This window comes from Telluria sp. RB2R28 (genome assembly GCF_059685835.1).
In genome coordinates this window covers 225,538-283,208 of record NZ_JCASIK010000004.1, presented here as the reverse complement: position 1 = coordinate 283,208, position 57,671 = coordinate 225,538, and the positions used below count along the sequence as shown (strand labels likewise).

The 57,671-nt window shown below is 58.2% G+C and carries 42 protein-coding genes, 1 tRNA gene and 5 pseudogenes (1 of these 48 running past the window's edge); 26 read left to right on the top strand and 22 right to left on the bottom strand.

Annotation, left to right across the window (positions count from 1 at the left end; translation table 11 throughout):
* Together AC56LV_RS16975 and AC56LV_RS16970 are read left to right on the top strand one after the other, a co-directional pair.
* On the top strand, nt 1-64 hold the 3' portion of the coding sequence (locus tag AC56LV_RS16975) for an HNH endonuclease (RefSeq protein ID WP_499559312.1). It extends 770 nt beyond the left edge of the window; only the last 64 of its 834 coding nucleotides appear in the window; the start codon falls outside the window, past its left edge; the stop codon is at nt 62-64.
* Entirely contained in the window at nt 57-1,205 is a 1,149-nt protein-coding gene (locus AC56LV_RS16970; RefSeq protein ID WP_499559311.1) for a DGQHR domain-containing protein, read from the top strand. The genes AC56LV_RS16975 and AC56LV_RS16970 overlap by 8 nt, the downstream gene beginning before the upstream one ends.
* Nucleotides 1,206-1,615: 410 nt before the next feature.
* Here AC56LV_RS16970 and dpdD read toward each other — a convergent pair whose 3' ends face one another.
* The 8 genes from dpdD to dpdE are packed head-to-tail and all read right to left on the bottom strand — an operon-like array spanning nt 1,616 to nt 19,564.
* A complete protein-coding gene (gene dpdD / locus AC56LV_RS16965) occupies nt 1,616-3,865 on the bottom strand; it encodes a protein DpdD (RefSeq protein ID WP_499559310.1) in 2,250 nt (749 codons plus the stop codon).
* 1 nt (nt 3,866) lies between these two features.
* Complete coding sequence (dpdK, locus tag AC56LV_RS16960; protein WP_499559308.1) at nt 3,867-4,391, bottom strand: phospholipase D-like domain-containing protein DpdK; 525 nt, start codon at nt 4,389-4,391, stop codon at nt 3,867-3,869.
* Nucleotides 4,391-9,100 (bottom strand): protein DpdJ, encoded by a 4,710-nt coding sequence (gene dpdJ, locus AC56LV_RS16955; protein WP_499559306.1) that lies wholly within the window; start codon nt 9,098-9,100, stop codon nt 4,391-4,393. Before dpdJ ends, dpdK begins: the two co-directional genes overlap by 1 nt.
* Nucleotides 9,097-9,822 carry a hypothetical protein gene (locus AC56LV_RS16950; RefSeq protein WP_499559304.1) on the bottom strand — a complete coding sequence of 242 codons (726 nt, stop codon included), beginning with the start codon at nt 9,820-9,822 and terminating at the stop codon, nt 9,097-9,099. Before AC56LV_RS16950 ends, dpdJ begins: the two co-directional genes overlap by 4 nt.
* A complete protein-coding gene (gene dpdH / locus AC56LV_RS16945; RefSeq protein WP_499559302.1) occupies nt 9,819-12,899 on the bottom strand; it encodes a protein DpdH in 3,081 nt (1,026 codons plus the stop codon). Before dpdH ends, AC56LV_RS16950 begins: the two co-directional genes overlap by 4 nt.
* The gene (gene dpdG, locus AC56LV_RS16940; protein WP_499559300.1) at nt 12,896-13,795 is read right to left on the bottom strand and encodes a protein DpdG; all 900 of its coding nucleotides are present in this window, start codon (nt 13,793-13,795) and stop codon (nt 12,896-12,898) included. Before dpdG ends, dpdH begins: the two co-directional genes overlap by 4 nt.
* Nucleotides 13,792-16,320 (bottom strand): protein DpdF, encoded by a 2,529-nt coding sequence (dpdF, locus tag AC56LV_RS16935; RefSeq protein WP_499559299.1) that lies wholly within the window; start codon nt 16,318-16,320, stop codon nt 13,792-13,794. The genes dpdG and dpdF overlap by 4 nt, the downstream gene beginning before the upstream one ends.
* A 7-nt stretch (nt 16,321-16,327) precedes the next feature.
* Nucleotides 16,328-19,564: a protein DpdE gene (dpdE, locus tag AC56LV_RS16930; RefSeq protein WP_499559297.1), complete on the bottom strand. Its 3,237-nt coding sequence runs from the start codon at nt 19,562-19,564 to the stop codon at nt 16,328-16,330.
* 773 nt (nt 19,565-20,337) lie between these two features.
* Here dpdE and AC56LV_RS16925 point away from each other — a divergent pair.
* The 3 genes and pseudogenes from AC56LV_RS16925 to AC56LV_RS16915 form a co-directional block, all read left to right on the top strand.
* Nucleotides 20,338-20,562, top strand: coding sequence for an AAA family ATPase (locus tag AC56LV_RS16925; protein WP_499559295.1), 225 nt, complete (start codon nt 20,338-20,340; stop codon nt 20,560-20,562).
* A gap of 289 nt (nt 20,563-20,851) precedes the next feature.
* Entirely contained in the window at nt 20,852-21,109 is a 258-nt protein-coding gene (locus AC56LV_RS16920) for a hypothetical protein (RefSeq protein ID WP_499559293.1), read from the top strand.
* Between the two features lie 15 nt (nt 21,110-21,124).
* Nucleotides 21,125-21,400, top strand: a pseudogene (locus AC56LV_RS16915) (AAA family ATPase); the annotation flags it as partial.
* Between the two features lie 46 nt (nt 21,401-21,446).
* Here AC56LV_RS16915 and AC56LV_RS16910 read toward each other — a convergent pair.
* Nucleotides 21,447-21,947 carry a VUT family protein gene (locus AC56LV_RS16910; RefSeq protein ID WP_499559291.1) on the bottom strand — a complete coding sequence of 167 codons (501 nt, stop codon included), beginning with the start codon at nt 21,945-21,947 and terminating at the stop codon, nt 21,447-21,449.
* A 566-nt stretch (nt 21,948-22,513) separates the two neighbouring features.
* Between AC56LV_RS16910 and AC56LV_RS16905 the strand changes: the two genes are divergently transcribed.
* The 7 genes from AC56LV_RS16905 to AC56LV_RS16875 all read left to right on the top strand — a co-directional run bounded on the left by AC56LV_RS16905 (nt 22,514) and on the right by AC56LV_RS16875 (nt 28,638).
* Nucleotides 22,514-23,479, top strand: a complete 966-nt coding sequence (locus AC56LV_RS16905) for a DUF6884 domain-containing protein (RefSeq protein ID WP_499559289.1) — start codon at nt 22,514-22,516, stop codon at nt 23,477-23,479.
* Nucleotides 23,472-24,596, top strand: a complete 1,125-nt coding sequence (gene dbpB / locus AC56LV_RS16900) for a DGQHR domain-containing protein DpdB (RefSeq protein ID WP_499559287.1) — start codon at nt 23,472-23,474, stop codon at nt 24,594-24,596. The genes AC56LV_RS16905 and dbpB (AC56LV_RS16900) overlap by 8 nt, the downstream gene beginning before the upstream one ends.
* On the top strand, nt 24,593-25,882 hold the full coding sequence (dpdA, locus tag AC56LV_RS16895; protein WP_499559285.1) for a tRNA-guanine transglycosylase DpdA: 1,290 nt from the start codon (nt 24,593-24,595) through the stop codon (nt 25,880-25,882). Before dbpB (AC56LV_RS16900) ends, dpdA begins: the two co-directional genes overlap by 4 nt.
* The gene (gene dbpB, locus AC56LV_RS16890) at nt 25,879-26,991 is read left to right on the top strand and encodes a DGQHR domain-containing protein DpdB (protein ID WP_499559283.1); all 1,113 of its coding nucleotides are present in this window, start codon (nt 25,879-25,881) and stop codon (nt 26,989-26,991) included. The genes dpdA and dbpB (AC56LV_RS16890) overlap by 4 nt, the downstream gene beginning before the upstream one ends.
* A 14-nt stretch (nt 26,992-27,005) precedes the next feature.
* Nucleotides 27,006-27,707: a 7-cyano-7-deazaguanine synthase QueC gene (queC, locus tag AC56LV_RS16885; RefSeq protein ID WP_499559281.1), complete on the top strand. Its 702-nt coding sequence runs from the start codon at nt 27,006-27,008 to the stop codon at nt 27,705-27,707.
* A 74-nt stretch (nt 27,708-27,781) separates the two neighbouring features.
* Nucleotides 27,782-28,144 carry a 6-carboxytetrahydropterin synthase gene (locus AC56LV_RS16880; RefSeq protein ID WP_499559279.1) on the top strand — a complete coding sequence of 121 codons (363 nt, stop codon included), beginning with the start codon at nt 27,782-27,784 and terminating at the stop codon, nt 28,142-28,144.
* A gap of 53 nt (nt 28,145-28,197) precedes the next feature.
* Nucleotides 28,198-28,638 (top strand): hypothetical protein, encoded by a 441-nt coding sequence (locus AC56LV_RS16875; protein WP_499559700.1) that lies wholly within the window; start codon nt 28,198-28,200, stop codon nt 28,636-28,638.
* Nucleotides 28,639-28,716: 78 nt separating this feature from the next.
* On the opposite strand, the pseudogene AC56LV_RS16870 reads toward AC56LV_RS16875, so the two are convergent.
* Nucleotides 28,717-28,878, bottom strand: a pseudogene (locus tag AC56LV_RS16870) (IS6 family transposase); the annotation flags it as partial.
* 1,572 nt (nt 28,879-30,450) lie between these two features.
* Between AC56LV_RS16870 and AC56LV_RS16865 the strand changes: the two are divergent.
* From AC56LV_RS16865 to AC56LV_RS16850, 4 genes are read left to right on the top strand one after another with little or no spacing between them, the layout of a single operon-like run.
* Nucleotides 30,451-30,969 (top strand): helix-turn-helix domain-containing protein, encoded by a 519-nt coding sequence (locus tag AC56LV_RS16865; protein WP_499559278.1) that lies wholly within the window; start codon nt 30,451-30,453, stop codon nt 30,967-30,969.
* 2 nt (nt 30,970-30,971) lie between these two features.
* A complete protein-coding gene (locus tag AC56LV_RS16860; RefSeq protein ID WP_499559276.1) occupies nt 30,972-31,163 on the top strand; it encodes a hypothetical protein in 192 nt (63 codons plus the stop codon).
* Between the two features lie 6 nt (nt 31,164-31,169).
* Nucleotides 31,170-32,084, top strand: coding sequence for a hypothetical protein (locus AC56LV_RS16855; RefSeq protein ID WP_499559274.1), 915 nt, complete (start codon nt 31,170-31,172; stop codon nt 32,082-32,084).
* Nucleotides 32,053-32,793 carry a hypothetical protein gene (locus tag AC56LV_RS16850; protein WP_499559698.1) on the top strand — a complete coding sequence of 247 codons (741 nt, stop codon included), beginning with the start codon at nt 32,053-32,055 and terminating at the stop codon, nt 32,791-32,793. Before AC56LV_RS16855 ends, AC56LV_RS16850 begins: the two co-directional genes overlap by 32 nt.
* 33 nt (nt 32,794-32,826) lie before the next feature.
* Here the strand turns inward: AC56LV_RS16850 and AC56LV_RS16845 are convergent.
* A pseudogene (locus AC56LV_RS16845) lies at nt 32,827-33,048 on the bottom strand (transposase); the annotation flags it as partial.
* Between the two features lie 623 nt (nt 33,049-33,671).
* Here AC56LV_RS16845 and AC56LV_RS16840 point away from each other — a divergent pair.
* Together AC56LV_RS16840 and AC56LV_RS16835 are read left to right on the top strand one after the other, a co-directional pair.
* Nucleotides 33,672-33,902 (top strand): hypothetical protein, encoded by a 231-nt coding sequence (locus AC56LV_RS16840; RefSeq protein WP_499559272.1) that lies wholly within the window; start codon nt 33,672-33,674, stop codon nt 33,900-33,902.
* A gap of 468 nt (nt 33,903-34,370) precedes the next feature.
* Nucleotides 34,371-34,757 carry a hypothetical protein gene (locus AC56LV_RS16835; protein WP_499559270.1) on the top strand — a complete coding sequence of 129 codons (387 nt, stop codon included), beginning with the start codon at nt 34,371-34,373 and terminating at the stop codon, nt 34,755-34,757.
* Nucleotides 34,758-35,433: 676 nt separating this feature from the next.
* On the opposite strand, the gene AC56LV_RS16830 is transcribed toward AC56LV_RS16835, so the two are convergent.
* Nucleotides 35,434-35,646, bottom strand: coding sequence for a hypothetical protein (locus AC56LV_RS16830; protein WP_499559268.1), 213 nt, complete (start codon nt 35,644-35,646; stop codon nt 35,434-35,436).
* Between the two features lie 1,012 nt (nt 35,647-36,658).
* Between AC56LV_RS16830 and AC56LV_RS16825 the strand changes: the two genes are divergently transcribed.
* The 4 genes and pseudogenes from AC56LV_RS16825 (at nt 36,659) to AC56LV_RS16810 (ending at nt 41,222) form a co-directional block, all read left to right on the top strand.
* Complete coding sequence (locus AC56LV_RS16825) at nt 36,659-38,503, top strand: SUMF1/EgtB/PvdO family nonheme iron enzyme (RefSeq protein ID WP_499559266.1); 1,845 nt, start codon at nt 36,659-36,661, stop codon at nt 38,501-38,503.
* A 67-nt stretch (nt 38,504-38,570) separates the two neighbouring features.
* Nucleotides 38,571-39,815 (top strand): NYN domain-containing protein, encoded by a 1,245-nt coding sequence (locus AC56LV_RS16820; RefSeq protein WP_499559264.1) that lies wholly within the window; start codon nt 38,571-38,573, stop codon nt 39,813-39,815.
* Between the two features lie 190 nt (nt 39,816-40,005).
* Nucleotides 40,006-40,143 (top strand): annotated as a pseudogene (locus AC56LV_RS16815) (recombinase family protein); the annotation flags it as partial.
* A 551-nt stretch (nt 40,144-40,694) separates the two neighbouring features.
* Nucleotides 40,695-41,222, top strand: coding sequence for a hypothetical protein (locus AC56LV_RS16810; protein WP_499559262.1), 528 nt, complete (start codon nt 40,695-40,697; stop codon nt 41,220-41,222).
* Between the two features lie 488 nt (nt 41,223-41,710).
* On the opposite strand, the gene AC56LV_RS16805 is transcribed toward AC56LV_RS16810, so the two are convergent.
* Nucleotides 41,711-42,532 carry a S1 family serine peptidase gene (locus tag AC56LV_RS16805; protein ID WP_499559260.1) on the bottom strand — a complete coding sequence of 274 codons (822 nt, stop codon included), beginning with the start codon at nt 42,530-42,532 and terminating at the stop codon, nt 41,711-41,713.
* Between the two features lie 219 nt (nt 42,533-42,751).
* On the opposite strand from AC56LV_RS16805, the pseudogene AC56LV_RS16800 reads away from it, so the two are divergent.
* Nucleotides 42,752-44,179: pseudogene (locus AC56LV_RS16800) on the top strand (IS1182 family transposase); the annotation flags it as partial.
* A 324-nt stretch (nt 44,180-44,503) separates the two neighbouring features.
* The gene (locus AC56LV_RS16795; RefSeq protein ID WP_499559258.1) at nt 44,504-45,490 is read left to right on the top strand and encodes a hypothetical protein; all 987 of its coding nucleotides are present in this window, start codon (nt 44,504-44,506) and stop codon (nt 45,488-45,490) included.
* Between the two features lie 106 nt (nt 45,491-45,596).
* On the opposite strand, the gene AC56LV_RS16790 is transcribed toward AC56LV_RS16795, so the two are convergent.
* Complete coding sequence (locus tag AC56LV_RS16790; RefSeq protein ID WP_499559256.1) at nt 45,597-46,139, bottom strand: hypothetical protein; 543 nt, start codon at nt 46,137-46,139, stop codon at nt 45,597-45,599.
* A 17-nt stretch (nt 46,140-46,156) separates the two neighbouring features.
* A complete protein-coding gene (locus tag AC56LV_RS16785) occupies nt 46,157-47,392 on the bottom strand; it encodes a phage integrase N-terminal domain-containing protein (RefSeq protein WP_499559254.1) in 1,236 nt (411 codons plus the stop codon).
* Nucleotides 47,393-48,319: 927 nt separating this feature from the next.
* On the opposite strand from AC56LV_RS16785, the gene AC56LV_RS16780 reads away from it, so the two are divergent.
* Entirely contained in the window at nt 48,320-49,327 is a 1,008-nt protein-coding gene (locus tag AC56LV_RS16780) for a ParM/StbA family protein (RefSeq protein WP_499559252.1), read from the top strand.
* A 14-nt stretch (nt 49,328-49,341) separates the two neighbouring features.
* Nucleotides 49,342-49,785 carry a hypothetical protein gene (locus tag AC56LV_RS16775; protein ID WP_499559250.1) on the top strand — a complete coding sequence of 148 codons (444 nt, stop codon included), beginning with the start codon at nt 49,342-49,344 and terminating at the stop codon, nt 49,783-49,785.
* A gap of 243 nt (nt 49,786-50,028) precedes the next feature.
* Here AC56LV_RS16775 and AC56LV_RS16770 read toward each other — a convergent pair whose 3' ends face one another.
* The 7 genes from AC56LV_RS16770 to AC56LV_RS16740 all read right to left on the bottom strand — a co-directional run bounded on the left by AC56LV_RS16770 (nt 50,029) and on the right by AC56LV_RS16740 (nt 57,612).
* Nucleotides 50,029-50,211, bottom strand: a complete 183-nt coding sequence (locus AC56LV_RS16770; RefSeq protein ID WP_499559248.1) for a hypothetical protein — start codon at nt 50,209-50,211, stop codon at nt 50,029-50,031.
* 707 nt (nt 50,212-50,918) lie between these two features.
* A tRNA-Ile gene (locus AC56LV_RS16765) sits at nt 50,919-50,997 on the bottom strand.
* Between the two features lie 112 nt (nt 50,998-51,109).
* Nucleotides 51,110-53,365 carry an RNA polymerase sigma factor RpoD gene (gene rpoD, locus AC56LV_RS16760; protein WP_499503696.1) on the bottom strand — a complete coding sequence of 752 codons (2,256 nt, stop codon included), beginning with the start codon at nt 53,363-53,365 and terminating at the stop codon, nt 51,110-51,112.
* A 226-nt stretch (nt 53,366-53,591) separates the two neighbouring features.
* The gene (gene dnaG, locus AC56LV_RS16755; protein ID WP_499559246.1) at nt 53,592-55,388 is read right to left on the bottom strand and encodes a DNA primase; all 1,797 of its coding nucleotides are present in this window, start codon (nt 55,386-55,388) and stop codon (nt 53,592-53,594) included.
* 121 nt (nt 55,389-55,509) lie between these two features.
* Nucleotides 55,510-55,959, bottom strand: coding sequence for a GatB/YqeY domain-containing protein (locus tag AC56LV_RS16750; RefSeq protein WP_183556374.1), 450 nt, complete (start codon nt 55,957-55,959; stop codon nt 55,510-55,512).
* A 127-nt stretch (nt 55,960-56,086) separates the two neighbouring features.
* Entirely contained in the window at nt 56,087-56,299 is a 213-nt protein-coding gene (gene rpsU / locus AC56LV_RS16745; RefSeq protein WP_005665410.1) for a 30S ribosomal protein S21, read from the bottom strand.
* Between the two features lie 95 nt (nt 56,300-56,394).
* Nucleotides 56,395-57,612: a BaiN/RdsA family NAD(P)/FAD-dependent oxidoreductase gene (locus AC56LV_RS16740; RefSeq protein WP_499559244.1), complete on the bottom strand. Its 1,218-nt coding sequence runs from the start codon at nt 57,610-57,612 to the stop codon at nt 56,395-56,397.
* Nucleotides 57,613-57,671: the final 59 nt, after the last annotated feature.

Here is a 57,671-nt window from a genome sequence, read left to right as displayed (position 1 = left end):
TATGAATGCATATTGCGAAACCTGCTCCCCTAACAACGTTGCTCAGAAAGAAATCCATGACTGATGAATTTCGCCACACTTTTTCTGGTATTTATGTAGATCAACGAAGCACTGCTGAGTCACCGAAATTGTTTCTGGCAGCTATCTCGGCAAAGGACTTGAAAACATGGGTCGAAGTTGTTCCGACAAGTAAAGAACATGGTGGAGTCCAGCGCATTCTTTCCGATGCCCACGTGAAATCAATTAAGAACTTCATCTCTGCTGATAAAAAAAATATTATCCCCACCACGATTACCATCGCTCTTGCAGAGGGCCAATATACCTGCGTCCCGCAGAGCGAAGGATTATGTTTGTCCCAACTTGAAATAAAGGCTCCCCCAGGGAAAAAGCCCGGTATATTGATTGATGGGCAGCATCGCCTTGAGGCTTTTTACCAAGTTGACAGCAGCATCCCTTTAATGTGCACAATTATTCTTGGCGCGGATGACTTGGAAAGGGCGCTGAATTTTGTCGTCATTAATAACAAGGCAAAGCGGGTTCCGTCGGACTTGGTGAAGGCGATAGTCGCTGAAATGCCGCCGGCGCAGCAAGACAGCTTTAAATCAAGGGTTCGTGCCGTCGGGCTTTCGCTGGGAGAGTATGCTAATGCCCTGAAAATATTATCCGAAGATGATTCCAGCCCGTTCAAGGCCATCCTTGACTGGGATATTAATCGCAATGGCCACCGGGTGGTAAAGCCGCTTGCGCTTGAACAGTCTCTGCGCACTGTACGCAATGAGCTGATGGTAGAAGTCGAATTGGATATGGATGAGGCCATTGAGATTCTCGAGGCCATGTGGCGCGGAGTGCAAAGTTCCGACGGTTACGAGCAACACTGGACAGACACGGACTCGAAACTATTAGGAAAATCAGGACTGGTGTCGACCACGGGATTTCTCATCGAGAAATTAAATTCGCAAACCGAGGAAGGAGCAGTAGATGTGACTAATCTGGCCGAGGTAGAGCAGCACTGCAAGGAAGTGATGGATCGAATTCCTTCCGATTTTTGGACCCAGGACTGGGACGAAAAAGGATTAGACACTAGCGCCGGGCATAGGTTAATCCGTGCAGCGTTATCACAAATTCGTGCAAACGTTTCGCGGAATGCTGCTGATCCATATGCAAAAGTGACTATTTTGAAAAGGAACGCCCTAGCAGATGAATAACCGAGGTTTTGAAGCCAAGTTGCGGGCAATGCTGGCGATGAGACCAGCGTCAGAAGCGCAGGACTCGTCGAGAACACAACCGGCACGCGGGTTCGGCACGATCAATCAGCACTAAATGATAATGCTCGAGAAATGTCAGTTGCCGCAGCGATGTTGCGGCGCTCAAACCGATAACTTTGGCCAATTGCGTTAGCGTCGGCCTATCCGCAAGCCCGCGCGGTAGAAAGCGTAAATAAGCGAACCAGACTGTCGAGCAGGCTATGGAACAGTTCCCGCGCGTAGCGGTAAAGCATCACCACCGACATACCGTTTTTTGTACGCAAAGTACAGTCGACTCATCCTCGGTAAATCAGTATTAGAACAATTAACCTGATCGCACCCACTTGACAATCGGTTTCCTCACGTACAATTTATTCACCGTCAATTTGAGCAAGTAATCTTTGCTCGACGACCTGGGCCAGACTCGCCGCGCCATTTCCCTTCGCCCAGCAAAGCGTCGCGCTCTCGCCCAGCGCTGCCTTCACGCAGAACCAGGCCTGATGCGTAGCACAACGCCATGCGAACACAAACCAATCGACTTGTTTAGCAAGATTGCGTAACTCGGCCGTACAGACCTCATCGTGATTCACGTCGACCCTCAGACCAGGATAGCTTTGCAACAGCAGTGCACGTGCGCGCTCTGCAGTTCCTCTGTCGAGCGTATAAATCGCGACCCGTCCTTGTACCGCAACGGCCGAAGGCTCGACCGGTGCGCATTGCATCGGCTCAACCGCGAAATGCAGACCCGAGTCCGCCGCGATTCGTTCGAGCAGTTTGAGCTGCAATGGCGTGAGCTTGCGACCGAACTGACTGGACATGCTCACGACACCGCTCAGGAAACGTAGGCGGGCCTCTTCTAACCCGCAACGCGCCTGCAGCAACTGGTCAGCAAGATCGATCGCCCAGTCGATCAGGTACGACGAACGGTTTCCTTCCAGCACCCCGGTAAGATCATCCACCATTACTCCGTAGACCGCAGCGCTCGGTCCGCATTCAAGCACGCATGCGGCAGCACGCTTAATCAGCGTAAGCTCATCATCGCCGTAGGCTGCACGCACGCGTAACGTGGCCAGCAAGGCGAGGTAGACGGGAACGAGACGGGTGTCCGGTATTTCGATACGGTCGATAAACAGTCGATACCATAGTGGGAAGACCTGTTCGAAAACTTCAGGCGCCTCGATCGCCAGCGCCTCGATGATGTCCGCCGCCTTCCGCCCGCAATCGATTTCCGCGAGAATGTCCGCAGGCTCCCATGAGGGCACGCCTTCACGCAAGCGCGAAACATACTGCTCTGCCGTTTCGCCTGCGCTTTTTAGCCAGCCCAGGCGCCCGACCGGCGTCAACTGAGCATGAGTTTCCGAGGTAACCACGTCCAGTGCCGCCAATTCGGTGACGCACTTGTACATGCGTGGACTACGCTTGGCAACCTCTTCTTTTGCGCCCTCCCTGTCGAGCAAAGCCAGTACAGTCTGCGCGGTCGCTGCATCGTCGATCTCCCGCGCACAGCGCAGCATCACGCAGAGGACCTCCAGGGTCGGCGGCAGTGCGCTGTACAGTTCGAAGGCGCGCTCGAATTCTTCGGCATTCAATGCCGCTTGCGCCGACACTGTAGGATCAGGCGCTTGCAACTGCTTGCAGCGTTCCCGGATCTGTTGCTCAAGTCCCGCCGGAAATGCACCCGCCGGCAATTGGGACAGCAGCAGTAAGCATTGCTGCGGATTTGGTGCGGCTAAGGACAGTTCCCTGCAGACGGCGCCTTTGAGCACTGCCGGGCGAGTCGAGTGACGGCGGGTGCGGAACAGCGCAGGGTAGGCCTCAAATAACGACGCTTTGAATTTTTCCAGTAATTTATCGAGATCACCGCGCTCTTCGGCTTTGTGCAGCAACGTCTTGTACAGCGCCTCGAAGATATCGCTGTAGGTCTCTGGCGGCAGCTTGAGGTTGATGAGTGCCGGCAGCAACGGATACTCTACGATTTGGTCCCACTGCCCGAGCGCTGCGTAAAAACGTATCTTGAGGAAGTGACGGTTCTCTGCGCTCAGGTTGCGCGCGGCCAGAGCGTTGAGCCACTCCTGGGCCGCCGTCTGGTTGCCCGCCAGGAGCGCAAGGTCGAAGCGCGCCCGTAGTTGGGTAAACGAAGTGACGGTATGCGTTGCAATATACGGTCGAGTCCGCAGCAGGGCCGCGTAGTTCCTGATCTGTTGGTTTACCTTGGCTACATAGCCCCCGGGTACCGTGATTTTCAGGACCCGCCCCTCGAATTGATGATTAATGGCGCTCTCGATCGGATCAGCCAGATCGAGTTCGGCCCGCACTGAAGGGAAATACGCATAGGTGGGACCAATGAAGGCCCGCATTTCGGCGAGCAAGCCCCGCAAGTGCGCTTCGCTATATGCACAGGCATACCAGGTGATCCCTGCGTCTCCGAGAACGGCGCGGGGCAGTAGCAACGGCCATTCGCGCCCACCCTTGAGCCAGGCGAGGATGATCGGGGAAGCGGTGCTGACCGGATCGACGGGTTGCCCCGTCGCGGTGCTTGAGGACGGCGGGTAGCGCAGCAGGTTCGGGGCGGCGAAGACAGTGTTGACGAAGGAGGTCGCCGCGGGATCGATGAGTATCATGTCAGCTCTTGATGTAACTGTCGAAGTGGACGCGAGCTGCGGCGATCGCATGCGGGTCGAAGGTGACCGACACGCTCTCTTCGAGGACGCCGACGCCGTTCTCGGTCAGGTTCATAGACCCCCTCAGCAGCGCATGGCTGCACAGAATTCCTTTCGTATGGAGGTCCGCGATCTGATAAAACGTGCATCGGTCGCCGGCACCCGAGTCCAGCATGGCGTCCTCGAGTTGGCTCTTGAAGCGTTTGTTGTGCGGATCAGGACGAACCACGACGTGAATCCTGGTGTCGCCGGCGGCCAGCGTCGCCAACACCTCAGCCAGGCGAACCTCGCGTTTGCCCCACTCCGGATTGAGGGTGTCGAAGTTGCCGCTGCGGTTGTCGAGGATGACGACGTTGCTGATCCATGGCTGGACCAGGACTATCTCCTCGCTGCGCACCAGCAGTTCCTGGGTAAAGAGGGCCGCCAGCACGTCGCGCACGGCATGCTGCGACGAGGTGACGCTTTTGTAGATATGGCGTTCGTTCATCACATCGACTCCCGCAAGTTAAACTGGAGCTCATAAAACTGGCCGTTGCGGCGTAGTCCGCCTAGCCTCGGATACAGGTTCAGGTACTCGAGCTGGATCGGTTCGGAAATCGACCATGCGATCACCTCACGCACCAGTTGACGCTCGGCGACGGGAACCGCCACTGCGACCTGTCCCGCTGCGGCAAGTCTCCCGCTGGCCAGTTCGCGCCAGTCCGGGGCAGTAGCGTCGACCGGCACTTCGGGCGCAGACGCCCACTGGCTGACGAGCAGGCGTTCGACGGCAGGCACGCTGTTGGCGAACCGGTTCGGCAACTGCAGGGTGGCTGAGCGTAATTGGTTCCCACGCACCCACAGCAGACCATGAAGGACGCTGAAGCGCCACCCTTTCACGCCTTCGGCCGGGGGCACGAAGCCCATGCCCTGCAGCGCGGTTTCCACGCGATCACTGTCGCTATAGAGCGTACAGACGACACGCGCATCGATTTCTACGCCGAGTTCGCTTTCGATGCGTTCCCAAGTTTCGATCATTTCGTAAAGCAGCAGGTCGAAGTCGCGAGGCATGTCGCGTCGCAGCAGACGCGTACCGAGTGCAGAAGCGAATCCATGGAACACGGCCATCCCGCGCTCGATCAGGGCCCGCCGCAATGCCAGGTAGGCGCGGTCCGCTGTCTGCACGTCCGGCGCGCCGCGCACTGCCATCACCAGACGCACCAGATCCTGGTCCGGGTTCGCGCCGCTGATGCGCGACAGCACCATGCGCAATTGTGCGTCGATGACCTCGAACTCGGACGATGCCAGAGCGGCCTCGAGCAGCCTGAAGAAGCGGTCGGGCTCTTCCTGGTAACTTCCATAGAACTGCTCGATCAAACCGTTGCCGCCGGGGTTGCTCTCACTGATCCAAATTTCGTCCGATTCCGGCTCACTACCGTCCTGGCGCAGGCCCGGATCGATATCGACCATCAGCTGATCGCTCTGCAACTCGGGGCAAAATTGCTGGAGCGCTTCGAGGAGTCCTGCGGCTAGGGTCTGGCGCACTGTCGTCCTCAACCACGCATCCCATTCGGAATCGATCGGGGCCACCAGCAACTGCGCGATCGTGGCCAGCGCTTGCAACACCTCAGGCCGGGCAAACTCTTGCGCGAGGTCCTTGCGCAAGCGGTCTGGGCTCTCGCCCTCGGTGGTAATCGGCAGTTGATAGGTGGCCTCCATGACCTCATCGAATGCCGACGCGGCGCTGTTGCCGCCGCTGCTCAGGTCGGCGATCGCCTGCGCCAGCGGCATTCTGTCGCGTTCCGCCCTGAGTGCCGCCGCGGCAGCGAAAATCTGGACCAGCAGGTCGCGCCGGAAGACGTTCCCGACCACTGCCGACAGTTCATCCCCGTGGCGCGCCTCCCATAGATAGCGGCACTGGCGCAAGGCGCGCGTTGTCGCCGCAACGCTCCAGTCGACTGCGACCGACAGCGAAGGCGGCAACTGCAACGCAAACACGACTGCGTCGGACTCGATTTCGAAACCAATGCCGCAAGACGCCCCGTCGTGCTCAAAACGCCAGCGCGCTTCGCATTCGGTATTTTCGCCGTTGCGCTTGATGCGCATTTGGGCGTGGGATGCGGTGGCGTAGCGGCGCACGGTTGCCGGCGCCTGCAGGGCGTGGGTCTGGAAATCGACATGCCTGAACAGCGCGGCGACAGCGATGGCCGCTGGAAGCGTCGAGCGAGCTCCTGCATTTTCAGCGAATATTTGCGATTGCCAGATCAGTCGCGCGTTCGATGTCGAACCAACGTCTTCGGGCGTACGGCGTAGCGTCAACTGGTGTGGGCGAAACGCCGCGCGCTGCTCGACCACACCATCCTGCAGGAACATGATGTCCGGTTGGCGCTCGACGTCGTACCAGCTGCGCACATCTATGCCAGATTCGTTCAGTCCAGCGTCGCTCAATTGCAGCACCACATCGTCGTCCGGCGCCAGCCACAGCGCCGTGTCGAAACGGCGCGAGACTTTGCCGGGCGCCATCTCACCCAGTGCCTGGAGCACCGGCAGGAACCGGTCTTCGGTCTGCGGCACGCTGTCGGGCAAGCACAGTTTCACTTCCGGCAGGCTGAGGTCACTGAACAGCGCAGCCGGGATGAACTCAGGCAGGGGTGCGCCGGTCGAATAGTCGGATCCGCCATTCACCGACCGCCAGTCAGCAGAAACACGCCGCAGTGCGGTTGGAACGGCTCCGAGCAACAAGGGTCGCGGATGGTCCCAAAGCAGCGTATGCGCCTGGGGTGCTGACAGACGCATTGCGTCACGCAGGTATGAGAGGAACTCAGCCTGCTTGCCGGTCTTGGACAGCAGGTCGGAAAGCAGTCTCGTCAAGGCAATCAGGCGCAAGCGACGGGTGATCCAGTTGCGTGCGTCATAGTTCCTGTTTCCCAGCATTTTCCAGCCGATCTTGTGGACGCGTCGGATCAGGGCGTCGACGCCCGCTTTATCGGTGAGCGCCGGAAGGTCGGTCAAGACCTTCTTCACCTCGATCAAGCATTCAGCAAAGTCCTCGGCGCTGGCCTTCGGGGTAAGCGGCCCGCCAAGGTCGCGCCATACCGATCCAGTTGCCGCCACCTGCTGCATTTCGCGCCCCAGGTAGTCGATCAGGGTATATACCGCCTGCATGCGCAGCACGTAACGGTTCGACAATGGCAGCATCCGACCCGGCAGCAGGGGATCGAAGTACTGCTCATACGCCTGGTAAGCCAGGCGATCGCGGCCGTAGTCGGAAAGCACCATGAGTGTCCACGGACGCATGTGGCGGGTTCGACCCGCCCGTCCTTTGCGCTGCAGAAACTGGGCCATATCGCGCGGGGCCTTGTGCTGTAACACGACGCCGACATGAGGATCGTCATACCCCACTTCCAGCGCAGCGGTAGCGATCACTACCTCGGCCTGGCCGTTGACTCCCTGATCATAAGAGGTAGTGCGACTGACCCGGTGGCGTGTGTCGAGCCGGTGCCCGAGGGACCGTGCGAGGCGCCAATCCTGGCCGCCGAGGTAACGATAGCGCTCGGCGCGCGGTTCGCGCAGGTGCGCCAGGCCGCCGTCAGGCCTGCGCCGATTGGGCTTGCCGTCAACCTGCATCCCCTCGGCGTCGACCAGGTCGAGATAGAGGCGGTTGGTCGAATCCATCTGGTCGGTGAAGGCGAACGCGCGCCAACCGTAAAACGGCCGGGTCGCCATATCCGCCCGCGGATCGAGGATGCGCGAGGCCAGCAACAATGTCTGAATCGATGTCGACAGCAGGGCACTACGCGATACAGGGTCGCCACGTAAAGCCATCATGTACTCAGCGCCCTCGTTCTTCATATCATCCGGTTGAGGGCTGACTTCAGCCACCGCGCTTGGGTCGAGACCAGTCAACGCGGCGAAAAACGCCGCGCCGTTCGACAGGGTCGCCGACAGGCCGACGAAACTGGACCGGTACTTGGTCAATGCGGACCAACGGCGCAACAGATAAGCGACCTGGGCGCCGTAACTGCCCGAGTAGATGTGCACTTCGTCCAGCAGCACCATGCGCGGCGCCATCAGCGCGCGCGGCCCCAGCCCGAAAACATGGCGGAGGTCCGAATTGGTCATCTGCTGATTCAGCATCTCGGTGGTCATGAACAGCACATGTGGCGGGTCTGCCGCGAGGTCGTCGCGTGTCAGGCGAACCTCATCTGATTCGACGGTAGCCCCACAGGCGCAGACCAGTCGCCCGTTTCCATTGTCGATATCGGTGCGAGAGATCGTCAGGTCGCCGCTGCACTTTGGGCAGCGCAGGTAGGGGCAGACCCACCGGTCGCCCCTGATGCGCCAGCTCCGTTTGGTCGGGATCGCCGCTAATGACTGCGGTGTATCGCCGAACAACACGCCTACCGTCAACTTACGCCCCCCCCGATTTGCCAGGTAGCTGTCGAATTTGCGCGACTGGTCATAGACTTCCGCAAACTGGTCCTTCAACAGTTCCTTGCGCGGATAGATCGCAAGGATGCGCGTGCCGGGTACCGGCGATTGCGCGACCTCGGCGGCAAGTGCGCTCAGGCCCGGCAGGTAGAACGCAAGCGTCTTGCCGCTGCCGGTGCCTGCGGCAACCATAGTGCCCTGGCGCTTGTTGTCCTGCAGGCCGCGTAGGATGCGCGTGGTCGCATCGACCTGGAAACGTGCCAGTTTCCAGTCGCTCGCTTCCTGTCCGATACGATGCTCGAGCACCTGCAGCGTTTCGGCGGACAGTTCGACGTCGCGAAATTCCGCCAGCGCCTGCGCCCCAAGAATGTCACGCTTCGGGTACTTGCGATTGCGCCAAAGGAAGCGGTAATCCGCCACCAGGGTGGGCGCGGTGGTCCAGCGGTCACCCTCTTTATGCTTGGAGAACAATTGTCGCAGGCGCGCGAAGAGCCGCACCGACTCGGCCATCCGGCTGCGGAAACCCAGTTCGAAAGGCAGCTCGAACACCAGCCGCTCGGTACGCAGGCGCTCAAGCACCGCGTCCGTGTCGAACAAGGTGCAGTCGGGCCGTTCCATCAAATCGGCGGCCTCCTTCGAGTCGAGCGCGCGCACCACGACCTCCCGTAGTTCGTCGGCGGTGAAGGAGGCATCGACAAGGCCCCAAACCAAGACCTTTGCCTCATGCTTCTCGATCTCGTTCAGAACACATTCGATTACAGCAAGATCAGTATTCCAATTGCTCATCGGCTCACCACCATAAATGCCTCGGCCTGCCCTTCGGCCTCCAGCCATGCGCGCACTTCGTTGGTGAATAGTGCTAATGGTGCGCCCTGCCCGCTGCTGATGGCCATGTAGAACTGGCTGACGGCTTCGGGCACTTCGGAGAAATTGAAACGTGCTGCCGTCTCCTGCAGGCGTTCGGCCAAGCGACGTAGCGCAAGCACTGCTTCGAGCGTGGCCGGACCTTCGGTTCGGGCCAGGCCTTGGAATCGCCCATGTATCTCGCTGTATTCGTCGAAGGCCTCGCGATTCCCGGGCCGGCTGAACGGCAGCGTGGCCCGGATGGTTGCTGGCGGCGTGAAGCTGCCCAAGCCCGCGACAAGCGTATTCCATCCAATGACGACGAATTCGGTGAACTGCGCGACGAGCTTGTCGGTCGCGCCCAAGGTCTTCGCCCAGTGATCCTCATGGGTCAGCCGTTCGTCTGCGCCACCATCCTGCAAAATTTCCGTCGCCTTCGCGACCAGCGTGCGAACCAGTTTCACCTGCGACTGGCACTCCTCCAGGGTATGATCGCGCACTTCGATCCAGTCCAGCTGATCGACTACTTTCTTCAGCTTCTTGTACTGCGCGGTCCATTCAGCACGTCGTTTGTCGAGCGCCTGCGCATCGTACTTGCGGCGCGACCACTCCTGCAGCGCCAGCAGGCGTGCCTGCGTCTCCTGCGCCTTCACCATCATGGTCATTTTGCGTCTCCCATCAACATCATCACGGCAGCCTGAAGTTCATCAATGAACGCGGACCGCACTTCGCCCACTTCATCGCGCTGCGCTTGCTGTTCCGCACCGGCCATGTTGCGGCCAATCCCGTCCAGCAATAAGTCGAAGCGGCGAAGTTCCCCCGTCGAGCGCAGCAGCAAACTCACGTCAACCCGACCGTAAGCGCGCATCCGCTCCTCAGGCTCCTCCTCCTCGGACACCAGCAGCGCCTGCTGCACGGACCGTACCAGTTCGGTCAGCGCAGCACGGCCGAGATGTTCCAGCCTTGCAAAATCGCTCTTGGTGTCGAAATCATAGGGCATGAAGCCCTGCGTCTGTGCCAACTGTAGGGCCTGGCGAACACTGCTAATCCACGCGTCCTTATCCAACTCCTCGCCCAGTGCAGTCACCAAGTAATCGCCGTGCTTGGCAAGCACCTGTGAAAAGTGGCTAGCAATCCTGGCGTAGCCACCAGGGCCGTTGCCAAGTTCAGTGAGATGGTCCCTCACCTCCTGGTCGCTGACCTGGCGTAAGTGGATATCGTCCAGCTTACCGTTCCAGGCCGCTGCAACACGTGCATAGTCAAGCGCCAACACCGTATCGCCGCTCCCCTGGAAGCAGGCGGCCTCGGAGACGATCGCATTCTGCAACTGGGCGCGTATTCGCCGTGTGCGCGTCAGCACGCGTCCCAGCGGGGCGGCACGGTCGGCTTCGCCGAACGTCAAAAAATCCGCCTCGTTAAAACCAGTCGGAGCAGGCTCGAAAATCTTGGAAAATACCGTAGGCATCGCGCGGGACACGCCAACGCTCAACATCAGGTTTTGGCGGTAAGCAATATGCAGCGCCGCAGTCAACCGCGACTGGCCAATGCTTTTCAGGTAACGCTCGACCTGCGATGTGAGCTCATCGAGCAGGCGCTGCGCGTGGCCGTAGAAGTCTTCCGCCATCGGAAAATCCCAGCCTCTAGAGATGTCATGCCTGTCCAAGCCGATCAGGGCAAGACGCACCCAGCCCGCCACTTCGCCGACTTGCTCGGCGAGGTGAAACATGGGTGCCGTCTGCGGATTGCCGTGGTCTACATACGGCAGCCAGATCCAGTCCGCCACCTTCTTCAGCATTGTCGTATCCAGGTCAAGCCGTTGCCCGACTCCTTCTCCGACGAGGACGCGGATGCGCCGGGCAGTTGCCTGCCTCGGTTTGTTTGCGACCGACCAGAGTTCGACGTCCTTCGCGAACGGACTCGCGGGCGGTGGCGGTGGCGGCGGTGGCGGTGGCGGTGGCTGCGGTGGGGGCGGCGTGACGACACCATCGCCGCGCTTCGTCGGTTCCTTCATGTCGGCCCGCCTCACTGCCCACCTGTCCGCGAACGGGAACGGCAGTCCAAAAGCATCGAACACCGCCGCATCCACAGGGGCAGCGCCTCGAAGGGTTGGCGGGTTGCCGCACCAGTGGACGAGCATCGTTTTCAGGCGCGCCTTGATCGGCGCAGGATGCATCGAGCCGTCCAGATCGGTGTCGGTGCCGGATGGCAGGGTCCCTGGCTTGAAAGCGGCAGGAGGGAACGCACCATGCTCGTACCAATGGCGCTGGGCCAGTGTTTCGCGCAGTACCCGGTTGATGAACGCGCGCGGATTAAATACAAGCTTGCCGCCGAAGCGCAACTCGCGTGCGCATAAGGAGCGCAGCGATTGCGCGTTCAGGGGAAAGAGTGGATAACCGGCGCCGGTGTAGCCGAAGGCAGTCAGACGATCGGCATCGCCGGCATCGAGGTTATCGTCGACGTAGGGACGTATCCAGCCGTACAGTCCCGTCGCCGACTGGTCGCTCCGCTTCTCGAATTGGGCCCGCAGGGCGTGGCGTCCCCAACGCGCGGCGTTCAGGTACCGCCCGGCCATCTCGACCAGGCTGTCGAGCAGGATTTCATCGTTGCCATAGTCGCTGGCAATCACCCATTCGCCGCGCGCCCGGGTCAAGATCGTTGCGCGTTCTGGCATGAAGCCGTCGGTAACCGCGAGCGCGGTACGGATCGGGGCGCGCTGGCGTCCGCTCGCATGCTCGCTCTCGGCAATAATCATACTGAGCAAAGGTCCCTGAATGCCGGAAAGCGCGGCAAAGTCCTCGATCAGCAGGACGAGCTCCTTGCCTTCTTCCAACAACTGGACCCTGATCTCATCGACGATCTCTTCGATCGTTCGCCCGCCGAGTGCCTGCGCGAACCGGAACACCATGCGCATGGCGGGATCGATGACCGAGTTCAGCACCTCAACCGCGACCGCCTTTGACTGGCCCTCATGGTCATTCAAACGTTTGAAATATTCCTGGGCAGGGATGGTAGCGTCAGCAAACGAGGCCCGGGACTTCCAGTCAAAGTCCTCTACTTCGAACTGCGGCAGTTGTTTGGATCCGCTCGCGTCGCCACTTACGGCTCGGTCGACGATGCGCTCCAGTGCAGCGTTCAACATTCCTTCCCGGAATATTGGGTCACTCAAGAAAATTTGGAGTCTCTCAGCGTGGTAAGCTCTCTGCTTGACAGTGCGGTCAAAGTTGGAATCTAACGTCGCGACCCATTCCTTGGCTTTGCGCTTGAGCTGAAGACCCAGTTCGGTTGCGAGCCGCGGGGGAGCATCTTCTTTCGAGATTGAAGCGATCGCAGTAGTCAGACTGGTGCGCAACTCGTCATATTCAGCGCCCTGCAATGGCTCTAGAATTAGTTCCACTACCTGTCGCAGGCTGGCAGTTTTTGGCACTAAGATCACGACCATCTTCTGACGGCGCTCATGTCGCTCCAACTGGGCATGGAGCCAGCGCACCATATGCGACTTACCAACACCAGAGGGCCCGGTCAGAGAAACGACCACGGCACTACCATCCGCGTTGTTGCGCAACAGCGCATCAAGCAACTCCTGCTCGGTTTTCTCTTCCTCAACCGCCCCTGCCTCACTGCGATGGAAGATGCGAGCCGTCTGGTGCACCGCCAGCAGGACAGCCTCGTCAATCGTCTCTGCTTCGGTGCGGATGCAGTTGTCGACTTCGGCCTGAAGCGGCCAGTAGTTGGACAGACTCATGCTTGATCCTTTTTGCGCATCACATGGGTAAACCGGAGGTCGGGCCGCACACCGTCGCGTCCGCTCAGGGTCATACCGCCGCCGACGAGGTCCGACGCTGTATCGAAGCGCAGTTCGCCGCTCGCGTGCAGCGCCAGCAATGCGCGCGACAGCGAAGTCGACACTTGTCCGGGCGCCGGTACGAACATCGACTCGCGGTTCAGTTTTTCTTCAACAGCGTTACGATATACGCCTCCGTCCAGCACCGGCAAGGCGCTGGCGAGGTGATCGAGAAAGGCGTTGGCCACCATGGTCTGGCCGGGCGCCATCCATTGGCCGATCGATTCGCGCACCGCTATCGTTGGATCGATCTCGGCGCCGTCCGGCGTGCGCACAAAACCGAGGAAATGCGCCCACTTCCTCAGTCCGTTAATTCGGGTGTTGTTTCGAATCAGGCGCAGTTCGGCATTCACGACTTGCGTAGTTTCCAGGGCCTCAAGTTGGCTGATGCCGGTCCGGTACACATCCTGCGCCAGCAGCAGACACAGGGTTCGCGTCAGATCCGCCGCTTTTGCACTTTCCGTGGCCCATAAATTCGCATTGTTCTCCGCCGCAAGGGCGCACTTGCGCACGGCGCGGCGTATTACACCCTCAACATCACGGCGCTTCATGTCGGCGAGAGGGGGAAAATAATCCGTCAGGCTGACTGTGTCATTCTGACGCTTGAACAAGCCCAACTCGACCCAGCGGTTGAGTGTCTGACGCACCATCTTGCGCTCATCCTGGACGATGTGTTCAGGTGCTACCTTTGCCAGCAGGTCGGCCTCTCCGACCGTCCCCTTTTCCAGGAGCAGCACGCCACATATTGCTGCTAACACGTTGGGCAGACCATCGTTGGTTGTATTAAGTAAGCTCATCCGATTAACCTGCTGACAAAATCCTCAAGATTGATATGGGTCCGCGTATCGAGCAATCGCCGCAGCGGATCGTGTGGGTCCGGCAGGTCGCACGGAACGAGCACGACTTGTAGCGCGCATTCGCTCAGCCGGAGTGCCCGCGGAAGCGGTGCGTGCGGATCGGCGACGACGATCCGAACCTCTTCGGCAGCACCGTACAGCGCATCGTCGTCATCGCCCGAATAGTTATCCAGGAATACGGCGCGCGACCAACGCTCCGTCAACTGTCGCCGCACGGCCTGCAGGAGAGCGGGATCGGAGCGCTCAGCCAGCAGCAACGTGTGCGCTGGCAGCGCGTCGAGCAGCAAGCCGACAAGCTTGGCGGGGCCCGTTCCTTGAAAGCACTCCGGAGGAAAGGCGACTAGCAAGGTGTTGTCGTGGCTGTTCATGTTCCACTGGCGCCGCCAGGCGTTCAGGTCGGCCGACTGTGTTCGCGGCAAGCGCGAAACTGCCGGGTCTCGATAGCTGGCCCGCCGCTCGTGCTGCCCCCAGTCGCGCGGGCATCCGCCGCAGCAAGTTTCGACACCGACCGTCGCGCCGGGAAGGCGCAGCGCATAGAGCCGCTCGAGCACCGACGACATCTCGTGGCGCCCTTGCGAAACCTCGACCATCAGCTTGACGCTCAACTCGGACGCGTTAAAGGTCTCTGTGCGTGCCTGGCCAAGAGCCCGGTTGAATACGGCCGGGTCGCGGTGACCAGGGTGAATGGTGCGCAGCGCGGCACGGGTAAGATTGTCGACCGCAGCCGCACCGTCCACGCCCGCCTCCCCGGCATCGACGGCGTGCAGCTCGATCAGTTTCGCGCGTGCCATCAGCGTCAGGGTGCGCAGGTTCCAGGCCTTGTTGGCGCGCGATTTTTGCTTCAGGTGGCTAGGGCGCACCGTGATATCGACCCACGTCAACCCGGCCCCGTCCTGCTTCGCGTGCCTTATCATCAGGTCCCACCGCTCGAACCCGTTGTCGTCGCCGATCAGGGTAGGCGAAGCGATGCTGTACGCCATCGGAATATCCTTCGGCTCAGACACGAGCAGGCTCGCACATGCCTTGCCGTCACGGCCACCCCTGCCGACCTCCTGATAGAAGCGGTCGAGCGACTCCGGCAAGGTCGCGTGAATCACCGTGCGGACGTCACTCTTGTCGACGCCCAGACCAAAGGCCGATGTCGCGACCACACCGTCGATCCGGTTCGCCGCCCAGTCATCCAGGATGCGCTCGCGCTCGCGGTCGTCGGTACCGCCATGGAACAAAGCCAAGCGGCGATGGCCAAGGGTTAGAAGCCTGCGATGCCAGAGTTTCGCCTGCGCGCGTTCAGTGACATACACGATGTACGGACGCGGCGCCGCCGCAATCGCCTCCAGCACCCGTTCCGTCCGCTCTTCCACATCACCTGCCGCATGTGCGGCATAGCGCGGCTCTGGACGCAAGTGGACACTAGCTGTCATGTGGGTACGGTCGGGTGGGCCAAACAGATTTTGCAACACGCTGACGGTGTTGGTCGTTAGCGTGGCCGAAGCGAGGACAGTTCGGATCGGCTCCCCACAGTTCAGTTCGCCCAGCGTTCGCACCAAGGCAGGCAGCAACTGGAATGCGGGTCGAAACGCGTCGCCCCAGCCGACGACCAAGTGTGCCTCGTCGATCATGATGGTCTTGACGTAGCCGGCGTGCGCACCCGCCTCGATCGAACGGCGCAGCGAACCGGTGACACTTTCAGGCGACGCGAAGAGGATGCGCTGGGTACCGGCAGCCAAGGCTTGCTTTATGCGGCACCTGTCTTCCTGGTCGAGACCACTATGGAAGGCGAGCGGCATGTCTTCCCAGTGGGGGTCGAGTGCACGCAACATCTGCTTCATCCGGCGCATCTGGTCGAACGCCAGCGCCACAGTCGGCACGACGACGATGGTCATCTTTCCCAGACCACCGTGCACCAGCGCTGCCGCTTGTCCAAGCAAACTCTTGCCGGAACCGGTCGGCAAATTCGCCAGCAGGGTCACACCTGCCGGCAAGTGGAACATCGCCCGTACAGCTTCGCGCTGGCCCTCGCTCAGGTAGGCCTTCAACCCGGTCGCCTTGGTCATGAACGGGTCCATGGGCACCCGGTAGTTGGGGCGCGCCACAAGTTCATGGTAGGCGTCGTCGAACAGGTTTGCCGCCTCGCCGAGCCATTCGAGGCGCGGCAAGTCGGCGTTCAGGTGCGCCATCTTGTTGTTGATCCATGGCGAGCACCCTGCTCGCTGCCACTCCTCGTCGGTTGGCCATCCAGGCGCCAGGGGGACCCGTAGCGCCGACTGCTGGCCCTTCTGCTTGCGCAACAGGAGCGCTTGACGCACCAGCGGCACCAGATCGGCCGCCAGGTCGGGGCTGCCCCCATGCATCGCGAAAAGAATCTGCCGGATCCGCTCCAGCAGAGGCGTTTCTGCCGGCCCTTGGGGAATCTGTGCCTGCACCCAATTCGCGCACACTTGCTGCAATACCGAAAAATCGAACACAGGTGCCTTACTCGTCCAGGAAAGGATAGGAATTGCCCAGGAAGATGGCGCCGGCCGAGTCGAGCCGTATCGACGGCTGCAACAGGCCGGCAGCGAGCGCTTGGTCGATGGCTGCCTGGCGGACCGCCTCGGCTTGCTCCGCCGCGCGGGCACTCCCCGACAGACGCGCGATCCTCGCGTCCAGTTGGCTCTTCTTAAGCGTGTGCATCTGGCTCATTCGCTGCAGCGACGCCGTCACATGCTCGGCAAATACCGGTCGAGTGAGCAAGGAGGACTGCGCCTTGTCGCGTGCTGTATGGCACAACTCAGCCCAATTTTCAGGCGCCAGATCGCGCTTCTCCAGCGTTACCCATCGCTCCGGATTAAGGTTGAAGTCGCGCCCTGGCTGTTCGTCCCCGGGACGTCTACGGTAGGTTTCCAGCAGTTCAGCGGGAGGTTCGTCAATCCAGCGCATCTGGTCGTCAAGCCAGACGCGAACGTACAGCGGCGGCATGATGCCATCGGCGACGCGCCGGATGGCACGGGAGCCAACAGCGCTATGTAATTCGTCAGCCGCGTCGATCACCGTTTCGGCACCCGCGATCGAGGCCTCAACAAGAAAATCGAACCGGAAATACAGGTCGACTCCACTGTCGTTGCGGGGCACCGCATGGGGACGATAACGCCACATTGCGAACACGCGTCCGCGGTCGTCCTGTTCAACAAAGTCGGTCAGTGCGTCAACGAATCCGGAACCATAGCGAAGCACGCGGGCGTGCTGGCGCTCGGCCGCCAGCGCCGTCGAGCGCCGATAGGTGTAGGGGAAAAGAAGCGGCGTCTTGCTGCTGCAACCGACTGCATCCTCGTCCACTTCGCGACCGAAACGGTGAATGAAATCTTGTACCGTGACAAGCGTTTCACGCGACTTGTTGTACGCGTATTCGCCGCGGAACAATTGGTCGCCCTGCACCGGATTTTTAAGAGGCAAGAGCCGCTTTCCGAACTGCAGCGTCTGAAAAGCGAATCGATCGACGACCTCGCCAAAACGGCGCCAGTCCTCGTCTGCCTCCTCAAGAACCTCGAATGCTAATTTGTCGCCCTCCCCTACTAGTGAATCGAGCCGATCCTGCTGGTCGATACGGCGCATTTCCCGGCGCACCAAGCCTTCATCGCCCTGCAGGCTGGCCGTGAGCGCGTCAATATGTGCCAACCCGCCGTTCAGCCAACCTTCCGGCAAGTCGCGCAGTATCTGGTCCACCAGGTATTGCAAGCTGGCGACTGACTGCGAAAATACGCCGAACCCAGAATCGAGGCACGTGATCCACGCCCGCTCCAGCAGGTGATTTGTTTCCGCCAACGCAAACGACCGAATATCGTCGCCCGCACCGAAGCGGTCGACCCGGCCGAGTCGCTGCTCGATCGTATTTGGGGACAAAGGCGTATCGTAGTTGACTACCATCTTCCGACCGCCATGGAGGTTCAGCCCCTCTTCGGCGTCACGGTCGCAGACAAGGATCCGGCAACCCTCGTCGTCGTGGAAGCGATGCCACTCGGCCCCACTGTCCTCATCGACTTCCGAAGCGTGGCGTTCCGCCTGGCGCCCGAATTCGTCGCTGAGGCGTTCATACACGAGGTCCGCCACTTCGCTGTCACCACAGAAGACGACTACTTTGCCACGGCCACGCAGCAACTCGTCAATGCCGTCCACGAGACAAAGCAGGCGCGCCTCATCGGCCACCACACCGGCGCACGCTTGCTCGAACTCAGCCAACGCCCTAGCCAACTCGGGATACGCAGGAAGCATCAGACGCGTCAGGGTTGCACGCGATGCGGCAACTCCCGGACTGAGCGCGGCCTCGAGCAATGCGCGCAGCAGACTTAAGTCCGTTGCCGCATCGCTGTTGGCAACCGCGACGCGCAGCGCTTCCAGGGTGCCTGCCCAATATGCCGACGAGGGACTGTCGTATTGCCACACCCCCAAGCCAGCGCGACTAGGCGTTGCCCAAGGCACGGCGCTGCGGCGGTTGCGCATGATCCGGCGATGCAGACGGCAGGTCTCAGAAAGATGGGTACGCACCTGGTCCAGCGCGGTCAAGAATTCCTCATCCTCGTCACCCCGATAACGCTCCAGAACCCGCTGCAGTTTCTGGACATAGCCAGTCAGCAGTGGGTCGCCCGGAAACGCCTCGAGCAGGCGATCGAGGTACTCGTCAAGATTGAGCCATTCGTTCGGCGTGAGCGCTGCCACCGTTTCCGCCACGTCCTGCCGCGCTGCAATTCGCCGCCGGAATCCGCCGATGTCGTCAAGTGGGAAAATAACCGGGTCGAGCAGATGCACCATCCGCAGAAAGCCCGCCTCGTCCACCAGGGCGGGGGTCGCGGACAGCAGCAGCAAGCGCGGGATCGATGGCGCAAACCGCAGAAGAATTTGGTACAGTGCGTTGCCGCGGCCTTCTGCCTGGTTCGACAGGTGGTGGGCCTCGTCGACGACCAGCATGCCCGCCGTTCCGATCTCGTCGCGAATCCGGCTTAAGTTGTTAGCGCCAACCACGTGCAGAAAATCATCGAGCAGGTCGCCAAGCAGGAAGCGCTGACTGAGTTCCTGGCGCCATTGTCCGACCAGCGGCGGCGGCACCACCACCAGCACCCGGGCCGTTTCCGGCTCGTCCAGAAAAAATTGGCGGATGAGTATGCCGGCTTCGACCGTCTTGCCTAGCCCTACCTCATCAGCCAGCAGGTAACGCTGCACCGGGTCGTGCAAAATGCGTCGCACCACTTCAAACTGGTAAGCATTTAGCTCGATCTGCGAAGACAACAGGGCGCTGATCCCTTGAGTGGCTACGCGCTGGGCCGTGACGGCGGCAAGGAAGTCGCTGCGCGCATCGGCGAACAGCGGAGTTTCAACGATTTTCTGGGCCAGGAAACTGATCGGGTCGCAAATCGGTGCTGTCCAACGCACGAACACGTCCGCTGCGTCAACCAAGAGGGGATCAGCGTTGGGCAACTGCACCAGAATACGCTCCCCTTCGCCGTTCAGCACACGCCCTACCCGCCACCCTCGGCCATAGGACTGGACGAAGACACGGGTTTGCGTAGGCAGATCCACCTTCCGGACTTGCGCAACCGGAACCCAATGCGCAGGCGGATCGGTGTCCCCAGGAACGTCGAAATACTCGAGAAGCACTTGCCCCTTGCTACGTTGTGCAGACTTTGCAAAGCCGCGCAGACGCAACCCGCCACCGTTTTCTACTCTGAAGAAAGCCATGCGATTCCCGAGGTGTTCACGACGCCGACCGGCACCATGATGTTGCACTCGGTTGTCGAGATTGAATTATAGCAACTTAAACGCTTCGGCAAAACGCGACGATAAAAAAACGACACTCGGCTTGTTAGATTTTTTCACTTGCCAAAACCGAAAAAGGCGCAGTTGGATTATTAGCGATCCTTAATACATGCGGAATAATGTGTACTTACATCGCCGATGTCTATTGTTTAGCGACAAAGACATGCCGCGTCAAGACAGCGACAAATCTACGTCCCATCGTTATTGACCAGCAATAGCGAAAAGAACTTGCCCACGCCGTTTCTGCGCCGTTGCGTCTTCCACCACATCAAGTTCCCCGAGCGGGAAAACAGACTTCGCCTGACCGAGATTGTCAGCGGCAATCTGGGAAAGGCGATCTCGCCTTTGGAAATACAGATTCTGGGCGTGGTTAGATTACGATTTGAGTTTGGGCATGAAGCCTGCGGAAGCAGTAAGGAAATATTTGCGTTCCAAAGTCTTTGACGAAACAGCCGTGCAAGCGGTTTCAATCGGCGAAGAGAGACCTCTTGGAAATAACCGAACGGCACGGGGTCGCGCCGCGAATCGTCGGGTGGATATCAAAGAACAGGTAACCATGAGCCAGTGATGGCAACAGCAGGATGAGCTTGGGCTTGCAGACATGTGGCGGCGTACCGGTTCACCAATATTAGATTAGCCATGGTACCAGAATAGCGTCGAGATCCAAGTGGCCGACACTGGACAATTACTAATGAATGGCTTCCCTTTTTAACCTGAATCCGGCTGCCGCACTCGGGAACCGCCCCCCACCGACTCGACATAACAACAGCACTCCTGAAAGCAACATGAGAATCACAAAAATCGAATTCAGCAATTACAAGGCGATGCAGGATTTCACCTTAGACCTGGGCAAAATCAACCTTCTAGTTGGAAGAAACAACAGCGGCAAATCGACGCTCCTGAGCGCGCTGCGGATATGAATATGCGATGCGCATAGCCCAGGGCCGCACTGCGACCCGCGTCGAAGATGCCAAGTGCAAGATGACGATGGGCCAGCACATTCCGGAAGCGAACCTTCCGACATAGATCGAAAACGTTCATACCGACTACACCGACGTCAGCACCCTTATCACATTCACGCTGGAAAACGACAACAGTCTCTTCCTGCATTTCCCACGAGACGGTGGCTGCATCCTGTACTGGGAAGCCGCCAAAACCATCTCGCCACCTGCACAGTTCCGGCAACAATTTTCATTGCGGATCCGCGCTGTGCCGGTGCTCGGCCCGCTTGAACAGGAAGAGTTGCTCGTCATTGATGAAACAGTTAAGCGTGCCGCTGGCACGCCAAGAGCGGCACGGCACTTCCGCAATTACTGGTACCGCAACCGCGAACGTTTCCCCGACTTCCGCGAGATGATCGAGTCGATCTGGCCCGGCATGTCGATTGCCATGCCTGAGCAGCATGCCGAGGACCGGCGCCTCGTCATGTTCTGCACCGAGCGCAGGATCGATCGCGAATTGTTCTAGGCGGGGTTTGGCTTCCAAATCTTATGCCAGCTGCTGACCCATCTGGCCCGGCCCGAGGACGCCGACCTCATCGCCGTCGACGAACTGGAGGTTTGCCTGCACCCGGATGTGCAAAGGCAGCTGCTATCCCTGCTGCGGACCTTGGGCCCATCCATCCTGCTGACGACGCACTCGGCTGCTGTGCTATCTGGAGCGCAGGCCGGTGAGATCCTGCTGGTCGATAGGGGGCAGAATGCGACGAGCAAACTGTCAGGCGGAGGTGGCGAGCATGTACACCGGTTGAGTAAGTAGCCTTCGCATGGGCAAGGCTATTGGCCTCGCTTAGGTCGAACTCCGCTCAGACTGCTTTTGGCGGCGCAGGACGCCTAATTCGTGCAATTAACAGCGCCCATACCATGCCTCCAACGATCTTAGCCGCAAGCTGTGCAACTACGATCCAAGGCAGCGCGGCGCCGAACGCTAGCAATGGAAAGACCAGCGAATCGACGGTAGCGCCGACGACATTGGACCCGTTGGCTCGCACCGACCAGGAGCGGCCTACCAACAGTTGATAAGCGGCAGCATCCGCCAACGATGCCAAGCTAAACGCAGCCACCGATGCCATGGCGATCGCACCGCTTGCTGGGTTGAGCGCATAGGACACGAGACCGGCCACTACGATCAGAGCAAGCATGCGCGGCCAAAGATGTTTTCCACGCCATTGATCGTGCAGGCTGTCGCGCAGGGTCAGATCAAGCCCGATAAAAAGGAAAGCGACGATCGGCATGACCTCTGGGCCGAACGAGGCAACAGCCATGTTGGCGGCGACGAGCGTAGCAATGTAGATGATGTAAGGCATAGTTAATCTCTCAGACGCCAGCGAAATCCGCATAAAAACGGATTTCCCACTCCCGCCTGTACCCTAGCCCTACTACTGTATGGCTTCTAGAGGAGAGATCGGGGTGCAGGAAGAGTTAGCAACATCGAGCCTGTGCCCCTGTTCACGATTTTAACAGTGTAGATGGTGGCTGAACTCGAGCGTATGTAGTCTGCTGGCAAGCAAACGCGCAGGATATCAGATGGCCTTTAGACACGTCGTCAATTCTGCAGTTGCTCCCTCAGAGCTGTCGCCGTTCTCCAGCCTCTGCACCGCGCTTTTGACCAGCCCCCTCCCCTTCTTAGTGCTGTCCAACATCTCGGCAGTCACGGGAGAAGGAGCGTTTCCATCGCGCAGTTGGTGCGCTTCGGCCGGCTTCGCTGCATGAGCCCCCCCAGCGCAGCACCAACAGTTTTCGTGTACTTGCGTTTAAAAACCCAAAATAACTGCGCCCGCCCTTTCCTGACCTAGCAATTAAGTGCAGTAGATGAGAAAATACAGCTGTGCCAAACTGCGGCTTCCCAAACTTTTAATCCAGCAATTCTACAATGACACAAGCACGCGACGTAATCGTCATCACGAGTTGCACGAACAGAAAGAAAAAGGCCGGTACCGTGCTCGCGCTCGAGGGTACGGACACTGCCGCTTCGCTGTTTGAACTGGCGCGAGTCTGGAGTCAGCAGGTTCAGACCCTCAGCAAGAGCGAGACGCAGGTCGCTGTCGAATTGTATGCAGGACGTTCCATCACTGAAGCGAAACGCGCAGCAGAAAGCCTCTCGGCGCCACTCTACATTGTGTCTGCGGGACATGGCCTGCTGTGTCCGGAGGACCATATCCCGTCTTACAACGTCACAACGTCGCCAACTGCGGATAACGCGCTGCATCAGTGCTTGCTGCGACTAGGTAAGTCGCCGGCTGACTGGTGGCAAGCGCTTATTCATGCAGTCGGAACACAGCGATCCCTCACCGAACTTGTCGCGCGATTCCCAGGCGCCACCGTGCTCCTTGCTGTACCGTCGGCCTATCTGGGCTTGTTGGCGCGTGAACTAGCCGACCTGAGCGAAGGTGATATAGCGCGACTGCGCATCATTACGTCGCCGCACGGAGCGTCAACGCTGCCGGCGCGCTTGCAATCGACAGTCATGCCGTACGACGAGCGCCTGGAAGGTCTGGACACCTATGCGGGAACACGTAGCGATTTTCCTCAGCGTGCGTTGCGCCATTATGTCGCTGTTCTGGAAGCCTACTCCTTGCCGCTCGAGGAGGCTCGTCGACAGGTAAGTGAAGCCATGGCTGCCCTGCGCAAACCGGTCTTACCGGAACGCCAGCGCAAGACGGACGAAGAAATCATGGCGCTGCTACGCAGTAACTGGGAACGCCTCAATGGAAGATCCACGACCATGCTGCGTTTCCTGCGTGACGAAGCCTTGATAGCCTGCGAACAGTCGCGTTTCCGCTCGCTTCGCCAGCACATCCTCACAGAGCTCAACAATAAATCAGGTACCCATGGATAAGCAGGAACTCGTCGTGCGGGCACTACACACGACCCAAGGGGACGGACAGGATGTCTACGCCTTTTTCATTCGCGGCGGCGATATCGTAAGGATTGCCGACATCTCTCGCATCGAACGGGACGAACATGACGTTGTTAAAGGATTCCAGCGCCCGGAGATTCAACAGCATGTCAAGGGCATTACCGACTACCTTGACCAGGGCAACGTGCTGTTTCCCAATTCGATCATCCTCGCGATGTCACCCGAAGTGCGGTTTACCGCGTCACGCGGCACCCGCCCGAACCGGGATGAAGGCGTCGGCCAAACCGGCACCCTCACGATCCCGATCTTCGAGGCGGGGAACCGGGTCGCCTGGATCGTCGACGGCCAACAGCGTTCGATTGCCCTCTCCCGCTCGACCAACCAGTCCTTCCCGGTGCCAGTTGTAGCCTTCGTTTCGGACAACCTCGAAGTCCAGCGCGAGCAGTTTGTCCTGGTCAATAAGGCCAAGCCATTGCCGCGGCGCCTAATCGATGAACTGCTTCCGGAAACCCGAAACATCTTGCTACCTCGAGACCTGCGCAAGCGCAAGGCGCCGAGCGAGCTGTGCAACTGGCTTAACCGGAACAACAAATCGCCGTTCTACAACATGATCAAGCGTCCTTCAGACAAGAAGGACGAAGGTGCGCCCGTGATCACCGATACCGCCGTCGTCGAGATGATTCGCCAAAGCCTGTCTAATCCATTGGGCGCACTTGCGCCCTACAAGCCGACAGATACAGAACCCGGCGATGTCGACACGATGTGCACGATCTTGGTTACCTACTGGTCGGCAGTGCGCGATGTGTTTCCAGAGGCTTGGGGGAAAGATCCTCGCCAGAGCCGACTGATGCATTCGGCAGGCATTCTGGCGATGGGTGTGCTGATGGACCGGATCTATGCGCGTTTATCTGGCGCTAACGAGTCCTACGCAGCTGTACGCAAAGAGGTGGAGAGGGTTGCCCCATTTTGCCGCTGGACATCGGGCGTGTGGGAATCCATCGGATTGCGCTGGAACGATATCGAAAGCACCTCCCAAGACAAGAAGCGCCTCCAGGAAGCACTGGTGCGCGCATACATTACTGAAGCAAGAAAATGAAGTTTCTCTATTCTGACACCCACGACTATGTGGATCCTGGGTACGACTTTGAAAACGACCGCAATGCGCCGAAGCGGCGCCGTTATTGGGATGATGCATACGCACATCAGATGATGAGCCCGACACCGTACGATGGTCTACTTGTTGCAATGAGCGCGGTGCGCAAGGCTCCTGGCGTAGCCAACTCCAAAGTACGATATTCGACCGCAGAGGAACAACGCCTGCTGCGTGACGGTGCGCGCAAATTCCTTCGCCTTGATGCCCCTGAGTATAAAGATGCGATGGTTATGGGCGATTGCGGCGCGTTTGCTTACGTCGACCAGGAAAAGCCTGCCTTTTCACCGATGGAGGTGTTCGAATTTTATGCCGACGCCGGATTCACGCACGGCGTCTCGCCGGACCACATCATTTTTGCATGCGACACCGGTAACCCGCCGCTCGAAGCCATGAATCGGGACGTGCGTTACCGCTATGAACTGAGCCTCGAGAATGCGCGCGAATTCATGCGCATTTGCAGTGCCGAAGGCATGCCATTCGTACCTATGGGTGCAGTGCAAGGATGGTCTCCTCATAGCATTGCACAGGCAGCAAAGCAACTGGAAGACATGGGCTACCGCTACCTTGCGATTGGGGGCCTGGTACCGCTGAAGGTGGACGTTATCCACAAAGTACTACTGGCGCTACGTGACACGATCAAACCGGAAACCGACATCCATCTGTTGGGTTTCGCCAAAGCCGACTCGATCCAGGATTTCACGGGCTATGGCATCACCAGTTTTGATTCGACCTCTCCACTGATCCGGGCGTTTATGGATGAAAAGGCAAACTATTACATGCCAAACAGCGACGGTGGGCTGGACTACTACGCTGCGGTTCGCATTCCACAGGCTGTCGAGAACTCTCGCTTGATGCGAGGTATCAAGCAAGGCATCTTCAACGCGGAGGATTTGCAAAAACGCGAGGCGATCGCCTTGACGGCGCTACGCATGTTCGACAAAGAAAAGGAAACTCTGGAAGCTACGGTCGAAGCAATTATGGATTACCAGCAGTTCTTGACCCTAGACGGCGATAGCGACAAACACCAGAAAAGCCTGAAGAAAACCAAGGAGCGTGTGGAGCGCACTCTGAAAGACGCTCCCTGGAAACGATGCGGCTGTGACATTTGCCTCGATATCGGTGTGGACGTCATCATTTTCCGCTCGGCAAACCGCAACCGCCGGCGCGGGTTCCATAATCTCGGCGTCTACCACCAGCACGTCCAACGCATCCTAGAGAAAAATTTGTGAAAAACTACCATTTCAAAGCGATTCGTGCCCAGCAAGCCGAAGGGCACGACGTATTTTGCTTCGCCGCGGAGCCGGCCGATGTACTTGCTTTTTCCGAGATAGACCGCGTTGGCCGCGATGACGCAGGCGAACTGAAAGGTTTCCAGCGCCACCAGGTTGCGCCGCACATTAAGGAAATTCGCGATTACCTCACGCGGGATGACGCATTGCTGCCGAACGCGGTTATCGTCGCCTTCCTCGGCAACGTCACGATTACGGATGTGGGATCCGGCATTGTCGATGTGACGATCAGCGTGCCTGAAGGGGCAAACCGCCCAGGATTCGTCGTCGACGGCCAGCAGCGCCTGACCGCACTTTCAGGTATTCGCAAGCCCGGCTTCCAAGTATTTGTCGCTGCCCTGATCTGCAAGGACTACAACGAACTGGTCCAACAATTCGTATTGATCAATAACACCCGTCCCTTACCCAAGACGCTGATTTACGAATTGCTGCCAAACGTTGATGGCCTACCCGAGCGTTTTACGAGCCGCAAATTTGCTGCCCGACTGGTCGACCGTCTCAATTTTCGTCCTGATTCAGTGCTGCGCGGCGAGGTTCGCCAGCATACCAATCCAAAGGGCGCGTTAAGCGACACCGCGATGCAGAAGATCGTGTTGAACTCTGCTTCTGACGGCGCGATCCGTGACCTGATCCAAGAGAGCAATCTCACGCCCGAGAGTATGAAGGCGCTTGAAGAGGCCTCCTTTCATCTCTTCAACGATTTTTTCAAGGCCGTTATTGAAGTTTTTGGTGAAGAGTGGATAGGTATGAATCCAAAGACGTCCCGCCTGCGTCATGGCGCGGGCTTGGTCGCAATGGGCTTCGTTATGGATCACTTGTGCTCAGCCGACCTTCAGGGCTGTAGCAGTTACTATGACAAGTTCGTCGCCGGACTCAAGGCACTCAAGCCACATACGGCTTGGTCGCGTGGTAATTGGCAACTGGGCGATGTGCTCACGACGCCCTGGAACGGTATCCAAAACACGCCGACCGATATCAACATACTGACGAATTATCTGATTCGTTCGCTTAAGCGCAGCTTGCGCCACCTTCAACAGGCTGCCGCTTAGGAAAGGGGCCAACGATGACAAGCACAGCTTTAGTTCTCTTTTCGGGCGGGCAGGATTCCACGACTTGCTTGGCGTGGGCACTGCAGCGTTACGAGCACGTCGAAACGATCGGTTTCGATTACGGTCAACGCCATGCAGTGGAACTCGTTTGCCGGAAAGACATTTTGGCAACGCTACGTGCCCAGTTCCCAGCATGGGCAACCAAGCTCGGCGACGACCACATGCTAGACATGACGCTACTGTCGACAATCAGCGACACGGCAATGACGTCCGGACGCACCATCAAGATGGAACAAAGTGGCTTGCCCAACACATTTGTACCCGGCCGAAACCTGTTGTTCTTTACCTATGCTGCGGCAGTCGCTTACCGTCGAGAGCTAAAGATACTTGTCGGTGGCATGTGCGAAACTGACTACTCTGGCTATCCCGACTGCCGAGACAACACGCTTAAGTCTCTGCAGGTAACGTTAAGCTTGGGCATGGATTATCCTTTGGTCATCGAAACGCCGCTCATGTGGCTCGACAAGCGTCAGACCTGGGAAATGGCGAAAGAGCTGGGCGGCAAGACGCTCCTCGAAATCGTACGAGAGAGGAGCCATACCTGCTACATCGGAGAGCGCAGCAATATGCACGAATGGGGCTATGGCTGCGGCATTTGTCCAGCGTGTGAATTGCGCATGAATGGGTATAAAAGCTTCAAAGAGACAGCAACGTGAACAACTCGGCAAAAAACCGTGCAGCAACGGACACCATCGGCACGACCTAACCGCCATTGAGAAAATCGCACCAAATGAAATACGAACTTAGTCAGAAATTTTACTTCGAAGCCGCGCATACCTTGGAGCGGGCAGTCGATATTGAAGGAAGTAGGCGCATTCATGGCCACACTTATCATGCCGAGATTACGCTTGCCGGTGCGCCCGATGCCGCGAGCGGGATGCTTGCTGACCTAGGCTTCGTGCGGAGTGAAATCGCCAAAGTGAGAGATTTGCTTGATCACAGGTTTCTCGATGAGATAACGACCCTCGGCCCGGCAACATTAGAGAATTTGTGCCGCTTTATCTTGGCCGAATTAGGAGAAGCACTACCCGCACTTGTAAAAGTGTCCGTTGAGCGCCAAGCGAGTGGTGATCGTTGCTGCTTATCGAAATAATAGCTGACTCTATGCAGATTTTTTTAGCATTTAATTCACATTAGGGAGCGGATATGCAGCCAATTATAGAACCGAACGCATTTTCATCTGGTAAGTGCGTGCGTGAAATTGCGTTACGGATCATGCATATGTCGGAAGCAATTCATCACGCATTACGGCAACTGACCTCGGTACCATCTACCGAAAATTCCGGTACGTCACCATATGCCTTACTGACAGAAGAATATGCCCTTCGTGCCCGGGTCAGTATCCTCCTGATCGAAGCAGATCGATTGGCGCGCCCAAGCTTTCCGGTACGCCAGACCACCGTACTCGACATTCTTGGACAGGTCGAAACGACGTTATCGCAAGCCAACTCTGCAGATGACATGAACGAACTCATTGCAAGCCTGTTGCTCTTTACAAGTTCGATCATTTCTCGCCGCAACCACATCATCGCGGTTCTGCTTGAAAATCTGCAGCAAACGGTTGCAGAATTGCAGGCCAACCGTTAGACGCAAGCACGACTGGATTATTGTTTGCACTGGAGCAGTAGTCATAGTACTAACAATGGCCAGACTGCTCGAACTGAGCTTGTGTTTCCGGGCCATCTTCTCGATGAGCGGCAGGAAACGAATCGCCCGCCGGTTGATCGAAGAATGGTCGACCGCCACGCCGCGCTCTTCCATCATGTTTTCGAGGTGCCGGTAGCTCAGCGGATAGGCCGCATATCAGCGGATGCAACCAAGGATCACATCGGGTCACGCGCCGTAGCTTCCCTGGTTGGCCCCTCGACGCTCCCTAACGCGACAGAGCCTCAGCAATGTCGTCCGCCCAAGTTGCGGCTTCAAGTCCTGAGAACTCGACGGATATCCGCTACCGGCCAAGCTAGTCTACCGTTGACACGAACCGGCCGTAGAGGTCCTGTCTCGGAAGATGCCCATACGCGCAGCGTCTGCGGCTTTCGCCCCAGATGGTAAGCCGCACATGCGGTATCTACGTGGGTCCGCCGCTCGAACTCAAGTGACGTAAAGCTGGTCCATTGCGAAGGGTGTCCTTCATGCTCACGTTGTGCAGCGCCCTGCTGTTGCTGATTCATTTATCCTCCCAGAATTCAACGTCCTGCGACCGTTCCGTCCCCAAGGTCAGAACGATGTCGCCCGAAACCACGCCCAAAAGTGCCGGGATGAGGAATCCCAACTTCGAAACATCGATTTCGTATCGCAGCCCTCATTGGCGTTACGGCGATACCGAGGTGCTTTGAGCACCAGTCGCCCGGCTCCCAGTCGCCAGGTCTGAACTCTCACGCCGTTCCCGCGTAGCGCATCCTGCCGAACAGGCAGATCACCCGTAGCGCTGGCACGGGTTAATTTCTCTTTTTTGATAGGGATATGCTGTTCGACAACCGGTCATCTCGTTTGGCTGATGGGCCTCAGTGGGCCGAATCTGTAACTACTTTTGTCTTCGATGAATTGGGAACGACGACGAGCTTGAGCTATTGCCTTGCCGGGCAAACCGTCGCGATAATTTGATTTGACCGATCCGTCATCCGCTTGCTGAGAGCGGAAAACGGTAGTCTAAAGAGGGCGAAAAGAAAATCGCTACGCCAGAAGGCGAGACTTGCAGCCACCACACTGGTGGGCGATTTGTTGGGGCGCTTCACTTTAAGGAGTGAAAGCTTGGGTAAAGTTCCGCAGAGCGAGCCTACATAGTAGGGCAGAAGAGGTTACAAGTCAACAATGGTAAGTTCCAATGGGCAATTTCAGCTCTCCTTCGCTCGTGCACTAATCTGCTTTCGCGATCAAAGCCGAGTCTCGCCATACACTCCCTCCATCGACGCATCAGGAAAGCTATCGCATCAGTTTGTCAACGTTCCCATGAGAGCGCTAGCCGACGCTAAAGTGCGTCGAAGAATTTAATTTGCAACCTGGAAACCAAGTCGCTACAATTATTGCGTCGCCCAGCGGCAATGCTCCCATCGCCAGGCATTTCGCCTGCTCAAACAATCTTAAATCGACCTCCTCAGGCCTTTCATTGGCTTGCATTGGAGCGTCATCTCAATACTCTCTTGAGCCACTCGCCCACTGCGAGTAGGTCTTCATCGTCATACTCCTCGGCAACTCGTCAGTGCCGCGATAACTCTTCCTTCAAATTTTCTGCGCCCAGCGTAATCGTCCGTGATCGGCTCCACGGTTTGATTATCCGCTCGAACGCACAACAAAATTTCCGGCCGTGCGACCGGGCAGAAGATGAGTTTTGCCTCTTCTAGTTCGCACCTACCTGCAGTCCCATTTCGAGCCTGGACGCACATAGTCGACGAGGAAGATATGTCCTTTACCCCGCACGAGTTACATCAGCTCGCAGTCACGTTTCCGCGTGCACACGCTGCTCAGATCAGCGCGAAATCAGCAAAATATGGAGTGTCCCGAGAGGATATCAGGCAGGAGCTCAGCCTCATCTGTCTGGAACAAGGTTCAAAATACGACCCAGCCAAAGGCAACCTAGAGCCGTTCCTACTCGGCTATCTGGACAAAAAGCTGCGCCAGCAACTAGGCGCTCACAGCGCCGCTATATCGATCGACAGTGACGACGGCGCGCAGCAGCTCATCGAGAGCCTAGCCGTTCCTACGGACGACGACGGCGAAGCGCTACCCTCGTCCGCCCCGAACGAGCCCGGCGTAGCCAAAATCTTGTCGGTCGCGCAGTTCATAAGCGGTAAATCGAGCTCGGAGCTTGCGCGCCTTCTCCAAGTCACGCCACGCCGAATACGTCAGATCCTTCAACGGTTACGAGAGCAGCAAATGGCCTCGAATCAGTTTGAACTCGTCCTTGAGGAGAAGTGCTAACCATGGAATTGCTCGAAAAAAAATACGCGCAATTGCGCAACGAGGGCGCGCAGGTTACAGCCCTACGTCAAGACCGCTCCCGGGCATTAGTCCATACGATGCGATCGCCGATCCTGCAGTTGATCGACACATGCCGGAAAGCTGGAAATTTGTGGCCACTGGCCCTGATCTCGAAGCCGGAAACGGTCTACTAGAACGCTATGAGCCGCTACCGCAAAATTGAGGTTCGTACCTGGACTGATCAGAAATTTCGTGAGCTTTCGCCGCTGCTGCCGTCTGGCCAGGGATTGTGGTTCTACCTGCTCACAGGACCACACACCGGCCCTGTTCCTGGGCTGTTCCGCGCCGGGCGCGCCGCCATGGCCGAGGAATTAAATTGGTCGCTGGACGACTTCACGGATGCCTTGGACGAACTGACCAGTTGTGGCATGGCCAAGGTGGACTTCGGCGCGCGCCTGATGTGGCTGCCAAACGCGCTCAAGCACAACCTGCCGCAGTCGCCGAACGTGGTGCGCTCATGGGGCGTGGAGCTCGACCTGCTGCCGGAGTGTGCGTTGAAAGTAAAAGCGCTGGCCAGGATGCGCGAGGTGCTGGCCGAGATGGGAGAGCCGTTCGTTGCCGCACTGGACGAGGTGCTGGCGAAAGTTGTGAAGGCTAGCCCGAAGGCTTCGCCCAAGCCTAAGCCGAATCAGGAACAGGATCAGGAACAGGAACAGGAACAAGAACAGCAAGATAGCGCGGGCGACGCGCACGCGAGCGCGATCACCGCCGCCGACTTGTCGAAGATGATGTGCGCTGAAGGCGTGATGGCGCAGCCAGCGCATCTGCTCCTGATTGCGCTGGCCGAGCAAGGCGTAACTCCAGCCACGATCCAGGCTGCGTGCAAGGAAGCACGGCGCACTAAGGGACTGACCGCGCGCATTTCGCCCGACTACGTCATCGCAATCATCAAGCGCTGGAAGGCCAACGGTGAGGACCTGCAAGTGGATGGGGTACTTGCCCCGTCAGCGCGCGCCTCGCCACGGCACGGACGCGAGGCGGGCCGCGCAGCGGCAGCAAAATCAATCGGACTTGGAGCGACCTATGAACCTAAGCACATCATCGACATCAACTGACCACGACGGCATCGATTGGCTGTTTGCCGAACTACACGGCCGATACGGCAACCACTTCCTCGACGCCTACCGCAGCGGCATCACGGTAGAGGGGATCGACACTGGGATCGCGAACATGAAGCGTACCTGGTTCGAGCGCATCCGCGCGAACCGGCTGACCACCGGCCAAGTGCGACGCGGACTGGCCGAGTGCGAGCGCCTGAAATTCGCGCCGACATGGGGCGAATTCCTTGAGTTCTGCCTGCCCGCACTGGACCCAGTCACAGTCTATCAAGAGGCGCTGGCAGGGCTGGAAGCGCGCCGCAGGGGCGAGATGGGACAGTGGTCGCACCCTGCGGTGTACTGGGCCGCGAGAGCGATGCGTGCTGACCTGATGGGGCAAACCTGGGGGTCGGTGCGTGAGCGTTGGGCGGCGAATCTCAAGCGCCACCTGGCGCGCGGGGAATGGGAGGAGATACGGCTACCGCAGAAGGCAATACCGGCTCCAGGTGCCACTATCACCACTCGGGAGGAAGCGGGGGCGCAACTGCGCATGCTGAATGCAGCAGGTCTGCTGCGCCGCTTCGATCAATGTCCGGCCAGTCTGAACTGGACCGAGAAGATACTGGTGCGCAGCGCCGCCGGCGAGCAGGTCGCGCCATATGCGCTGAGCTCGGCGCGTGAAGTGCTCAGGAAAGCCAGTGGGCCTGGACCGATTCGCGGACAGTAGGCGCTTCACCCAAGCAGCAGGCTTTACGTCATGCCCCATGGTCTGGCGCAATTGCGAATTGAAAAGGTACTTGATGCTCAGGCAGAACTGGATCGCCTGGTCGCTAAATATCTCGCTGCGTCCATGCTCGCGCTCCGGCTGTCCATGCCAGCTCATTGTCGAGTCATGCCAGATGAGCAGGGAGCTACGTTCTCTGAGCGCTTTATTATATGTCTTCCAATTCGCGGTGCGGCACTTCTGAGGACCCGGTTTCATACAATCAGGCTACCAGACCCTCGGGTTCTACGCTGGCGATCCCTGATTTACGCAACAAAGCCTAGCCGAGCTTAGGGTTGCATCAGAGATGTAAGGAAGGACCTTGGACGCTGCAGTCGACTTGCTCCGCCGTCTTGCCCTGCTAACGTGAATATATACACGAGCACGCAGATGGCGTGCGACTCCTGCGGCGGACTCCTGGCCGTCGCCACATTTAAAGCGAGGGATATATGCCAGCAAATGAAGTCGAAAATACGCCAGTCATAGGTACCGACTGGGCCGTACGCGAACGTAAGGGCGCACTTTGTGTTCCGCAACGGGTCGAGCTGCGCCTCTCTGCCGCATTCAGCGTCCAGGAAACTGATGTGGCTGAAAGCGATCACCGTCCGTTGAACGCGTTAATGAACCGTAAAGGCAATCCAATGGCCGCGTGGCGGAACCTGTACGGCCGGGTCTACATGGCCGTGGCCCCGAGCGTCGACGTTCAGCTTTCACTGTATTACCTTGACTGCGTCCACCATACGATCACGTTGTCTTGGCTAAGGTCTGTCGGGTTGCGCATTGTGGTGTCTGCGTGCACGGCACGGTTCACTGTTCTACGTGCCGCTGTCGCCGGGTGAATTATGATCCTAGACTATCTCTGCCCCTCGTTGCTGCGATTCCTGCAGTCCCTTCTTGCTCCGACAAACGTGGCGTTGCACCCTGATGAAGTGCTCTCGCTGGTCTACCAGGGAATGAATGTATTTTTCGTTCTCGGAATGCTTATGCCTTACTTCGTTTGGGGCGTTTGGCAGCTGATGAACTACATGCAGTCAGTTGTGCGTAAAGCGCTGGACGTGGACGATAACGACTAAGATTTTCTAACAAAACCTCAAACACGAAGTGACATTCGATAAGTCCTTTATATTTTGGACAGATGGGGGCCACGCTGGCGGACCAGGTTACGCATGTGCTCAACTGCCTGCCGCCGGCTTCTCCCGCACATCACATTTGGTTACGCCACGGAGGTATCGTCCCACGTGTTGCTCAATACGGCATCGAGTCACACGAGCGGCTCGGCCGATGGCGTCTGATCGTTGAACTTACGCTCGGACGGCTTCCCCGATTTCCCAAACTTCGCATTCGTTATGAACACCTTGGACATATCCATCAGGCGTTTCTTGCTATTGCGTGCCCCTTCATCTGTTGGCGGAGTGTAGAGCGGTTTTTTAGACGCTCTGAGGCCCGCCTCTTGGGCACTTACAAGAGCTGGAATAACTTTTCCCTGGCTCTTATCACGACAGCGGAAGCGACCTCGACTTGCGTCGCAAAGATCGGCATTTATGATCGATCTTGTAGTCACCAGACGTTATTCAACAACGCATAAAAGGCACAATCCAATGAAGACCAGGATGATCTCAAATGAAACCATTTTTACCACCAACTGGGCAGAGAAAGACCCACGCTCCGTGATGGCAAGTCTTATTGGCAAAGGTGACGGCCGAGTATTGTGGTGGGAAATCAATCAGCGCATTCACCAGTTGGTCAGCCCCAAAAGAACGCTGGAAGAGATCATGTTTTCCTTTCACTCGCGTCATCACGCAATCACGCTCTTCGTCCTCGATTTCCGACTCGAGGTAAACCAGATAGCGGCAGTTATTCGTTCGGAAGGAGTGGTAGCAGGTATCCGAAATGCAGCCCGCGTTACCGGCAACCGCTCCCATCGCTAACCAGGGGACACAGGAGGCAATCGAAATACGTTCCCGGTACGCTCATCGAATCTTACGCCGCCTAAACAGAAGAGCCTCATGATCATAGGCCCTGAACTTCAGAAAACATTTTGGGGAATGATTCGCTGACCATGCGGCAGCCGCCTGCCACGTACCACGCTCGGTGTAGCGCCTGACAGACAGTTGCAATAGGGGCGATGCAGTCTCCGTGCTCACAGATTTTAGAGAGACACCCTCGGCGATCGCTCTGATCCAGGAGCCCACTCAAACCGGTTCCGACTCGTTCAGGATGGAGAACGCGAAGGACCGCTTTTGGCCGGTTCCTGCCGGTCAGCATACGGCAACTGACCGACCGATAGCGGACATGAATAGCTCAGTGCGCACTGCAGACTGATGTGTCTGCCAGTTCCAAACTTGTAACGCATTTTGCTGTTACATAGCTCCTTAGGCTAGAGCCAACCGCGTGCGGACAATATCCATTATGTGTTTTCCATCTTCCATAACCGGAGACTCGGCAAGAAATACCTGATGCTCCGTTATAACAACCGTCCTCACGACCTCGCCATCGATCCGCTTGTAGGGAGGCGCGATGAGGATGATTGCTCGTGGCAACGGAGAGCCTTGTGCGGCCAATGCCGAGCGCATCGAACCACCCGTAACCAAATAGTAGCCATCCTCAATCATCATCAACACCGCTTGGATTTCCGTTAATGTCGACTCCCCCCATCATCGGCAGCCCGTTCGCTGGATTGACTTCAATGACGGGGTGACTGGCGTCATCATCACCGTCGCCAGTGTTAGTGGCCCCTGCCCGCGGCTGTGAAAAGAAAAAGAGGCGTATGAACGCAAAGACGACTAGCGCCATCACCAGGTACTGAAAGATTTTCATGCAGGGCCGTTTCTCAGGATTAGGGCGATATGCCAATAGCGGGCCTTCTTTTGGAAGGAAGGACGCAAAGCACAGTTAAAGTATATAGCGAAGTTCCAATTGCCATGCCGAGGGCAAAGCCAAAAATTTGTTTCATCAGGTTCCTTTATGACGCGACCTACGCACAACGATCGTCCGGTATTGGCCGAAAGCGGAAGTTCGTCGCGGCCAGCGTAACTCACCAAGAAGCGGTGAACTTCGCTACTTCATGCCCGGTAGTCGCAGTAATTTCCAAAACGTCGAATCTATTTCAGAAATTCATAACACGGTTAAGCCATTTAGGCCAGTCCTCGCAACGGCGGGCAAGATGAACAAGCGCATGCTTGGTGCTGTTTTTGAATTCGAACGCGACCTATTGATCGAGCGCATCAACGCTGTATCGTACGCTCCCTAGCCGAAGGGACGGCTTCGAGTCGTCTGTCAGCGCTACACGGAATGACGCCGACGCGGCTGCGAGGCGCCGGCCGGCGCTGCGCCCGTTCGGAATCCACGACATCATCTAGCTCGCTCAGCGGCTGGACGGAAGCGTCGCGCACCGGCTTGATAACCAGGTGCCAAAGGCTTAACTCGGTATGCCGTTCCACTGCACCTTAAACCCAAACTCCTGGAGGGGGAATTACACCGTAGCACAAAATTGATTATTGGAAACTAACTCCGTGCACACGAACGTATGCGTGTGGATTAGTGCGTCACGGCACAGCAACGTGGCGCCACCAGGTGCGTGCGCAGGGGCGCGACATACGCAGCGCTTTTGTTGACAATCAACAATATCAAGTAGTATGCTTCTTGTGTGTGGCGCTACCACGGCTGATATGACTGTCTTTATTGGCTAAAACAGCGCCAGGGGAAGCGCATGCTTTCTCAGCCGTTCTCCAGATTCGAAGGTCGTCCAGGTTCTTTTGCTCGCCTGCGCAAGACAGTACGGTTCGTCCCGTGCATAAACAGCTTCGGCTGAGGTGGGCTTGGAGATCCGATGCACCAGCCATTGCTGCGTTCCGTGCGAACGCCTTCCCTGTTGATTCAAAAACCTGGTGTCGAACGTACCGACTACTGGGAAATCGTGGCCCAAGGCTTGCATCCCGAGCAGCTGAAAGCAGCAGTTCACGCCTTGCGCAAGGCGCGCCAGAAGGCTGGGGACGTCATTTCGTCCCCTCAATTGAAAATCAAGGACTTGCTCGACGGCCTGGCAGATGCGCTGGGTGGCACGTCGTTCGCGCATTGGATCCACCAGTCGCTGCCCGAACTGGTGCGGTTTCTCGATCGAAACGGCATGGTCCAACCCGCCGACCTTATTACCTGGGAACACCCGCCATTTGGGCAGCCGCTGACGGCGCGCGCCATTGCAGACCGCTTGTTTGCGCCAGGAGTGCCGATGCCAGCCACCTTGTTTACGGGAGTCGGTAGCCAACTGTTCGCTGCGCGGGGATATGGCGCAATTGACCTCCAGGCCGCCGTTGCGCGCTTGACCGGCGAGCGCAACTTCTGTTTTCGCCCGGCTCTGGAGCAAGTGCGCTACGTGCTGGCGATGCCGGACCAGCCTTTGTTTGGAGACGAACCGCTCGACGATGAGATCGATGTCGACTCTGTGTATGCCAGCCTGACGTTGCACCAGTTGCTGCTGCTGACGTACCGCTGGGATATCGATTGCTGCCTCAACCTGCTGGGCGATAATCTCGTCGCACCGGCCCGTGCCGTGCCGGTGTACCAGCTTTACAATACGAGTGCGGACGACGAGGAACGCATGGACTTGCTGTTTCAGCTGTTCCGTAACCGGATCGAGCAATCGACAAGCGGATGGTTGGACGTCCTGCCATTCAACGAGAACCTGGTCTTCTTGCGCGGCCCGTATGGCACGTTCGACTGGGTCGTGCGCAACCAGCGCAGCGCGCCGTTTTCCGGCAACAAGCTGCATCCGATCTTTTTTGCAGACGAGCTGCCAACCGCGTTGCCCGGTGCGCGCGAAATCAAGGCGGGACTGCATTTTGCCAAAGGGGTGTGGCGCGACCGGATCGAGCACGATGCCGAACTGCATTACTATGCGACCGGCGGCACGGTGCCTGCCTATCCCGGCAGCGATCAGTTGCTGGTGCGCTACCTCGCTGCCACCCACGGCCTGGCGCCGCGCAAGGTAAGGTCAGGCGTGCGCCACGTCGATTTCGTCGCCCATGCGCTTGCGGCCGGCAACCTGATGGTCTCCGAACTGATCACGATCGACGAGTTCTGGAATTTTTATGAAGATGGCTGGGCCGACCGCCGTGGTGCGAAAGCAGCGAGGACAGCGCAAGACTGGCCGCCCCTTGACGAGATGAACGGCCGCGACGCGCGAGACCGGCCCGTGTGCGTGACGTGGTACGACGCGGTCGCGTACTGCGCGTGGCTCGAACGGATCACCGGCCTGCCGGTGCGCATGCTGACGACGACCGAATGGCAGGACATTGCACCGGCCCGCGCCGCCGTCACGGCGTTGGGTCCCGCTGCGCAAACCTTTGCCGTCGCAGCCGAGGACCCGGACGGCAATCTGCTGCCGGCACCGACTTATAACGAGCATTACTTCACACGTTTTGCGCCGGATCTGTGCTGGGTGCAGAACAGCGCGGGGCTGCCGTTCCTGTCATCGCTCAGCTTTGGCGAGTGGTTGGGCGATTACCAGGGTGGGGCGCCCGATGCGGTGCGTGCACCGGTAGCCTGCACCGCGTCGGGCATCGCGCTCGGCCGTGGGCCTTTAGAGCGGGAATTGTTTCCGGCCTGGTACGTTGGCCGGAACAACCACTTGAAGGTTGGCTTTCGTGTCTGTTACACCGCCCGCCAGGACAGCTGATGCGCCGTCCCCAACAACAACGAGGACATATCATGCATAGCATTGCTTCGCCGCGCCGGAGCGCACGATGAAGAGCGCGCTCTTCATCGACTTCGACAATATCTATTCAGGCCTGCGACGGCTCGACCCGGCCACGGCGGACCGGTTTGCCAAAAGCCCGATGGACTGGGTCAGCTGGATGGTCAACTCCATGGCGCTGCCGGAACACGTTACCGGCACCAGCAAGCGCCGTATCCTGGTGCGCCGGTGTTATTTGAATCCGCAAATGTACCAGCACTTCCGGCCTTTCTTCAACATGGCCGGCTTTGAAATCACGGATTGCCCGGTCCTGACGAGCGGCGGCAAGACCAGTACCGATATTCACATGGTCCTGGACATCGTCGACCTGCTGCAGCACGAGGCGCACTATGACGAATTCATCGTGCTGTCAGCCGATGCCGACTTCACCCCGGTCCTGCGCAAGCTGCGTCGATGGGACCGGCGCACGACCATCCTGGCCATCGGTTTTCCGTCGGCGGCCTACCGTGCCTCTGCCGACCTGGTGATCGACCAGGATGAGTTCGTGCGCGGCGCGCTCGGCACCATCAAGCTCGCTGACGCAGCGGAACCCGCGCTCGTCGGCGCTGCCCCCCAGCCACCCGTGCCTGCCGCGCCGAACGCGCATGTCAACCTATTCGCCGACCTGGTGCGTCGTGAAGTGGGGCAATCACCGGAACCGGTGGCGTGCGCGCGCCTGGCCACGTCCATCGCACGGCATGCCGGCGCCACGCCGGCCGACTGGTATGGCAGCGGCACGTTCCGCCGTTTCCTGGAAACGCTGGACCTGGCGCCGCTGCAATTCGACTGGAAGGCGGACGGCGGTGTCGTGTACGACCCGCAGCGCCATGCGCGCGGCACAGCAGCACCCGCGGCCACCACCCAGGAATGGACGGCCGACAGCACCATCCTTGCGATGGCACGCCAGCTGCATGAACTGGCGGGCGTACCACTGCTGGCGCCGGCGCGGTACCGGGCGATGTTCCAGATGCTGTCCGCCGACCTGGCCGCGTACGGGTACGACTTTCTGGAAACGGCCAAGCGGGTGCGTAACCGTTGCCGCGATGCGGGCCACCCCATCAGCCGCGCCGATATCGATTTCGTGCTGCGCGGGCTGGCCTTTCGCGGCCACCGCTTCGACGAGCATTCCAGCGCGGCCGGGGAGTTGACTGCAAAATTCGTCAACAATGTGCGGTCCTTGTGTCTGCGCGAGCAAATCGTGCTGGATCCGGCGACCGAGGCGACGATCCGCAACTGGATCGGGGCACCCGACTGACCGGGAATGGGACCCAATGGACGGTGGCCGTCGCCCGCGCATCAACCTTGGAGGAGAATGGTCATGATTGCATTCATCACCGAAGCTACTCCATTGCTGCGAGACGCCTGCGCCGCCGTCAACGTGGGGTTTGAGGTGCAGTGGAACGTAAAACACGGTTAAGCCATTTGGGCCAGTCCCAGAAACGACGGGCAAGATGAACATGTGCATGCTTGGTGCTGTTTTTGAATTCGAACGCGACCTATTGATCGAGCGCACCAACGCCAGTATCGTACGCTCCCTAGCCGAAAGGACGGCTTTGAGTCGTCTGTCAGCGCTGACACGGAATGACGCCTGCGATGCCGCCGACGCGGCTGGGAGGCGCCGCCCGGCGCTGCGCCCGTTCGGAATCCACGACATCATCTAGCTCGCCCAGCGGCTGGACGGAAGTGTCGCGCACCGGCTTGATAACCAGGTGCCAAAGGCTTAACCGGTTTGCCGTTCTTATGAAAAGCGGATGGTTGTAGAAAGCTGCCTTCTAAAACGCCGTACGTAGAGGGGCCACAAGCTAATTTTTCTTTCCATAATATTTCACTTGCGCCGCTCCGGCGGCATCGGCAGCGTCAGCAACTTGGGGGTGACGATTTACGCCCCAGGGCATACGTTCAACCTATCGCTGGCAACGCCAGCACAGAGCTTCACGTCGAACTTTTCTCAACCGTTTCTTGGATGCGCTTTAGTTCGTTTCCTTGGGCATGTTGTGGTATGTAAACTTATGTGATAAAGGCAGCAATAGGTTAAAGCTTTACCTCGTCAAAAATCCGATCTCGCTCTTGCAAGGCAGTCTCGTTAGTCGAACTATGCGCAATAATGTGTTCTTTAGACAATCGGAGAATTGCTGTGCCTGACTACTTCTCGCAACGCTTCATGCAGACCATAACTCTGAAAGCCGGCGACCCAACGTTCTCAATACTGAAGACGCATCTGCTGATTGAGGATTTGCTTCGAACCTTCTTGGAAAAGAAGTCTGCAAACCCAGCAGCGATGAGAAACGCGAAGCTCTCGTTTGCGCAATCTCTGCAGGTAGCCAGGGCATTCTGCAATGAGATTTCGCAGGATGACTGGATCTGGAAAGCAATGGGTGATCTCAACAGGCTTCGAAACGACCTTGCTCATAAGCTTGAGCCAGCAGAGCTGGCGGAGAAGACCGATACGTACGCGACGTTCGTTGTAAGGTCGATCGGAATACCGTTACCCGACCCGTTGACACCTGCGGAACACGAAATACTGCTTGCGAATGCGCCCAGCACCGGGCCACACGACCAAGTCGCTAGGTACTACAAAATCGACATGGCGAACATTGGCTTATACAGCAACGTTCTCGGGGGCCTCGGTTTTGATCGCGAGTACAGCCTTGTGAACGAGTGAAGGAGTTCGTGGGAACAGGAGCTGCTCCGAGACTTGTGCGAATGACTGGTATTGGCCGAATCAAGCCGGTCGACCCAGCTTAGCAGGTTGCCAGGTTGAAAATCCAGCGACTCCTGCGACAGGCAGGAATCGACCCAAAGCAGCCGCTGGAATGCACAAGCGCGAGCTATGCTCGGTACTTGAACCTGCGCTACGGTTGCTCGCATGAACATAGATAGTGCCGAACGGTGTTCAAGGCGAGACCTTGCGTAGCTCTTTCATTCCGAAGTAAGTCTGTGCCATCACCCATCCACCGTTAACACCAACGGCGAAAGCGACGAAGCTCACAAACACAAGAGATATCACAATCAATTTTTTCATTTTTTTGAATTTTTAAAAGTCTGCTTTTGGCCGAATCCGGCCTGTCGGAGCACGATAGCAGCTTGCTGGGCGGAAAAGTCCCCCGGATTGTCACGACCGGCCGGTTCCGACCCAAAGCGGACGGACATCTAGAGTAAGTCTGGCAATCCTGCCAGAACATGTTCAATTTTTGACACGAATACCACTTCGGGGTTGTCGAATAGGGCCCAAACCACGCCGCAAACTTGGGCCATCTTCGGGTCCCAAGGTTTACCCGCCAATTTGCATTTCATGAACTTGGTATCCCATAGGGCACTGCCACTCATCCCAGCTGCGTTTGGAAGAGCAACCTGTACACCATCTTTAGCTCGCGTGGCCGTCGCCGGATAATGAACTGCAACATGTATTGCGGGATCAAAATTTAATGCGGCGATTTTTGCATTTGAATCGATAGCTTGGGAAAGCATAGGGTGGCCTCGAATTACAATATGCTGTCCAAGTGAGGTAATAAGTTTATCTTTCAATCTAGGATCGTTTCGCTCTACTCTGTATCCAGGGAAACCATACCAAAATAACAGCTCCTCGTCGACTGGGGAGTAGCTTTTCGCAATTGCAGAGTTATCTAGGATTCGATCAGGTGGCGGAAGAAAGCGTTCATCTGGATAAATCGGTAAGGCTGCGGCATCAATTTCGGATGAAGTCATAATAGCTTGCCCGAACGCCCCATTATATTCGGCCCCATCCCAAGGAAGATGAGCAAGGCGCCCTCCAACGGGCAATGTGTCGACCACATGCTTTGCGGTAAGAATCCAAGTCATACTTCTCCCCGCTATATACGTACCCGACCCCCAAGCTACCCCAGAACCATGCTCTTCGCTCATACTCAAAGCAGTTGCAAAATTCGCTACATGTTGACCCATTTCAAGGGTAACTTTCGCGCAATCATCCGCCCATTCTTGAGAAGTAATCATTTTGGCTATTCTTTCGATGCTAGAAGGTTAAATGATTGTCGTACAGTGCTAGCAGAATGGCAAGTCTTACGTTGGCATAGTCATACCGCCCCGTTAACTTGACTCTATGTAGGATGCGCAACGTCCGGTTTTGGCCCAGGCTGTGTAAAAACGTAGCGTCGTGTAAACGGACGCCACTCGGTAAACGTTAAGCCAGTATCTCATCAAGACGGATGCTAAATGAAGCGCTTTATCGAAGGAGAGGATCGTGGCCAAGGCACGCTGTTGCCCGAACTCTTGGACGACTACGTGGCCGAAGATAATCCAGTGCGGGTGGTCGATGTATTCGTGGACGAACTTGACCTTGCCCTCCTGGGCTTCACGCGGGTGCAACCAGCAAAGACGGGCCGGCCGGCTTACCATCCCGCCGTTCTTCTCAAGCTTTACATTTATGGCTACCTCAACCGCATCCAATCAAGCCGTCGGCTCGAGCGCGAAGCGCAGCGTAATGTCGAGCTGATGTGGTTGACGCAACGCTTGGCGCCGGACTTCAAGACGATCGCGAACTTCCGCAAAGATAATGGCAAAGCGATCCGCAATGTGTGCCGGCAGTTTGTCGTGCTGTGCCAGCAACTGGACCTGTTCTCGGACGCGGTTGTGGCGATCGACGGCAGCAAGTTCAAGGCAGTCAACAGCAGCGACCGCAACTTTACCCAAGCCAAGCTCAAGCGCCGGATGGAAGAAATCGAGGCCAATATCGGCCGCTATTTGGCGGAACTGGACACGGCTGACAAGCACGAGCCGGCAGTAAAGCAAGCGCGCAGCGCCCGACTGAACGACAAGATCTCAGCGATGAAATTGCAGATGGCCGCGCTTAAAGAAATTGAAGCGAAGCTGAAGGCGACTGGCGAAACGCAGATCTCGCTGACCGATCCAGATGCCCGTTCCATGATGACGCGGGGCTCAGGCATCGTCGGCTACAACGTGCAAACCGCAGTCGACGCCAAGCACCATTTGATCGTCGAACACGAGGTAACCAACATCGGCAACGACCGCGATCAGCTGTCGGGAATGGCAAAGAAGGCTCGCACCGCAATCGGTACAGAGTCGCTGACAGCAATCGCTGATCGCGGCTACTTCATGGGCGAGGAAATTTTGGCGTGCAAGCAAGCCGGCATTGCCGTGCTGGTGCCGGCTACCAAGACATCCAACGCGAAGGCCGACGGCAGATTCGACAAGGCAGACTTCGTCTATGACCGGGAGAAGAACGAGTACCGTTGTCCGGCGGGTCAGGCACTGATCTGGCGTTTTGCCGGGGTTGAAAAAGGCATGACCCTCAACCGCTATTGGAGCTCGAATTGCAAGACTTGCCCGCTCAAAGATAGGTGCACGCCTTGCCAGCAGCGACGCGTGACGCGCTGGGAGCACCAGGACGTGCTTGACGACATGCAGGAGCAGCTTGAACGGAGACCGGATGCCATGCGGATCCGGGGTTGCTCAGTCGAGCATCCATTCGGGACCATCAAGTCCTGGATGGGGGCAACGCACTTCATGACAAAAGGACTGGAACGCGTGAAGACCGAAATGAGCCTGCACGTGCTCGCCTATAACGTCAAACGGTTGATGTCGCTGCTTGGGGTCGCTGGCATGACGGAAGCAATGAGGGCGTATGCCTTTTTATTGGACCTGCAGCGCGTGTTTGGAGCGGGCGCCGTGCTGATCTGGTCAGTATCTCCAAAAACCGGCACTGCTCCCTGAATACTCTAAAGCGCCGCACCATACTCATCGGCGGCTATCGTTCCACCGCGAAGGCCTGCTTCTAAGTTTTTACACAGCCTGGACCGAAAGCGGAATTTCGTCGCTGCTAGTGTAACTCAGCAAGAAGCGGTGGTCTTCGCTACGCCATGTCCGGCAGTGGCAGTAATTTCCGAAACGTCGCATCTATTTCGGAAAGTCACACCCCCCGTCCTGCTCCCACGCGTCACGCCGCACATGTCGATTGCCCCAATGTGGATACCGTCGGCCCTGCTGCTGGGCGGTTCGATGATCAGTTCCGGCCTGTTCTTCGCGGCCACTCTCTGCCATCTCGGCAGCGCACGCAGCACGGACGTGTCATGCGAACAGACGACGATCGCCATGAATTGTCCACCGGGGCAGCTGTGGGCCGCGATCAGCCGTGATTTCCAAAGCGCGTGGGAACGCGCCATTCCGAACCGCGCGTATGCGAACGTGCCACCGGATGTCTCCCGAGGTGAACGCGGTTCATTCAGTGGGCTCATTCTGGAGGAGACGCAGCCGGCCCCAATGAACTCGTCGCAGCTTTCGAGCTGGACTGAAGCAGTCCACGTGCCCTATGCCCGCATGCTTCTGCTCCTTGGCGCCTGGGGAGTAGCGATGACAGCTTGTTGTGGATGGACTGCGGTCCGAACTACTGAACAGTTCGCGAATATGTCAGCCACGGAGATTAGTCGATCCTTCCTGGTTGTCATGGCCCATGGAATGGTGGCGGCACTGAGCTTCCGGATCGGGCACCTGTTGTGGTCGCGAATCGAGTTCAGGTCGCGTCTTGTTTGGATCGAGACCGCGGGCGTCTTCCACACGTCGCGGATCAGCGCCGGCAATAGATTCCGCGGGCACGTTCAGTCGGACTCGACATTAACGCGAGTGGAAGGCGCGACGCTGCGTGTTTGGGTAGCAGATATTGTCTCAGTCGCGTTTGGAAGGGATGGTAAGCGCACTATTATCGCGATGGCGGCCGCAGACAGCGTTGCCAAGTCAATGGGCGACAGGCTGATCGCGTTTGCAGCGAACCAAAGCGCTCTCGCTACCCCGACGACCGATCGAGATCTCGCACGGGCATCTTCTATTGGTCGCCTTGGCGCTGCAGTACAGGTGGCGGCAACTGCTCTCGAAGGGCGGGCCGCGTCATCGCTAAGGAACGGAGTCGATGGCATAGCTGTCCAAGGCTCGCAGCCATAGGCACCCAATGACACTGGTAAGCGCATTTATGCCACTTCGAGAGTGTCAGCCTGCGCACATAGTCATCAGCATTAATGTGAGCAGGCCGAATATCCATGTACTTATCTCATTTGCCAGGCTCTTTGTAGAATGAGAACGACTTCGGGTCCCCTCCGCCCAAGTAACACGGGGTCGCAAGGAGCTCTTCGAACGGTTGTGTGCTCGGACAACTAGCCTTTGTCTCTGTGACAATCTTCATCGCTTCGCGCAGCAGGTCGGGCCAAATCAAGGGTATATAAACGTCGACAAGCCAAGCCCTGAGAGCATTGATCGCGTGCTCGCCCTTCGCTCTGAAGCAAATGACTGACATATTGAAAACGATCCCATCAGCGGTAGGGGCAAATATGGGATGCCGAAGGGGATGGCAATAGTAAGCCCGAGTGAACAGGTCCACGAGGTGCCAGCGGCTTGGGAACGCCAGTGACGCATCCGGCGCTGCAAACTCAAAATCTACACACTGCAGCCCCGTCTCCTCCTTCACTCCTTCGGTGATAGATTCGCTCAACATTCCCCATGAAAAAGGATACGAATGGGTTCGCACAAAGGGACATTGGTTTTTAAACAGAACGAAGGCAGCTTCGTCGAGAGTCGCGGTTTTATTACGGTCCAATCTACTTCTCCTCTGGTTTACAACAAAAAATCGTTTAACAGGGCCTCAGCCGAGGCGTGCAGCGCAAGCGGAATTTCGCGCCCCGGAGTCATCCATTCCACGCCGTTGCGATGAGCGTTCTTCGCCCACAGGATGTGAATCTGGTCTTCCGACAAGGCTAGGCCAAGGGCGCTCATCGTGTTCTGAATTAATCGGCAGTCGTTCACCCGCTCGACGGGGACATCGGGCAATCCGACCATCGCGAAAATCCGCAGCGCTTTCTGAATCGTCTCAAGAGCCTTATCGTCCGCGTTGTCGCGCCCACTAGTCTTGAACGAGCCGATGTAAGCGCTAGTGATGGACGGGCGGTTATGTCCTAACGCTTGCGCCACCTTCACCTTCACGACACCAACTTCGCCACCATCCAATTGCCCTGCGTCGCCGCCCATCGTGGGAGGCATCATTCCCAGCACGAGCGCATGGTTCTCCGCAAACTGCGCGCGCAACCCGTGTCCGGTCACGCCAGCGTCGGCTTTGGTGAAGCCAAACGAGGCCATCAGATTCTCGTAACGGCGAATGTTCTGCTCCAGGCTGGCCGCCTCGCCTGCCCGGGTGTGTTCCCATCCAAGGGGTTTGTTCTTTGGTACGCGAGCTTTGACGTAATTCAGGAGCTCGCGCTGAGCGGTGGACGCGATAGGAATGTTCCGCCAACGGCCGCCCTTCCCCATACCCGGGAAGACCTGCAGGTAATGGCCAAAGTCCTGCGCGTGCGGATTGCATTTCAGGACCTCTTCGCGCCGCAATCCGAAGCCCAGTTCGAGACGCAACATCAGGCCGAGGCGCTGTTCGCGCTCATCGACCTCGCGAAACTTCGCTACCAAATCAATTCCGTTCCCGGACCAAGACTTCGTGGTTTGTGCAGCAGAACGTACCTTCAGCAGTTCTGGGTCCACATCCGGTAAATATTTCTGAATAGAGCCGACCATGCCGGGCTTGCCGAGCATTGCGCAGAACACGCGCAGCCGCGACAGATCGTTCTGGATGGTCTTGGGCTTTTTGTGCTGGCAGTACCACCAATGCTTTACGAGCACTTCGATATGCCGTTCCCCGAGGTTCTTAGGATCCTGAATCTTGTAACCCAGCCCATGCCACTGCCTAAACGCTGCAAACACAACATCTTTTGTCAGGGTCTGAGTCCGTTCAGATGCCGCTTTGCCGTTGACCCGAAACTTACCGGTCGACTTCAAGGTTTCAATCACTTTGTTCTGCCACATGTGTCCCTCACAAAAAATATCGATACCTCTTATCGCCAAAGGCGGAAGCGCGACATGCTGAGCTGGCGGGGGTAAGGCTCCTGTCTTAAATAAACCGGTTTCGCGTCAGTGGGCCTTACTGCCAACCACTGATGCGCCGAACCCTCGCGGTAATCGGTCTCTCTTCCGAGGAAGAGAATTGAACGTTAAAGCGGTTCTCACTGCACATTCCCGGAGCTAGTCCGGGCCTTGAGGATGCGCGCCTCTACGTTGTGGAGAGACCAGTGGGAGCTGGCGTGATGGTCATAGGTGCCGTGCTGGGAAGCACATGCGGCCTAAGGGGTAACTAACCCGATCACGATGGTTGCAGTTGAGATTGGATGTGGCGCGCTCGGAATGACGAGCGGCTGTGGAGATGGAAAGAGGCGTACCGAAGGCGCTAACGGCTGGGCTAGGGAATTCGATCTGTGATCGAGTTTTCCCTGCCATTTCGCTAGAACACCGATGGCGACACGCTTTCGGGATCACTCTGTACCTATCTGTGAAGACCCGCGACGAGACTTCAGCCAGGCAAGAGCTGATTTTTTGATTGTAGATGGGTGTCCGCTATCGAGAGCAATAGCGAGACTGTGCCAAAAAGCTGGCTTTGTAAAAGCTGTTCTCTCTCATGAGACAGAACAACTGTTGGGAATTGAGGCATTGCCGGAGACCGACGATGCTTACTGTATCTCACGGGAAACTATCGTGTCAAGGGATAGCCGGCACCCGACGCGTCTTCTTGATTTCCGCGAGTACTGATAGGTAGTGACGGCGCAATTTTGAAACCGATTTTCCGACACGGAAGGAATTCAGGTTCCGATTGCAGCTCGGTGTCGCAAAGCCAGACCTGACTTGCGCACGCCGACTTCCCCGTTACTTTTAAATCTTTACCCATACCTGGAGTCATCAGTGGAAAACCTCTCGATCGCAATTGACGGCGGCCATTCAATGTTCAAAATACGCGCGGCCTCGCTGGCCTCGCCCGACAAGCGGTTCTCTTTCCAGATCCCGACCGTCGTAATGCCCGCAATCGCGCTGACGAACGAGCAAACCCGACAAAAAGCCGAGCTCGAGACTGTCGAGTTGGACGGCTGTCGATACTTCTTCGGCGAGACCGCGCTGCGGCAGGGCCGCTCCGAAGTCTATACAGGGCAAAACGCGGACTGGATCGAGAGCCCCCAGCACGACGCGCTGGTACTGGGGGCCTGGCGCAAGGCCATGCAGGCGTTCGGCAATCCGTCCGCCCGGGTTCATCTGGTGATGGGCTTGCCGGCGAAATTCGTCGGGCCGCAGCGCGACACGCTTCGCAAGCGCATCGCAGACTTGCTCATGCCGCGGCTCCTGCCGGGCCAGACGCTTAGAGTGATGGTCCAGAGCCAGGCGGACGCACCGCTGCAGTGGCTCTCGATCCAAAGTAACGGTAGCCCGCATTCGCAGCGAGACCTCGACAACGAAGCCTGGGGCGTAATCGAGATCGGCCATTACACCACTGACTTCGCCCTGTCTGATCAGGGTGCAATGATGGAGTACGCGGCCGTATCTTGCGCGGGAATGCACTTGGTCTATGACGGCATGTCCAGCGCGCTGGCGCAGGCCAAGCTGCCGACGTCCCTCGACGTGGTGGAGGCGGCAGTGCGCAGCGGCGGCATCAAGCACTTCGGGGAGCGGGTCGATGTGTCGCATCTGCTGCGGCAAGCAAAAGCTGGCTTTGAAGCGGTAGTGATGGATGAGGCCAACCGGGTGTTTGGCCAGAAGGCTGCAGTATTGGACGGGATCATCGTTGGGGGCGGCGGCGCCGAACTGCTCCTCGACAGGCTGAAACAACGGTACCCCAATGCTGTTTCCACCGATGAACCGCGGATGATGGTGGCGGAAGGCTTCTGCCGCCTCGGCTTGCTGTCCCTGCTTCAGTCGTGATCCCGGAACATTCCATGGCAGGACAAATGGAAAAGCCGCCAAAAATCGGCACCGAGATCACGGTTCGGATCAGCCTGACTTTTCAGGAGGCGCCGGACGTTCACACGCTACTGGCGATGACGCCGGTGCGCGAGCGAGGGAAGCTTGTACGTCTTGCACTTGAACGATATATCGCGGAGACAGGCCATCCGGCTGGTGATGTCGAACACCAGATTCAGGCGATCTCGACTTGGCTGAGGTCTCGGACGACGCATTCAGAAACGATCGTGGGCGTTGCCAATCAACTCGAAGTAGATCGCACCGTCAACGCTGGAAGCACCTTCGAGCATCACGACGTCCCAGCGCCCCTGCTGATGCGCAGTGATCTTGCTCCTACCGCGGCGATTGGTCGGAGTGATTCTGTTCCCGAGGAGATAGACGCGTCGTCGTCGTCCATCAAGCGGTGGCTCCAAGCCTAAGATAAGCAGACGGCCTGGTGCTCGACAAGGTCCGATACTCGTTAACCACCAGGCCACTCAGATTTACCAGTGTTTACCAAAGCTACCTAGAACTCGGTGGCGACTTAGTTTAGTCGGTCGTTGTCTCGACTCGTTATGCATCCTCGCGTCGCGCCACGTAGTTGAGCACTACCGCAGGGATCGGTCTCTATCCACCTTCTCCCGCACCCGGCTTGCGACCTCCTCGAGCGTTGCTGCGAACTGTCAGCACTCGCGCGCTGCGGCGATACCCTCGTCGACGTCCCGGGCTAGCACCTCCGGGTCTAGGAAGCGAGCGCGATCCTCCTGCGCCAGGCCAATCAGGTTGATTTCCAGCCCCAGCTTCGTGGCGCCCTCGGTGACATACGGCGCGACCTCGCCTGTTCGTCTACGCGTAATTTCTGCCACTTTTTGCCCCTGATTGTTGGTTTTTAAGCGCGCAGCTCCAGCACCACGCGATTTAGCGTCTTGTCGTTTTCCAGCTTCGCGTTCTGCTTATCGGATGGCCTTTTCAGTTTTCTTCTACGCGTTGTTCAGCTTCCTCAACTGATCCTTCGTCGTGCAGAGCTCTTCGTAGCGTTCTATGTACGCCTCGTGCAATATCAGGACGACTTGCGCCAGAAGATTGCCGATCTACAATCAAACCACAATTTACTTCAACAAGGGTATCTATGCCACTAATTTTGAACGACATGAGCGACGACGTTTTCGATGACTGGTTGCGCGATTTAGGGGTCCAAGCTCCAAGAGACGGTCTAGACGACGAGCGTCTAGTAGAGCTTGTAGGCACAGCGCTTCGGGAAGCGACGCCAGAAGGCCGCGCACAGAGCTTCGTCGACTTGGCGAATTTGTGTTATGCCATGGCTGACAAGACGTTGGGCTCACGGAAACCGTCCGCTAGATGTTTAAAGATTGTGGTAAGTGTCGGCCAACGCCAGTAGGCAGCAGCGGATGGCCCTGCGGAGCATCGCCGACCAGACGAATCGTCGGGTCGCGAGCCACGTAGTTGAAGAGATTTACTTACACAGCCGTTACACAGCTCAGAACGTTACACAATAAAGGAATCAGGGGCCGCAAGGAGAATCGCATAAGCCCCTGATTTTTCAAGGAAATTTTGGTAGGCCTCCCGTGAGTCGAACACGGCACCAACGGATTATGAGTCCGCTGCTCTAACCAAGCATGAGCTAGAGGCCCAGAAACTGGGATAGTGGCAAGCAACTCGCCACCTGCCCATCAATGAAGATGATGAGCGAAGTGGCGAGAGCATATTGCCTTTAGTACAGGCGCGTCAAGCCCGCATCAACAATCAGCTGTTGTTCTCGAGGAAGCTCTTGAGCTTGTCCGAGCGCGATGGGTGACGCAGTTTGCGCAGCGCCTTCGCTTCGATCTGGCGAATCCGCTCGCGGGTGACGTCGAACTGCTTGCCGACCTCTTCCAGCGTGTGGTCGGTCGACATCTCGATGCCGAAGCGCATGCGCAGCACCTTGGCTTCGCGTGGCGTCAGCGAGTCGAGCACATCCTTGACTACGCCGCGCATCGAGGCGTGCAGCGCAGCGTCCGATGGTGCCAGCGTGTTGTTGTCTTCGATAAAATCGCCCAGATGCGAATCGTCGTCGTCACCGATCGGCGTTTCCATGGAAATCGGCTCTTTCGCGATTTTCATGATCTTGCGGATTTTATCTTCCGGCATTTCCATCTTGATTGCGAGCGTGGCCGGGTCGGGCTCGGCGCCGGTCTCTTGCAGGATCTGGCGCGAGATCCGGTTCATCTTGTTGATCGTTTCGATCATGTGCACCGGAATACGGATCGTGCGCGCCTGGTCGGCGATCGAACGGGTGATCGCCTGGCGGATCCACCACGTTGCGTACGTCGAGAACTTGTAGCCGCGGCGATACTCGAACTTGTCCACCGCCTTCATCAGGCCGATATTGCCTTCCTGGATTAGGTCGAGGAATTGCAGGCCGCGGTTCGTGTACTTCTTGGCGATTGAAATCACCAGGCGCAGGTTGGCCTCGGTCATTTCACGCTTTGCCTTGCGCGCCTTCATTTCACCGGCCGCCATCTGGCGATTGATATTGCGCAGGTCCGGCAGCGGCAGCACGACGCGCGCTTGCAGGTCGATCAGGCGTTGCTGGAGTTCCTTGATCGTCGGGATGTTGCGGCCCAGGATCGCGCTGTAGGCGTGGCCGGCATTGACTTCGCCATCCACCCATTCCAGATTGGTTTCGTTGCCCGGGAAGACCTTGATGAAGTGGGCGCGCGGCATGCCGCAGCGGTTTACGGCCACGTCGAGGATCTGCTTCTCGATGTGGCGCACTTCGTCGACCTGGCCGCGCAGCGTGTCGCACAGTTTTTCCACGACCTTGGCCGTGAAACGGATGCCCAGCAGCTCGTTCGAGATCGCGTCCTGCGCCTTGACGTAGGCTTTCGAGTTGTAGCCGTCCTTTTCGAACGCCTTGCGCATCTTGTCGAATTGCTGGGCGATCTCGGCGAACTTGGCCAAGGCCGTGACTTTCAGCGCTTCGAGCTGTTCGGCCGAGTAGCCGGCGGCGCCCGAGTTGCTTGGCGCCTCTTCTTCTTCCTCTTCGCCTTCGGCGTCTTCTTCTTCGTCCTCGTCGTCGTCAGACTCGCTGGCGACAGGCGCGGCGACCTGCGGCGTGTTGTCTTCGCCTTCCTGGTCGACCAGGCCGTCGACGATTTCGTCGATCTTGATTTCGTCGCTGTCGATCTTGGCGGCGGTGCCGATGATCTCGGCGATCGTCACCGGGCAGGCCGAGATGGCCTGGATCATGTCCTTCAGGCCGTCTTCGATGCGCTTGGCGATCTCGATTTCGCCTTCGCGCGTGAGCAGCTCGACCGAGCCCATTTCGCGCATGTACATGCGGACCGGATCGGTAGTGCGGCCAAAATCGGAGTCGACCGTTGACAGCGCAGCTTCGGCAGCCGCTTCGGCTTCATCGTCGCTGGTGGCGTTGGGGACGTTGTCGGACAGCAGCAGCGTTTCGGCATCGGGCGCGTGCTCGTAGACCGCGATGCCCATGTCGTTGAACGTGCCGATGATGCCTTCGATCGCTTCCGGATCGACAATGTTCTCGGGCAGGTGGTCGTTGATCTCGGCGTACGTGAGGAAGCCGCGCTCCTTGCCCGACTTGATCAGGGCCTTGAGCTTGCTGCGGCGCAGCTCGAGTTCTTCTTCGCTGGCCTCGGTATCGGACGAGAATGCATCCTTGAGCAGCGCCTTCTCTTTGGCCTTGCGGTCCTTGGCCTTGGCCTTGTCCGCAGCCTTGAGCTCGGCACGCTCGACCGCGTTCAGCGCGGCGATCTCGTCGTTTTCAGGGGTAAATTCTTTTGGCTTGCGACCGCGCCGGCCCGGCACTTTGACAGATGGCAAGACGTAGCCCGACGTATCGATGGCGGCAAGCGTGGCCGCATCGGTCGTCTGGTTGACAGGCGCCGAGGTCGCCGTACGCACCTCGGCCTTGTCTTGCGCGTTGTCGGCCTTGGCGGCGGACGTTCTCGTGGTCGTGGCAGCCACGTTGGTTTCGGGTTTCTTGGTTGGCACAGGCGCTTTCGATGTCACAACGACTAACTTTACGGTGGTTAAGAATAAAGTTTTGTTACCTTCATCATCCTGCAGGCACAAATCCATGCCCCGCTAACTAATACTCCACGCACGCAATTGAACCAAGAAGTGTTTCAACAGTTGCAATAGTTAGCGTTTTATTATAGCACGCACCCTTTCTTTTTCCAGTCGTGAGCGCCTTGGCCCACGGGGAGAAAGCCCGTGTTCATCGGGGTGCCATCGCCGCGGTGGCTTCACGTTCCAGAAGGTCCAGCTGGGCAGTAATCTCGCGATAGCGAGTACTGACCTGATCTGGGGTCAAGCCGGCAGAAAACAACTGGTTCAATTCTTCTCGTAACGAATCCATCTTGATTTGGCGTACCGAACTGAGCAGGACGATGCGATCGCCATCGACCTCGTTTTCGGGTTCGGCGGCGATTTCGGCAATCATGCCATCATACTCGTTAGTGACTTCATGCAACTGTTGTGACAGTGCGGCAAACGTGCCGTGCTGTCCAAGGGCCTGCGCGGTGTCGATCAGATGCCGCAGGCGATCGGCGCCCTCTTCGCCGAAATAGTCGAAGGCACTCAGCGCAACTTCGTCCAGTTCCAGCGCCAGGTGCGGATGCGCGACCAGGATACGCAGCATCTTGCGCTCCAGCCCTACCGGCTCGGGCCGGCCCTGGCGCGGCGGCGCACGGCGCGCGGTGGCCACTGGCTTGGACAACTCGAACAGGCTTTCGATCTCCGCCGGCGACGATTGCGTCATGCTGGCCAGGCCGCGCACGATCTGCAGGCGCAGGCTCGACGGCGTCATCGATTGCAGCAGCGGCTTGGCGTCGAACTGCGACTTGGCGCGGCCTTCCGGCGTGTCGAGATCGTGCTCCTGCGTCACTTCGCGCAGCAGGAATTGCGACAGCGGCATCGCATCGGCAATTTCTTGCTCGAAGGCTTCTGCGCCGCGCTCGCGCACGAAGCTGTCTGGATCGTGCTCTTGCGGCAGGAATAGGAACTTGATGGTCTTGTTATCGCTCACTTGCGGCAGGCACGCTTCGAGCGCGCGACGGGCAGCCTTGCGGCCGGCCTTGTCGCCGTCGAAGCTGAAGATCACATCGTCGGTCTGGCGCAGCAGCTTTTGCACGTGGGTACTGGTGCAGGCGGTACCGAGCGTGGCCACCGCTTGCGGGAAGCCCAGCTGGGCCAGCGCGACGACGTCCATATAGCCTTCGGTCACCAGCACATAGCCGGCGTCGCGGATTGCCTGGCGTGCTTCGAACAGGCCGTACAGCTCCAGGCCTTTCTGGAACAGCGGGGTTTCAGGCGAGTTCAGGTACTTCGGTTCGCCGCCGTCGAGCACACGCCCGCCAAAGCCGATGACCTGGCCTTTAGTATTGCGGATCGGGAACATCACCCGTTCACGGAAGCGGTCGTAGCGTTTGTGGCGGTTGCCCTCTTCGTCGACCTTGTCGATCACGAGGCCCGACTCGACCAGCACATGCGCCTCGTACTCGGGGAAGACGGCGCGCAGGCTGTCCCAGCCGGCCGGGGCGTAGCCCATGCCGAAGCGGGCGGCCACTTCGCCGGTCAGGCCGCGGTTCTTCAGATACGCGATGGCGTCCGGTGCTTCGCGCAGCTGGGCGCGGTAAAACGCGCACGCCTGCGTCAGCGCATCGGTCAGTGCCAGCGACTGCGCCTGCTGCGCGGCGCGCTGGGCCGGCGGGATCTTGTCGTCGACGTCGGGCACGATCATGCCGACGTTCTGGGCCAGGTCTTTCACCGCATCGACAAAGCCCATGCCCGAGTATTCGATCAGGAAGCCGATCGACGTACCATGCGCGCCACAGCCGAAGCAGTGATAGAACTGCTTGGTCGGGCTAACCGTGAAGCTGGGGGACTTTTCGTTGTGAAATGGGCACAGGCCCATGAAGTTCGCCCCGCCCTTCTTGAGCTGGACGTAGCGGCCCACGATATCGACAATGTCGACCCGGTTGAGCAAATCGGTGATGAAAGTTTGCGGAATCACTTGAGCTTACACAGTGTTTGTCTAGGGCCAGACTATACCGCAGCGCTTGCTGCAAATTGATATGCAACAAGTTGTCGTCCCTGCCCGAGGGTGAGCAGGGACGACGCGTTGCAGATGGCGCTTACGCGCCAGCCAGGGCTTTCTTGACCAGGCCGGAGACCACGGTCATGTCGGCGCGGCCAGCCAGCTTTGGCTTGAGCACGCCCATCAGCTTGCCCATGTCTTGCGGACCGGTCGCGCCGGTTTCGGCGACGGCCGCAGCGACTTCGGCGGCGATTTCTTCGTCCGACAGACCGGCCGGCATGTACGCCGACAGGATGACCATCTCGGCCTTCTCGATGTCGGCCAGGTCGGGACGGTTGCCGGCTTCAAACTGGCTGATCGAATCCTTGCGCTGCTTGATCATTTTTTCGATCACGGCCAGCACCTGGGTATCGTCCAGCTGGGTCTGCTCGTCGAGTTCCTTGCGCTTGACTTCGGAAATGATCAGGCGCACCGCTGCCAGGCGGCCGGTTTCCTTGGCGCGCATGGCGCTTTTCATGTCTTCGGTCAGTTGTTCTTTTAAGCTCATGGGATCTCCGTATTCAAAAGGGTGAAACGACAAAACCCGCTGCGGCGAAACCGAAGCGGGTTTGCGGACTTCAGCGACTCGCCGGGACTGGCAATGCCGTCACCGGGTCTTGGCCGTCTGAACTGTCTTAGTACAGTTTCTTCGGCAGTTGCTGGCTGCGGATGCGCTTGTAGTGACGCTTCACTGCTGCTGCCAGCTTGCGCTTGCGTTCTGCGGTCGGTTTTTCGTAGAACTCGCGTGCGCGCAGTTCCGTCAACAGACCGGTCTTTTCGATGGTGCGTTTGAAGCGACGCATGGCGACTTCGAACGGCTCGTTTTCTTTAAGGCGGATAGTGGTCATGTAAAAATCAAACCGTTGGATTTAGGGAAGAACGAAATTCTAGCATCGTTTGCAGTCCAGTGGAAGCTTTAATCACGAAGTGGTGTTTTCAAGTGTCAACTATTTGCCACCGCCAGACCGGCTGCCACACCCGATGCCCAGGCCCACTGGAAGTTGTAACCACCGAGCCAACCGGTCACGTCGACCGTCTCGCCGATGAAGTACAAGCCGGGCACATTGTTGGCCATCATCGTCTGCTGCGACAGGCCGCGGGTATCAACGCCGCCCAGCGTGACCTCGGCCTTGCGGTAGCCTTCCGAACCGGTCGGGACGATGGCCCAGCGGTTGATGGCGTCGCCCAGCGCGCGCAATTTCGCATCGGCCATGTCGGCCAGGCGCGCAGTAGCGTCAAAGCCATTGGCCGCGAGCAAGCCTTCGGCCAGGCGTGCCGGCAGCCACTGCGTCAACACATTGCCCAGCTGCTTTTTCTCGGTTTTCTTCAGGCCGATCAGCGTGTCGGCCACGTCCATTTCAGGCAACAGGTTCAGCACGATCGGCGTGCCCGGCTGCCAGTAGCTGGAAATCTGCAGGATCGCCGGGCCGGACAGGCCGCGGTGCGTGAACAGCAAGTCTTCGCGGAAGTGCCCTCCCCGGGCGCCCTTGCCTTTGCTGCTGCCGGTGCTGACCTCGACCTCGAGCGCGATGCCCGCCAGCGGCACGAACGGCTCCCAGCTCGGGCCGTCGAACGTCAGCGGCACCAGGCCCGGACGGGTCTCGATCAGTTTCAGGTCGAATTGCGTGGCGATGCGATAGCCGAGATCGGTCGCGCCGATCTTCGGGATCGACAGGCCGCCCGTGGCAACGACGACATTACCTACCAATAACTCACCGGCGTCGGTCTCGATGGCAAAGCCGTCGTCGGTCTTGCGCACACCGGCAACTTTGCACGGCATGCGCCACTCGACGCCGCCCAGGTCGCACTCGGCGCGCAGCATCGCGATGATCTGCTCGGCCGAATCGTTGCAAAACAATTGGCCGCGGTGCTTTTCGTGGTGGGCAATCCGGTATTTCTTGACCAACGCCAGGAAGTCTTGCGCCGTGTAGCGCGACAGCGCGCTGCGGCAGAAATGGGGATTGTTCGACAGATAATGCTGCGGCCCGGCATTGACGTTGGTGAAGTTACAACGTCCGCCGCCCGAGATGCGGATCTTTTCGGCCAGCTTGGCGGCGTGGTCGACCAGCACCACGCGCTTGCCGCCCTGCGCCGCCACGGCCGCGCACATCATTCCGGCCGCGCCCGCGCCGATTACCGCCACATCGAATTGATTTGCCATGCCTGCCACCACCTTTGCTCAACCCGCCATTGTAAGGCAGTGGCGGATTGGCGAACAGC

What these genes read in the sequence shown, in the direction of transcription:
- AC56LV_RS16880 (WP_499559279.1), top strand. Translation starts at nt 27,782, where the DNA reads ATGAAATACGAACTTAGTCAGAAATTTTACTTCGAAGCCGCGCATACC.
- AC56LV_RS16910 (WP_499559291.1), bottom strand. Translation starts at nt 21,947, where the DNA reads ATGCCTTACATCATCTACATTGCTACGCTCGTCGCCGCCAACATGGCT.
- AC56LV_RS16835 (WP_499559270.1), top strand. Translation starts at nt 34,371, where the DNA reads ATGATCGATCTTGTAGTCACCAGACGTTATTCAACAACGCATAAAAGG.
- AC56LV_RS16740 (WP_499559244.1), bottom strand. Translation starts at nt 57,612, where the DNA reads ATGGCAAATCAATTCGATGTGGCGGTAATCGGCGCGGGCGCGGCCGGA.
- AC56LV_RS16905 (WP_499559289.1), top strand. Translation starts at nt 22,514, where the DNA reads ATGACACAAGCACGCGACGTAATCGTCATCACGAGTTGCACGAACAGA.
- AC56LV_RS16970 (WP_499559311.1), top strand. Translation starts at nt 57, where the DNA reads ATGACTGATGAATTTCGCCACACTTTTTCTGGTATTTATGTAGATCAA.
- AC56LV_RS16840 (WP_499559272.1), top strand. Translation starts at nt 33,672, where the DNA reads ATGATCCTAGACTATCTCTGCCCCTCGTTGCTGCGATTCCTGCAGTCC.
- AC56LV_RS16950 (WP_499559304.1), bottom strand. Translation starts at nt 9,822, where the DNA reads ATGACCATGATGGTGAAGGCGCAGGAGACGCAGGCACGCCTGCTGGCG.
- queC (WP_499559281.1), top strand. Translation starts at nt 27,006, where the DNA reads ATGACAAGCACAGCTTTAGTTCTCTTTTCGGGCGGGCAGGATTCCACG.
- AC56LV_RS16875 (WP_499559700.1), top strand. Translation starts at nt 28,198, where the DNA reads ATGCAGCCAATTATAGAACCGAACGCATTTTCATCTGGTAAGTGCGTG.
- AC56LV_RS16820 (WP_499559264.1), top strand. Translation starts at nt 38,571, where the DNA reads ATGAAGAGCGCGCTCTTCATCGACTTCGACAATATCTATTCAGGCCTG.
- dpdE (WP_499559297.1), bottom strand. Translation starts at nt 19,564, where the DNA reads ATGGCTTTCTTCAGAGTAGAAAACGGTGGCGGGTTGCGTCTGCGCGGC.
- AC56LV_RS16750 (WP_183556374.1), bottom strand. Translation starts at nt 55,959, where the DNA reads ATGAGCTTAAAAGAACAACTGACCGAAGACATGAAAAGCGCCATGCGC.
- AC56LV_RS16855 (WP_499559274.1), top strand. Translation starts at nt 31,170, where the DNA reads ATGAGCCGCTACCGCAAAATTGAGGTTCGTACCTGGACTGATCAGAAA.
- AC56LV_RS16925 (WP_499559295.1), top strand. Translation starts at nt 20,338, where the DNA reads ATGGCTTCCCTTTTTAACCTGAATCCGGCTGCCGCACTCGGGAACCGC.
- dpdK (WP_499559308.1), bottom strand. Translation starts at nt 4,391, where the DNA reads ATGAACGAACGCCATATCTACAAAAGCGTCACCTCGTCGCAGCATGCC.
- AC56LV_RS16775 (WP_499559250.1), top strand. Translation starts at nt 49,342, where the DNA reads ATGGCAGGACAAATGGAAAAGCCGCCAAAAATCGGCACCGAGATCACG.
- AC56LV_RS16830 (WP_499559268.1), bottom strand. Translation starts at nt 35,646, where the DNA reads ATGAAAATCTTTCAGTACCTGGTGATGGCGCTAGTCGTCTTTGCGTTC.
- AC56LV_RS16860 (WP_499559276.1), top strand. Translation starts at nt 30,972, where the DNA reads ATGGAATTGCTCGAAAAAAAATACGCGCAATTGCGCAACGAGGGCGCG.
- dpdA (WP_499559285.1), top strand. Translation starts at nt 24,593, where the DNA reads ATGAAGTTTCTCTATTCTGACACCCACGACTATGTGGATCCTGGGTAC.
- dpdG (WP_499559300.1), bottom strand. Translation starts at nt 13,795, where the DNA reads ATGAGCTTACTTAATACAACCAACGATGGTCTGCCCAACGTGTTAGCA.
- dpdH (WP_499559302.1), bottom strand. Translation starts at nt 12,899, where the DNA reads ATGAGTCTGTCCAACTACTGGCCGCTTCAGGCCGAAGTCGACAACTGC.
- dpdD (WP_499559310.1), bottom strand. Translation starts at nt 3,865, where the DNA reads ATGATACTCATCGATCCCGCGGCGACCTCCTTCGTCAACACTGTCTTC.
- AC56LV_RS16850 (WP_499559698.1), top strand. Translation starts at nt 32,053, where the DNA reads ATGAACCTAAGCACATCATCGACATCAACTGACCACGACGGCATCGAT.
- rpsU (WP_005665410.1), bottom strand. Translation starts at nt 56,299, where the DNA reads ATGACCACTATCCGCCTTAAAGAAAACGAGCCGTTCGAAGTCGCCATG.
- AC56LV_RS16805 (WP_499559260.1), bottom strand. Translation starts at nt 42,532, where the DNA reads ATGATTACTTCTCAAGAATGGGCGGATGATTGCGCGAAAGTTACCCTT.
- AC56LV_RS16825 (WP_499559266.1), top strand. Translation starts at nt 36,659, where the DNA reads ATGCACCAGCCATTGCTGCGTTCCGTGCGAACGCCTTCCCTGTTGATT.
- dpdJ (WP_499559306.1), bottom strand. Translation starts at nt 9,100, where the DNA reads ATGAGCAATTGGAATACTGATCTTGCTGTAATCGAATGTGTTCTGAAC.
- AC56LV_RS16785 (WP_499559254.1), bottom strand. Translation starts at nt 47,392, where the DNA reads ATGTGGCAGAACAAAGTGATTGAAACCTTGAAGTCGACCGGTAAGTTT.
- dbpB (WP_499559287.1), top strand. Translation starts at nt 23,472, where the DNA reads ATGGATAAGCAGGAACTCGTCGTGCGGGCACTACACACGACCCAAGGG.
- AC56LV_RS16795 (WP_499559258.1), top strand. Translation starts at nt 44,504, where the DNA reads ATGTCGATTGCCCCAATGTGGATACCGTCGGCCCTGCTGCTGGGCGGT.
- AC56LV_RS16865 (WP_499559278.1), top strand. Translation starts at nt 30,451, where the DNA reads ATGTCCTTTACCCCGCACGAGTTACATCAGCTCGCAGTCACGTTTCCG.